At 69.1% G+C, this 57,671-nt stretch carries 46 protein-coding genes, 1 tRNA gene, 1 pseudogene and 2 riboswitches (1 of these 50 running past the window's edge); of the genes and pseudogenes, 16 read left to right on the forward strand and 32 right to left on the reverse strand.

Annotation, left to right across the window (positions count from 1 at the left end):
* The 10 genes and pseudogenes from ASF25_RS07820 to ASF25_RS07865 all read right to left on the reverse strand — a co-directional run.
* Window positions 1-619, reverse strand: a pseudogene (locus tag ASF25_RS07820) (undecaprenyl-phosphate glucose phosphotransferase); the annotation flags it as partial.
* A 189-nt stretch (window positions 620-808) separates the two neighbouring features.
* Window positions 809-1,978, reverse strand: a complete 1,170-nt coding sequence (locus ASF25_RS07825; RefSeq protein WP_056304273.1) for a heparan-alpha-glucosaminide N-acetyltransferase domain-containing protein — start codon at window positions 1,976-1,978, stop codon at window positions 809-811.
* On the reverse strand, window positions 1,975-2,286 hold the full coding sequence (locus ASF25_RS07830) for a hypothetical protein (RefSeq protein WP_244472940.1): 312 nt from the start codon (window positions 2,284-2,286) through the stop codon (window positions 1,975-1,977). The genes ASF25_RS07825 and ASF25_RS07830 overlap by 4 nt, the downstream gene beginning before the upstream one ends.
* Window positions 2,283-3,761, reverse strand: a complete 1,479-nt coding sequence (locus ASF25_RS07835) for an ABC transporter permease subunit (RefSeq protein ID WP_056304274.1) — start codon at window positions 3,759-3,761, stop codon at window positions 2,283-2,285. Before ASF25_RS07835 ends, ASF25_RS07830 begins: the two co-directional genes overlap by 4 nt.
* Before the next feature lie 29 nt (window positions 3,762-3,790).
* Window positions 3,791-5,179 carry a DUF3526 domain-containing protein gene (locus ASF25_RS07840; RefSeq protein WP_056304275.1) on the reverse strand — a complete coding sequence of 463 codons (1,389 nt, stop codon included), beginning with the start codon at window positions 5,177-5,179 and terminating at the stop codon, window positions 3,791-3,793.
* Window positions 5,176-5,898: an ABC transporter ATP-binding protein gene (locus tag ASF25_RS07845; RefSeq protein ID WP_056304276.1), complete on the reverse strand. Its 723-nt coding sequence runs from the start codon at window positions 5,896-5,898 to the stop codon at window positions 5,176-5,178. The genes ASF25_RS07840 and ASF25_RS07845 overlap by 4 nt, the downstream gene beginning before the upstream one ends.
* Entirely contained in the window at window positions 5,898-8,042 is a 2,145-nt protein-coding gene (locus ASF25_RS07850) for a TonB-dependent siderophore receptor (RefSeq protein WP_082502542.1), read from the reverse strand. Before ASF25_RS07850 ends, ASF25_RS07845 begins: the two co-directional genes overlap by 1 nt.
* Window positions 8,043-8,391: 349 nt before the next feature.
* Window positions 8,392-8,601, reverse strand: a riboswitch (cobalamin riboswitch).
* Window positions 8,602-8,798: 197 nt separating this feature from the next.
* The gene (locus ASF25_RS07855; protein ID WP_056264580.1) at window positions 8,799-10,520 is read right to left on the reverse strand and encodes a response regulator; all 1,722 of its coding nucleotides are present in this window, start codon (window positions 10,518-10,520) and stop codon (window positions 8,799-8,801) included.
* Complete coding sequence (locus ASF25_RS07860) at window positions 10,520-10,981, reverse strand: response regulator (RefSeq protein ID WP_056169090.1); 462 nt, start codon at window positions 10,979-10,981, stop codon at window positions 10,520-10,522. The genes ASF25_RS07855 and ASF25_RS07860 overlap by 1 nt, the downstream gene beginning before the upstream one ends.
* A gap of 3 nt (window positions 10,982-10,984) precedes the next feature.
* Entirely contained in the window at window positions 10,985-13,216 is a 2,232-nt protein-coding gene (locus tag ASF25_RS07865) for an ATP-binding protein (protein WP_244472941.1), read from the reverse strand.
* Between the two features lie 353 nt (window positions 13,217-13,569).
* On the opposite strand from ASF25_RS07865, the gene ASF25_RS07870 reads away from it, so the two are divergent.
* The 3 genes from ASF25_RS07870 (at window position 13,570) to ASF25_RS07880 (ending at window position 18,521) form a co-directional block, all read left to right on the forward strand.
* On the forward strand, window positions 13,570-14,655 hold the full coding sequence (locus ASF25_RS07870; protein ID WP_056304277.1) for an efflux RND transporter periplasmic adaptor subunit: 1,086 nt from the start codon (window positions 13,570-13,572) through the stop codon (window positions 14,653-14,655).
* Entirely contained in the window at window positions 14,652-17,771 is a 3,120-nt protein-coding gene (locus ASF25_RS07875) for an efflux RND transporter permease subunit (protein WP_056304278.1), read from the forward strand. Before ASF25_RS07870 ends, ASF25_RS07875 begins: the two co-directional genes overlap by 4 nt.
* A 207-nt stretch (window positions 17,772-17,978) precedes the next feature.
* Entirely contained in the window at window positions 17,979-18,521 is a 543-nt protein-coding gene (locus ASF25_RS07880) for a TetR family transcriptional regulator (protein WP_056169100.1), read from the forward strand.
* 365 nt (window positions 18,522-18,886) lie between these two features.
* Here the strand turns inward: ASF25_RS07880 and ASF25_RS07885 are convergent.
* The 12 genes from ASF25_RS07885 to xseA all read right to left on the reverse strand — a co-directional run bounded on the left by ASF25_RS07885 (window position 18,887) and on the right by xseA (window position 30,133).
* Window positions 18,887-18,963 (reverse strand) — tRNA-Met (locus tag ASF25_RS07885).
* A gap of 110 nt (window positions 18,964-19,073) precedes the next feature.
* Window positions 19,074-20,315, reverse strand: coding sequence for a tryptophan synthase subunit beta (gene trpB, locus ASF25_RS07890; RefSeq protein WP_056263784.1), 1,242 nt, complete (start codon window positions 20,313-20,315; stop codon window positions 19,074-19,076).
* A 201-nt stretch (window positions 20,316-20,516) separates the two neighbouring features.
* Window positions 20,517-21,179 (reverse strand): phosphoribosylanthranilate isomerase, encoded by a 663-nt coding sequence (locus ASF25_RS07895; protein ID WP_056304279.1) that lies wholly within the window; start codon window positions 21,177-21,179, stop codon window positions 20,517-20,519.
* Window positions 21,180-21,186: 7 nt separating this feature from the next.
* Complete coding sequence (locus tag ASF25_RS07900; protein ID WP_056263781.1) at window positions 21,187-21,561, reverse strand: lipopolysaccharide assembly protein LapA domain-containing protein; 375 nt, start codon at window positions 21,559-21,561, stop codon at window positions 21,187-21,189.
* A 34-nt stretch (window positions 21,562-21,595) separates the two neighbouring features.
* Window positions 21,596-21,913 (reverse strand): integration host factor subunit beta, encoded by a 318-nt coding sequence (ihfB, locus tag ASF25_RS07905; protein ID WP_056169109.1) that lies wholly within the window; start codon window positions 21,911-21,913, stop codon window positions 21,596-21,598.
* Window positions 21,914-21,943: 30 nt separating this feature from the next.
* Window positions 21,944-22,930 carry a signal peptide peptidase SppA gene (sppA, locus tag ASF25_RS07910; protein WP_056169111.1) on the reverse strand — a complete coding sequence of 329 codons (987 nt, stop codon included), beginning with the start codon at window positions 22,928-22,930 and terminating at the stop codon, window positions 21,944-21,946.
* A 411-nt stretch (window positions 22,931-23,341) separates the two neighbouring features.
* Window positions 23,342-25,072, reverse strand: a complete 1,731-nt coding sequence (gene rpsA, locus ASF25_RS07915) for a 30S ribosomal protein S1 (RefSeq protein ID WP_056169113.1) — start codon at window positions 25,070-25,072, stop codon at window positions 23,342-23,344.
* A gap of 279 nt (window positions 25,073-25,351) precedes the next feature.
* Window positions 25,352-25,960 (reverse strand): hypothetical protein, encoded by a 609-nt coding sequence (locus ASF25_RS07920; RefSeq protein WP_244472942.1) that lies wholly within the window; start codon window positions 25,958-25,960, stop codon window positions 25,352-25,354.
* Between the two features lie 149 nt (window positions 25,961-26,109).
* A complete protein-coding gene (locus tag ASF25_RS07925; RefSeq protein ID WP_056169117.1) occupies window positions 26,110-26,823 on the reverse strand; it encodes a DUF1013 domain-containing protein in 714 nt (237 codons plus the stop codon).
* Window positions 26,824-27,010: 187 nt separating this feature from the next.
* Complete coding sequence (locus tag ASF25_RS07930) at window positions 27,011-27,955, reverse strand: ribose-phosphate pyrophosphokinase (protein WP_056169120.1); 945 nt, start codon at window positions 27,953-27,955, stop codon at window positions 27,011-27,013.
* 161 nt (window positions 27,956-28,116) lie between these two features.
* A complete protein-coding gene (locus ASF25_RS07935) occupies window positions 28,117-28,344 on the reverse strand; it encodes a DUF4170 domain-containing protein (RefSeq protein ID WP_056304281.1) in 228 nt (75 codons plus the stop codon).
* A 145-nt stretch (window positions 28,345-28,489) separates the two neighbouring features.
* Window positions 28,490-30,133: an exodeoxyribonuclease VII large subunit gene (xseA, locus tag ASF25_RS07940; RefSeq protein WP_056304282.1), complete on the reverse strand. Its 1,644-nt coding sequence runs from the start codon at window positions 30,131-30,133 to the stop codon at window positions 28,490-28,492.
* Between the two features lie 451 nt (window positions 30,134-30,584).
* Between xseA and purD the strand changes: the two genes are divergently transcribed.
* Window positions 30,585-31,868, forward strand: a complete 1,284-nt coding sequence (gene purD, locus ASF25_RS07945; RefSeq protein ID WP_056263775.1) for a phosphoribosylamine--glycine ligase — start codon at window positions 30,585-30,587, stop codon at window positions 31,866-31,868.
* A 211-nt stretch (window positions 31,869-32,079) separates the two neighbouring features.
* Window positions 32,080-32,982 carry a polysaccharide deacetylase family protein gene (locus ASF25_RS07950; protein WP_056304283.1) on the forward strand — a complete coding sequence of 301 codons (903 nt, stop codon included), beginning with the start codon at window positions 32,080-32,082 and terminating at the stop codon, window positions 32,980-32,982.
* A gap of 123 nt (window positions 32,983-33,105) precedes the next feature.
* Here ASF25_RS07950 and ASF25_RS07955 read toward each other — a convergent pair whose 3' ends face one another.
* From ASF25_RS07955 to otsB, 5 genes are all read right to left on the reverse strand, one after another.
* On the reverse strand, window positions 33,106-33,945 hold the full coding sequence (locus tag ASF25_RS07955) for a porin family protein (RefSeq protein ID WP_056304284.1): 840 nt from the start codon (window positions 33,943-33,945) through the stop codon (window positions 33,106-33,108).
* 256 nt (window positions 33,946-34,201) lie between these two features.
* On the reverse strand, window positions 34,202-34,531 hold the full coding sequence (locus ASF25_RS07960; protein ID WP_244472943.1) for a hypothetical protein: 330 nt from the start codon (window positions 34,529-34,531) through the stop codon (window positions 34,202-34,204).
* A 182-nt stretch (window positions 34,532-34,713) separates the two neighbouring features.
* A complete protein-coding gene (locus ASF25_RS07965; RefSeq protein WP_056169137.1) occupies window positions 34,714-35,238 on the reverse strand; it encodes a hypothetical protein in 525 nt (174 codons plus the stop codon).
* An 8-nt stretch (window positions 35,239-35,246) separates the two neighbouring features.
* A complete protein-coding gene (locus tag ASF25_RS07970; protein WP_056304285.1) occupies window positions 35,247-36,257 on the reverse strand; it encodes a glucokinase in 1,011 nt (336 codons plus the stop codon).
* Between the two features lie 75 nt (window positions 36,258-36,332).
* A complete protein-coding gene (gene otsB / locus ASF25_RS07975) occupies window positions 36,333-37,088 on the reverse strand; it encodes a trehalose-phosphatase (protein ID WP_056304297.1) in 756 nt (251 codons plus the stop codon).
* A 137-nt stretch (window positions 37,089-37,225) separates the two neighbouring features.
* Here otsB and ASF25_RS07980 point away from each other — a divergent pair, with 137 nt between their 5' ends.
* Together ASF25_RS07980 and ASF25_RS07985 are read left to right on the forward strand one after the other, a co-directional pair.
* The gene (locus ASF25_RS07980; protein WP_056169143.1) at window positions 37,226-37,720 is read left to right on the forward strand and encodes a DUF427 domain-containing protein; all 495 of its coding nucleotides are present in this window, start codon (window positions 37,226-37,228) and stop codon (window positions 37,718-37,720) included.
* Between the two features lie 70 nt (window positions 37,721-37,790).
* The gene (locus tag ASF25_RS07985; protein ID WP_056304286.1) at window positions 37,791-39,017 is read left to right on the forward strand and encodes a serine hydrolase domain-containing protein; all 1,227 of its coding nucleotides are present in this window, start codon (window positions 37,791-37,793) and stop codon (window positions 39,015-39,017) included.
* Between the two features lie 91 nt (window positions 39,018-39,108).
* Here the strand turns inward: ASF25_RS07985 and ASF25_RS07990 are convergent, their stop codons facing one another.
* Both ASF25_RS07990 and ASF25_RS07995 read right to left on the reverse strand, forming a co-directional pair.
* Window positions 39,109-39,708 carry a DUF2147 domain-containing protein gene (locus tag ASF25_RS07990; protein ID WP_056304287.1) on the reverse strand — a complete coding sequence of 200 codons (600 nt, stop codon included), beginning with the start codon at window positions 39,706-39,708 and terminating at the stop codon, window positions 39,109-39,111.
* Between the two features lie 274 nt (window positions 39,709-39,982).
* Window positions 39,983-40,192 carry a hypothetical protein gene (locus ASF25_RS07995; RefSeq protein WP_056263763.1) on the reverse strand — a complete coding sequence of 70 codons (210 nt, stop codon included), beginning with the start codon at window positions 40,190-40,192 and terminating at the stop codon, window positions 39,983-39,985.
* A 189-nt stretch (window positions 40,193-40,381) separates the two neighbouring features.
* Window positions 40,382-40,598, forward strand: a riboswitch (cobalamin riboswitch).
* Between the two features lie 315 nt (window positions 40,599-40,913).
* On the opposite strand from ASF25_RS07995, the gene ASF25_RS08000 reads away from it, so the two are divergent.
* Both ASF25_RS08000 and ASF25_RS08005 read left to right on the forward strand, forming a co-directional pair.
* Window positions 40,914-43,085 carry a TonB-dependent siderophore receptor gene (locus tag ASF25_RS08000; protein ID WP_056304288.1) on the forward strand — a complete coding sequence of 724 codons (2,172 nt, stop codon included), beginning with the start codon at window positions 40,914-40,916 and terminating at the stop codon, window positions 43,083-43,085.
* A 27-nt stretch (window positions 43,086-43,112) separates the two neighbouring features.
* Window positions 43,113-44,528: a peptidase gene (locus tag ASF25_RS08005; protein WP_056304289.1), complete on the forward strand. Its 1,416-nt coding sequence runs from the start codon at window positions 43,113-43,115 to the stop codon at window positions 44,526-44,528.
* Window positions 44,529-44,534: 6 nt separating this feature from the next.
* On the opposite strand, the gene gyrB is transcribed toward ASF25_RS08005, so the two are convergent.
* Window positions 44,535-47,003 carry a DNA topoisomerase (ATP-hydrolyzing) subunit B gene (gyrB, locus tag ASF25_RS08010; protein ID WP_056169161.1) on the reverse strand — a complete coding sequence of 823 codons (2,469 nt, stop codon included), beginning with the start codon at window positions 47,001-47,003 and terminating at the stop codon, window positions 44,535-44,537.
* Window positions 47,004-47,177: 174 nt separating this feature from the next.
* Window positions 47,178-47,822 carry an MBL fold metallo-hydrolase gene (locus tag ASF25_RS08015; RefSeq protein WP_056304290.1) on the reverse strand — a complete coding sequence of 215 codons (645 nt, stop codon included), beginning with the start codon at window positions 47,820-47,822 and terminating at the stop codon, window positions 47,178-47,180.
* A 248-nt stretch (window positions 47,823-48,070) separates the two neighbouring features.
* On the opposite strand from ASF25_RS08015, the gene ASF25_RS08020 reads away from it, so the two are divergent.
* The 4 genes from ASF25_RS08020 (at window position 48,071) to ASF25_RS08035 (ending at window position 54,960) form a co-directional block, all read left to right on the forward strand.
* Complete coding sequence (locus ASF25_RS08020) at window positions 48,071-49,705, forward strand: AarF/ABC1/UbiB kinase family protein (RefSeq protein ID WP_056169167.1); 1,635 nt, start codon at window positions 48,071-48,073, stop codon at window positions 49,703-49,705.
* Between the two features lie 143 nt (window positions 49,706-49,848).
* The gene (locus tag ASF25_RS08025) at window positions 49,849-52,896 is read left to right on the forward strand and encodes a transglycosylase domain-containing protein (protein WP_056304291.1); all 3,048 of its coding nucleotides are present in this window, start codon (window positions 49,849-49,851) and stop codon (window positions 52,894-52,896) included.
* Between the two features lie 220 nt (window positions 52,897-53,116).
* A complete protein-coding gene (locus ASF25_RS08030) occupies window positions 53,117-54,091 on the forward strand; it encodes a hypothetical protein (protein ID WP_244472944.1) in 975 nt (324 codons plus the stop codon).
* Between the two features lie 95 nt (window positions 54,092-54,186).
* Entirely contained in the window at window positions 54,187-54,960 is a 774-nt protein-coding gene (locus ASF25_RS08035; RefSeq protein ID WP_244472945.1) for an SH3 domain-containing protein, read from the forward strand.
* A gap of 53 nt (window positions 54,961-55,013) precedes the next feature.
* Here ASF25_RS08035 and ASF25_RS08040 read toward each other — a convergent pair whose 3' ends face one another.
* The gene (locus ASF25_RS08040; protein ID WP_056169178.1) at window positions 55,014-55,232 is read right to left on the reverse strand and encodes a hypothetical protein; all 219 of its coding nucleotides are present in this window, start codon (window positions 55,230-55,232) and stop codon (window positions 55,014-55,016) included.
* A 254-nt stretch (window positions 55,233-55,486) separates the two neighbouring features.
* On the opposite strand from ASF25_RS08040, the gene ASF25_RS08045 reads away from it, so the two are divergent.
* The 3 genes from ASF25_RS08045 to ASF25_RS08055 form a co-directional block, all read left to right on the forward strand.
* A complete protein-coding gene (locus ASF25_RS08045) occupies window positions 55,487-55,735 on the forward strand; it encodes a hypothetical protein (RefSeq protein ID WP_082478859.1) in 249 nt (82 codons plus the stop codon).
* A 245-nt stretch (window positions 55,736-55,980) separates the two neighbouring features.
* Window positions 55,981-56,787, forward strand: a complete 807-nt coding sequence (locus tag ASF25_RS08050) for a Crp/Fnr family transcriptional regulator (protein WP_056169184.1) — start codon at window positions 55,981-55,983, stop codon at window positions 56,785-56,787.
* Between the two features lie 144 nt (window positions 56,788-56,931).
* Window positions 56,932-57,671 carry the 5' end (the start) of a PAS domain-containing protein gene (locus ASF25_RS08055; RefSeq protein WP_244472946.1) on the forward strand. It continues 1,552 nt past the right edge of the window, so the window shows 740 of its 2,292 coding nt (coding positions 1-740); it begins with the start codon at window positions 56,932-56,934; its stop codon lies off the right edge, out of view.

Below are 57,671 nucleotides of genomic sequence, written 5' to 3' on the forward strand. Positions count from 1 at the left end.
TGCCGGACTCGGCCTGGGCGTCGAGGGCGCGGATCAGGTCCTCGGCCACGGGCCCGCCGCCCACGATGGCCGTGCGCCGGTCGAACCGGCCACGCCGCATCCGCGTGCGGATGATGCGGGCGACGGCGAAGCGTTCGGCGAGGAGAAGGCCGAGGCCAAGGGCGAAGAGGTTTGCGAGCCAAGCGCGGGTGCATGGATCGTCTGCCTCGCCCAGGACGAGGCCGGTGCCGACGACGAGGACCGTCGCCGTCCAGGCCAGGCCCAGCCGCAGGCCCGTGCGCAGGCTGCGTACGGCGTCGATGCGGTAGGCGCCGGCAGCCTGGAACAGACCGACGGCCAGAACCGCGACACCGAAGGCGGCCGCGAACTGTCGAAACGAGAGTGGGGCGAGGCAGGTGGCGGACAGGTGCCGGACCGCGACGCCGAGGGCGAGGATGAGGAGAAACTCGCCGGCCCGCACGCAATCGACGAGCACCACCGGGGACAGCGGCTCCCCCCTCCCCGCATTCCCCCGTCCCTTCGCCTCGGTTGCCCCGATGGGCTGGGTCGTGGGAGCGGCGGCCTGCCGGTCCGTCTGACCCGCCGCCTCCAACAAATCGCGGACGTCGAAGGCAGGCATCGAAGCCTCCAGATCTCAGGGCATGCGGCGTGCCCCGCGCCACGCCCGGCTCTGAAACCGGACAACAGGGCGCAGGGGGCGTTTCACGAGGGGAAACGCGACCCACAACCCCTGGCATGACCGCCTCACGGAACGTTTAACGCGATCCGCCGGATCGGAGCTCATCGCGTCGGATCTGGGGATACGCCCTCAGAAGTAGCTGACCCAGGGCGCCGTGCTGCGGCGCTTGAACCGGACCGCCCAGCGGCAGGCGGGGTAGAGCGCGAGGCTCAGGGCGGCGGCGATGAGCCAGAGATAGCCCGGACCCGGTGCCTCGATCCGCCCGGCGGAGCCGGCAAGGCCCGCCCAGAGGAGTCCGTCGTGGAGCAGGCGCAGGGCGTAGAGGTGCGTGACGTAGAAGAACAGCGGCACGCCGCCGAAGGTGCAGAGCCAGGCGAGCCGACGCGGCGGAACCGCCTCCAGCCATGCCAGCAGAATCAGGCCGGCGCCGAGGGTCGCCAGGAGAAAATCGGCCGAGGGCGGGTACTTCGTCAGGTTCAGGAACGCCCTGAGCGTCGCGTCCCAGGAGGCGCCGGCTTGCCACGGCACCGGTTCGCCGTAGCCGTTGAGGCCGCGCAGGATCGCGAAGCCCGCGAGCGCCGCCGCCCCGAGGCCGAGGAGCCGGCGTCGGCGCGTCGGCCCCGGCATCGTTCCGACGAACCACGGCCCGAGAGCGTAGCCGGCCGCGATGACGCCGATCCAGGGCAGGACGGGGTAGGAGGTGCGCGCGACACCCCACGGCAGGTCGATGGAGCCGCGCTGGTGCAGGATCGTCCACAGGATGTAGCCGGTCTCACCCGGCACGAGGGCGAAGGACGTCAGCAGGTTGTGCCCGAGCATGATCGCCAGGGCGACGCCGATGAGTGCCGCGCGGGGTAGCCACAGCAGTCCGGCCAGGGCGATCATGCTGATGCCGATGGCCCAGATCACCTGGAGGTAGAGGATCGGCGGCAGGAGGCTGCGCGTCCAGGCGACGTTCACCAGGGTGACTTCGAGGAGCACCAGGATCAGGCCCCGCTTCAGCATGAAGGCCGAGGCTTTCGCACGATCCCCGTGCTTGCCGGTGTTTTGTTTGGCCGCGTAGAGGCTGGCGGACAGGCCGGTGAGCAGAACGAAGACCGGCGCGCAGATGTGCGAGGCGGTCCGGGTCCAGAACAAGCCGGGCTCCGTCGCCGCGAGATCCATGGGGTCGCGGACCTGGGCGTGCAGGAAGAAGAACTCCCGCACGTGATCGACGAGCATGAGCAGCATCACGAGCCCGCGCAGGGCGTCGATGGCGGCGATGCGCCCTGTCGGCCGCGCCGGACCGGAGATCGTCATCGTTCCGCTCCCTCCCCCAGTGTGCGCAGCAGCTTCTGCACGCAACTCGCCGCCCAGACGGTGCTGCCGCGCGGTTTGCGGACCCCGCGCCGGGTCATGGCCCGGGCGATGCCGCTCGGCGTCGTGAATCCCTCTGCCCGGATCTCCAGCAGGACCGGCGCGAGGCCGCGCGCGAATCCCCGTGCCCGGGCGATGGCGGCGCGCCGCCCGGCATCGCCGCAACGGCGTGGTCGCGGGCCGGCACCGGAGGTCTCGGGCATGGGGTCCATGGGGTGTGCGGGCAGGGAACGCCGGGCAGTCCGCTTCACGCCGGCCAGGCTTTCAGCCGGGCCCGGGCGGACAGCGCGAGACCGCCCGCGAGGACGATGAGCCAGGCCAGGGTCATGAGGGCGACCCGGCGCCCGGCTGTCAGATCGATGCTGGGCTGGAAGCGGGGCACGGCGTCGTAGGCGTCGAAATCGAGGCGGGCCTGGCAGCCGGCGCAGACCGGCACCGGGTTCAGGGCCTGCGCGACGATGCGCGGCTCGAAGAAAGCCCGCAGGGTCCGCCGGTAGGCAGCGGCCGAGGCGAGGAAGGCGGCGTGCCGCCCGGCATCGGTGCCGGCGGCCCCCTGGAGGGCGAAGTCGAAGGTGGTGACGGGCGAGGCCAGGGCGAGCCACCGGCTCAGCGCGGCGCTCTCCCGGTCGTGCGCGCGAAAACTCTCGCGACGCGCATCGAGTTGTACGTTGTAATGGGCGTCGCGGGCGAGACGCTTGATCTCGGGCGCCTCGACGAGCTCGGTGCGCCCCGCCGCACCGGGGATCCGGGCCAACCACTGGGCCGTGAGCCGCGGTCCCGCGCCGCCGTTGGCGAAGGCGTCCTGCACCTGCCGGCTCGCATCGATGGCGGCGATGCGCGAGGGCTTGTCCGTGAGACAATCGACCGCGATGGAGGCCGCTGCCGGGACCGCCACCGTGAACAGGGTCCAGGCGAGGACGAGGATCGACAGGGCGGCCACGGCGCCCCGCCACAGGGTCGCCACGAGGGCGCAGGCCGCGACCCACACGAGGATGTAGGCGGCGAGCGCGCCCGCCATCAGCCCCAGGGTGACGCCCGAGCCGGCGAGGGACCGGATCGCGCCGGTCAGCCATAGGGCGAGACCGGTTTGCCCGAGCACCGCCACCACGAGGATCCCGGCCACGGCCCCGAACTTCGCCCCCGCCACGGCACGCGGCCCGATGGGCTGGGCCGCGATGAGCCGGAGCGTGCCGGAATCCCGTTCCACCGAGAGGCGGGTGCCGGCGAGCGCGATGATGGCGAGCGGCACGAGCACGGCGAGTACGAAGGCGAGATCGAAGGCCCCGAGCTTCAGCCGCGCCGCCGACCCGAGTTCGTACGCGACATCGTCGAAGACGGTGCTCGACCCGAAACTCACGCGCATGAACGAGGGCTGCACGTCGGACTGCCCGGTGGCCAGGGCAGCGAGCGGGGTCGGCGGCTTCACGGCGTGGACGGTGAGGAACTGCGTCATGTAGCCGAAGGCGTTGGTCGGATCCTGCCAGTAGTTGATCTTCACCGGCGTCGCCCGTGCGTAGCGGGCGTAGGCCTCGCGGGCGGCGACGATGGCCCGCCCCTCTTCCGCGGCCAGCGTCGCGAGGGCGGCGCGCTCGGCCTCCACCCGTACGGCCCCCGTATGGGCGCCGAGCAGCAGGGCGGCGAACAGGGCCGCCAGCACCGCCCAGGTCAGCCGCTCGCGCAGAACCATGCCGGTCTCGGCGGCGAGGAGGCGAAGGGCGCGCCTCACGGCGTGATCCGTTCTCCATGGCGTCAGCTTCATGGCGTCAGCCGCCGGACCGCCAGGACGGCGGCTCCGCCCAGGACGGCGAGCCACGTCGCCAGGATGGCGAGGGGCACGGCCCAGGCCGCGTCTGCCAGGGGCATCGGGCCATGATCGAAGGGCGGCACCGTCTCCCAGAGGTCGTGGTCGGCGGTGTAGCGGCGCTCTCCGCCCTGCGGATTGTCGATGATCGCCTGGTTCATCCGCCGCGAGATGCCCCGGCGGTAATGCTCGGCGGCCCAGACGAAGCGGACATGCTGGGCAAAGTCCGTTCCCGCGAGGGCGGCGGAGAGCGCCTGGAGGGCGATGCGCGGGGACAGGAGCCCAGCCCAGGCATAGGCCCGCTCCTGGCGCAGCAGGCTGTCGAAGAAGGCGCCGAACGCGGCATCGAACACCGCGAAATTGTGCTGCTCGTTCTCGCTCATCATCAGGCCGCGCAGGTCGACGGGCAGGGCGTCCGGGTCGGTGACGCCGTAGCGGGCGAGGACGGCCTTGGCCCGGTCGTCGTTCGCTTCCGCGGTGCGGTGCCCCCGGAAGGTCTCCTCGATCCGGGCGCGGGTCTCGCCGTAGGAGAGCGCCGGTGTGGTGGCGTCCACCGCGACGGTGGCGAGGCGGGGAGCGGCCACGCAGACGAGCACCCAGGCCAGCAGCGATGCCGCCAGCGCCGAGCGGGCCGTGCGGGCCGTCAGCGACAGGGTCATGGCCAGAACGAGGAACAGGGTCGCATAAACGAGCTGTGCGGCCACCCACGGGACGAGGCGCGGCCACACCTCCCAGCCGGGCGCGTCGAGGCTCACCGCAGCGAGGCCGCCGAGGACGAGCAACGGCAGGCCGACGAGGAGGGCCAGGGCGGCGAGGAGCGCGCCGAAGCGGGCCATGAACAGCCGGCCTGGCGCAGCGCCGTTGCCGAGTGCCAGCCGCAGGGTACCGCGCTCGCGGTCGGCGGCGAAGGCGGAGAAGCCGAGGAGGATCGCGGCCAGGGGCACGATGAGCTGGACGATGTCGGCGACGCTGCCGAGGCCGGCGCGCGCGAGCGGGTTGGCGTCCTGGACCGCCCGGAAGACCGCATCGTTGAACAGGTGGGCCTCGATGCGGACCATGCGGCCGGTATAGGGCTCGATGCCGGGATCCAGGATCGCGAGCGGCGCGGACGGCTTGAACACCCACAGCCCGTAATGATCGGCCGAATGCGGGTTCTTGGCGTCCTGGCCGAGCCAGCGTCCGCGCTCGGCCTGCGCGATCGCTCTCACATCGCCGGCATCGCGCACGGCCTGTCGCCAGGCTCCGGCGAGGGCCACGCCGAGGAGTACCACCAGGACGGCGCCGATCCAGCGCAGGCGGGCGTCGCGCAGGAGCTGACCGAGTTCGGCCCGGACCAGCCTCACGACGCGAGCCGCTCGATGTAGAGGCGCTCCAACGCCGCATGGTCGAGGTGTGCCGGGCTGATCTCCTCGACGATGCGTCCGGTCTGGAGCACGCCGACCCGGTCGGCGACCTCCTTGACCCGGTAGAGGTCGTGGGTCGCCATCAGCACGGTTGTGCCGCGGGCGGCGGCCGCCCGGACCACGGCCGAGAAATCCGCCGACGCGCTCGGATCGAGGCCCGAGGTCGGCTCGTCGAGGAGCAGCAGCCGGGCGCGGCGCGCCAGGGCGATGGCGATGCCGACCTTCTGGCGCATGCCCTTCGAATAGGTCGCGGCCTTGCGCGCGTGCGCCTCGGTCGCGAGACCAGCTTGCGCCAGCAGGCGGTCGGCCGCGTCGCGAGACAGGGCGAGCCCCGCCAGCGTCGTGAAGTAGCGCAGGTTCTCCCGGCCCGAGAGCGTGGGATAGAGCGCCACCTGCTCGGGGATGTAGGCGATGGCCGCCCGCGCCGCGATGGGGGCGGCGCCCGCATCGATTCCACAGACCCGGACCGTCCCGCTCTCCGCTTTCAGGAAACCCAGGATGAGGTTGATGGTCGTGGTCTTGCCGGCCCCGTTGGGGCCGAGCAGGGCGAAGACTTCGCCCGCATGTAACGTCAGGGTCAGGCCGTCGAGGGCCCTGCGACCGCCGAAGGTCATGACGACGTCGCCGATCGCCAGGACCGGTTCGCGCGACTCCAGCATCAGAACCGCACCGAGACGGTGCCGGTGAAGCGTCGCGGTGCGCCGGGATAGACCCGGAACACGTTGAGCGAGCTCTCGTAGATCTCACTGTCGAAGATATTCTCGACGTTGAAGCCGAAGCGGATGTTCTCGTAGCGGTAATACGCCAGCGCGTCGGCGACCACGTAGGCCGGCAGGACGAAACCGGTGCCGCCCGCGTCGCCGGCGCGTTCGCCGACCCCACGCACGCCGCCCCCGATCCCGAGGCCCGCGTAGGGGCCGGACTGGACTTCATAGACGGCGAGCAGGCTGCCGCTGTGCTTGGGGATGTTGATGAGGGGGGCACCCACGGGCAGGACGTTGTCCTTCGTCACTACGGCGTCGGCGTAGACGTAGCCGCCGATGAGGCGCAGCTCCGGCGAGATCTGGCCCGTGGCCGTGAGTTCGAAGCCCTGGCTGCGCACCCCGCCCGCCGCGAGGGAGAAGCCGCTGTTGTTGGGGTCGGGCGTCAGTACGTTCTCACGCTCGATATGGAACGCCGCACCGGTGAGGCCGAGCGCCCCGCCATAGAGGTCGAGCTTGGCGCCGACCTCGTAGCCGATGCCCGTCTCGGGGGCGAACGGCACCCCGCGCGAGGCCGCCGCCGCATCTGGGCCGATGTTCGGCCGGAAGCTCGTGCCGACATTGGTGTAGAGGGCGAGTTCGGGGAGCGGCTGATAGACGAGTCCGGCGCGGGGCGTCGCGGCGGCCCGCGACTGCTCGACGTCGCTGCGCGGAATGCGCTCGCGGAACGACTGCTCGAAGAAATCGAACCGGACGCCGAGCAGCGCCTTCCATTCGGGGCTGAGCGCGATCTGGTCCTGGGCGTAGAGGGCCGTATTGGTCACCCGCTCGAGGTTGTTGCGCGGGATGGTGAGCGGCGGCAGGGGCTGGCCGTAGCGCGGGTTGTAGATGTCGATGGAAAACGGGTTCTGCCGGACGTTCGAGCGCAGATAGACCGTGCGGCTGTCGGTGCTCTCGCGCTCGAAGCCGAGCAGCAGGGTGTGCGCCAGGGGGCCGGTGGCGAAGCGGCCCACCACCTCGGCCTGGCCGATGGCGGTGTCCCAGCGGTAGTCCCGGAAGTTGCGGTCGCGGGCAACGGTGCGATTGTCGGCCGCGATGCTCCGGACCTCGGCGGATTCGCCCTCCAGGGTGCCGGTGTTGAAATGTGCGCCGAGCCGCATCTGCCAATCGGCGTCGAAGCGGTGCTCCAAGCGGACCTGCAGGGTGTTCGAAGTCTGCTCGGTGCTCTGGCCCGGCTCGCCGAGGAAGCGCGAGATCGGCAGGAAGCCGAGCTGCCGGTTGATGGCGATCACGCCCCGGTCGAACACGATGCGGTTGCGCACGAATTCGGTCTCGACGGTGACCTTGGTGTCGGGCGTGATCTGCCAGCTGAGGGACGGCGCCACGAACAGCCGGTCGCCGTCGACGAAATCGCGAAAGCTGTTCTGGCGCCCGCCCGCGAAGTTGAAGCGGTACTGGACCGTCTTGTCCTCGTTGAGGGCGCCGCCGGCATCCACGGTGCCGCGGAACTGCTCGAAGCTGCCCCAGAGGCCGCCCATCTCGACGAAGCGTTCGGCGGTCGGCTGCTTGGTGATGATGTTGACCACGCCGCCCGGATCGCTGCGCCCGAACAGGGCGCCGCCCGCGCCCTTCAGGACCTCGATGCGCTCGACGTTCTGGGTGTCGGGCGGCGGCGGGAACCCTCGGTTGATGGCAAAGCCGTTCTTGAAGATCTCGGACGTGGTCACGCCGCGCACGGCGTAGCTGAAGACCGTCAGGCCGCCGAAGTTGTTCTGCTGGGCGACGCCGGGGGTGTAGTTGAACACCCGGTCGACTCGCGTCGCGGCCAGATCGGTGATGACCTCGCGCGAGGCAACCGTGACGACCTGGGGCACGTCGCGCTGGGGCGTGTCGGTTTTCGTGCTGCTCACGGCGCGGGCCGCGCTGAAGCCCGGCGTCGGTCCGATCAACCCGATGGCGCCTTCCGGCACGTTGAGGCCGATGCCGGCGCCCTCCACCGTGAGCGTCTCCAGGGTGACCGCCGTCTCCTCGGCACGGACCGACGGCGTCAGGGACAGGGCCGCGAGGGCGACGCCGAGGCGCAGGCCGTTTTTCAGGAGCATCGTATCGGGTCTCGAACGGGATGAGCGCCGCTCCAGCCCGTCGCCCGATGACGGGACGCCCCCCGGCACCGGCTCAGGAGCCTGAATGGCGTTTGAAACATTATTACGTTGCGAAGCTTGACCATGCAAGCTGAAACCTTGCACGCCGAAACCAAGCAAGCCGAGTTCGGGCACGGGCTCCGTGTCGCCGGGCCGGTTCTGAGCGGGAACGCTTTCGGGAAAGGGGTGATCGATCGCGGCCATCAACACCATCCAAATGGTTCTGGACGTGTCAGGCCGAGCAGCACGGGCGCGCGCCGACCATGACGGGCCGACGTCGATCATGCGACCCACCGGAGCACCCCGCCCGAGAGACGTTCGTCGCCAAGGCAGGTCTCCTGGCTCACGGATCGACGCCTCTGCCTGGCCTTCCCGGTGCATGGCACCAGTGACCGTTCTCGGCAGCGGCTCACCGCTCACAGTTGCGGGGGCAGCTTCGGCATCGCCCCGATAGGCTCGACCGAATTCCCTCTTAGCTCGCGATCCGAGGACCGCGAGAACCTTGACGGCTGTACGGTTCCATCCGGGTCCGGAGAAGTCAAGGCCGAGCGCCCTCGGCCGCCGATCGGAACGTCACGGCGCGAGACCTGCCGGGCCGAGACACGCAGGATCATGGCGAGCCCCGGCGCCGCGCACACCGAGGACGAAGGCGGCGAGGTCCAGGACGCCAGCCGGCTGTCTTCCTCGAAACCCGCGGATCCGGGGCGGACGATCAATTCAGCTGCCGGAGGAGCCGCCCGAGACCAGGCGCAGACCGGGCGCGGGTCGATTCACGATGGCCTCCCCGACCTTGCGTTCCAACTCGCCGTCCCGGAACGGTTTCTGAACGATACTGTCGGCGCCGACCGCGCCGACCTTCATCAGGGCCGTGGTGTCCGCATAGCCGGTGACGAACAGAATCGGCAGGCTGGGCCAGCGTTTGCGGATCTCGGTGGCGACCTCGGCCCCATTCATGCCCGGCATCGCGAAGTCCAGCACCACGAGATCGACGCAAGGGTCCGCCTCGAGGGACGCCAGTCCCGCGAGGCCCGAGCCCGCCTCGCGCACCGCGTGACCGGCCTCCGCGAGGCGGGTGGTGGTGACCTCGCGCACAGCCGTGTCGTCATCGACGACGAGCAGGACCGATTGTCCGCCCGGCAAGCGGCCAAGCCCGCATGCGGTCATGTGGGGGGCCTCGTGGACGGCGCTCGTTCCGTCCTCGACGCGGGGCAGGTAGACTCGGATCGAGGTCCCCTCCCCGACGATCGTGTCGATGCGGATGCCGCCGCCGGACTGCTTCACGAAGCCGTAGGCCTGGGCGAGCCCGAGCCCCGAACCTTTGCCCACCTCCTTGGTGGTGAAGAACGGCTCGAAGGCGCGCGCCACCACCTCCGGCGGCATGCCCGTTCCCGTGTCGCTGACGGCCACCATCACGTACTCGCCCGGCATCGGCTGCTCGGGGCGCGTCTGGGGGCCGGTGACCGTGACGTTGGCCGTCTCGATGGTCAGACATCCCCCGACCACCATGGCGTCGCGCGCGTTGATGGCGAGGTTGAGGATGACGAGTTCGATCTGGGTCGCATCCACCAAGGCCGGCCATAGGTCGGGCTGCAGGGTCGTCTCGATGCGCACCGCGCCGCCAATGGAGCTCTGGAGCAGGTCGCGCATGGAGGCGACGGTCTGGTTCAGACTGACCGGGGTGGGCTCCAGCCTCTGGCGGCGGGAGAAGGCAAGGAGCTGCGCCGTGAGATTCGCGCCCCGATCCGCCGCTCCCTTCATCATCGCGAGCCGACGCTTCGAGCGCTCGGTCGAGACCTCGCGCCCGAGGAACTCGATGTTGCCCGAGATGACGGTGAGCAGGTTGTTGAAGTCGTGCGCGACACCGCTCGTGAGCTGCCCGACGGCCTCCAGGCGCTGGGCGAGGCGCAGGGCCTCTTCCACCCGCTCGCGCTCGACGATCTGCATCTGCAATTCGGCGTTCGAGGTGGCGAGTTCCCGCGTCCGCTCGGCGATGCGGAGTTCCAGCGTATCGTTGAGCGCCTGAAGCGCGGCCTCCGCCCGACGCTTGTCGGCCTTCGCCTGGGCCTCCGCCAACGCCCGCAGGACGGTGCGTGGAAGACGCTCGAGGCGCTGCTTCGTGATGTAGTCGACGGCGCCGTTCTTCAACGCCTCGACGGCGGTCTCCTCGCCGAGGGTGCCGGACACGAAGACGAACGGCGTGTCCGGGCACTGCTCCCGTGCGACGGCGAGGGCGCTGATGCCGTCGAAGGTCGGCAGGACGAAATCCGCGAGGATCAAGTCATGACGGCCCGGTAGGGCGGCGGCGGCGAAATCGGGGCGGTCCATCACCCGATCGATCACGTAGGGGCGCCCCATGCCGTCGAGGGCGGCCTCCACCAGTTCGGCGTCGAGATCGCTGTCCTCCAGGTGGAGGATGCGGATCGCGTCGTCGGCGTCCATCAGGTGTTCGATGGCCAGCCTCCCTTGTGCGGCGGCGGCTCGTTCAGGACGGCCCAGAACACGCCGAGTTCCTGGATGGCCGAGAAGAATTCGTTGAACCCAACGGGCTTCACCACGAATGCGTTCACCCCGAGGTCGTAGGAGCGCACCACGTCGGTCTCTTCGCGCGAGGAGGTGAGCATCACCACCGGGATGGACCGGGTCTGCGGATCGCCCTTCACCTTGGCCAGGACCTCCAAGCCATCGACCTTGGGCAGCTTCAGGTCGAGCAGGATCACGGCCGGGTCCTGCAACGCCCGGTTCACGTGTGCGCCGCGCCTGTAGACGAAATCGAGGGCCTCCGCCCCGTCCCGGCAAATGACGATTTCGTTGGCGAGCTGACCCGCTTCCAGTGCCGCGAGCGTGAGCTCGATGTCGTTGGGATTGTCTTCGACGAGAAGGATCGGTTTCAGGTTGGCCATCTCTCAGGGTGCCTCGCCCCGCAAGGGCAGCGTGAAGTGGAAGGTCGCGCCCTCGCCGAGCCGGCCCTCGGCCCAGGTCCGGCCGCCATGGCGCTCGACGATGCGGCGCACGTTGGCGAGCCCGATGCCGGTGCCCTCGAACTCCTCGACTCGGTGCAGGCGCTGGAACACGCCGAAGAGCTTGTCGACATAGGTCATGTCGAAGCCGACCCCGTTGTCGCGGACGAAGAAGACGGCCTCGCCGTCTTTTGGGGGAAGCCGTCCGATCTCGATGACCGCCTCGGGTCGGTTCCGGCTGTACTTCAGCGCGTTCGAAAGCAGGTTCTCGATGACGAGGCGCAGCATGAACGGGTCGGCGTAGGCACGGCCCAGGGGCCCGATCTCCCAGCGCACGACGTGTGCGGGCGCCGCATCGCGCAGAACCTTGCGCCGGACCTCCTCAACCAGGGCGTTCATGTCGCCCGATACCCGGTTCAGGGCGTTGCGGCCCATCTGCGAGAAGGCCAACAGGTTGTCCACGAGGGTTCCGGCCGAGAACGCCGCCTCGATGATGGTGTCGACGTAGTGCCGGCCCTTGTCCGACAGGTTGGCGCCCTCGCGCGTCTTCAGGAGGTTCGAGTAGCCGACGATGTGGCGGAACGGGGCCCGCAGGTCGTGGCTGACCGAGTAGGAGAATGCCTCCAGCTCTTTGTTGGAGCGCTGGAGCTCCTCGCTCAGCGCGGCCAGTTCCTCCGCCCGGCGCAGCACGATCCCGAGGACCGAGGCGCGCAGATCCTTGGCCGCCTCGATCTCCGGGACGCTCCAGGGGAGCGCGCGCCCCTTCAGCGTTTCCTTCCAGATCTCGAACGACTTTCGCGGATGCAGGCGGTCGGGGCCGCCCTCCGGATCGGGCGTCGCCGGCTTGACCGGATTGCCGCCCCACTTCACCGTCCGCACCACCTCCGGCCGGAACCAGAGGATGTAGCTCGCGTACTTCTTGGAAACCGAGATCGCGAGCAGGCCGCTGGCCTCGGTGGCGAAAGCCGCGGCCGCCGGCAGAAGCTCCGACAGCGACTCCGTGGCGAAGACCTCCGCCGCATCGCCCTCGACCGAGAGCCAGTCGTACAGGGTCCGGACCTCGGCCTCGGAAGGCGTCGTGCCGATGACGCGGCAATGGTCGCCCGTGACGATGGCGGCTCCCGCCGCGTTCACCAGCGCCAGGACGTCGTCGGGATGCTTCAACAAACCGTCGACGAAGCTGTCCTCCTCGGCCATGAACCCGAGAAGCCGCGCCTGGACCGCCCCGAGCGCCAAGCGCTGCTCGGCCTGGGCGCCCCGCTCGCGGGCGGAGAGTTGCAGGGCGAAGATCTGGGTGAGGACGTCGCAGGCGTTGCGCGCCTGCAGGGGCACCCGGTGCGGGGTGCGGTTGTGGCAGGAGATCAGGCCCCAGAGCGTGTCGTCGACGAGGATCGACACCGACATGGACGCCATCGTGCCCATGTTGCGCATGTACTCGACGTGCACGGGCGAGACGCTGCGCAGGACGGATTGACTGAGATCGAGGGGCGTACCCGCCGGCGTCAGGGGCGGCGTGATCGGGACCGCCGCGTATCCGGCATCCGGGATGATGCGCAGGCGGTTGCGGCGGTAGAGTTCACGCGCCTGGGCCGGGATGTCGGAGGCGGGAAAGCGCAGATCGAGGTAGGACGGCAGGACCCCGTTTCCGTTCTCGGCCAGCACGGTGCCGTGCCAGTCCCGGTCGAAACGGTAGACCAGCGCCCGATCGAAGCCGGTGATGTGCCGGATATCCTCGGCGACGATGTCGCAGAGCTCCTCGATGGAGCGGGCCACCCGCAGACGCTGTACGAAGGCACGCAGCCGTGGCGTCAGGGCATCGAGCCCTTCCTCGACGGAGGCATCCGCCTCTTCGAGTTCGAGCACGACGAGGTCGTCGACCCGGTGCGCCGCGACCTCGTAGGTCTGCCGCGCACCCGCCGGGCCGAGCGTCACCGTGCGCAGGTAGTGGGCCCCGTCCTCGGCCGGCGCAGCGTCGAGGTAACGGCGCACCACCGCGACCAACTCGGGCAGGACAGCATCGAGGCTCGCGCCGGCGACGACCCGAGCCGGCGCGTTCGCACTGGCCTGCGCCACGACGAGGCTCGCTGCGTCCAGGGTCAGCAGGAAGCCGTGGGGCTGCACGCTGCCGACGATGTGGATGGGCTCGCGGTCGCAGGCCGTGAGGTCGATCCTCGGCATCGTGTCCATCCGTGGCTTCAACCGGAACAGTCTCCCGCGATGGCGGCTCGTCGGAGCCGGAGGTTTAGGATCATGTAACACTGCGTAACTTCCCCGCCTACGCGCCAACGCCACGGATCGGTCCGTTTGTGAGGGCTCAAAAGTCACATCCGTGCGATGGGCCCGACCGAGCTCGACCGGGACCGCCATCCGGTCGCTGCGATCGGAGGTTCCGGCTTTCGTGGGAGCACGCGCCGCGCCGCCGCTCCGTCGCAGTCCCGGAAGCGCGCGCAGCGACCATTGACGGCAGCGTCGCGCCATAATAAATGTCGAACATAATTTAAAACGTGCCGGTTCGGTGCGAGGAGGCGGGCATGGATGCGAGATGGGTGCTTGGGCTGAGCGCATTGGCGCTCGCGGCCTGCTCGCCGGCCGAGACCGCCGTGTCTCCGGAGCCACCGCTGGTGCAGACCGTCGCGGTCGTGCCCGGGGTGGGGGGCGTCGCCCGCTACACCGGGGTGATCCGAGCCCGCACCGAGAGCAACCTCAGCTTCCGGGTCGGCGGCAAGATCTTCGAGCGCCTCGTCGATCCGGGCGACCGGGTGACGCGTGGCCAGCCGCTGATGCGCCTCGATCGGACCGACTTCACCCTCGCGCTCAATGCCGCGCGCGCCTCCGTCGAAGCGGCGCGTGCGCAGATGATCAAGGCCCGGGCCGACGAGGAGCGCAGCCGCAAGCTCGTATCGGACGGCTGGACCTCGAAGCAGACCTACGATCAGAACAAGGGTGCCGCCGATTCCGCCATCGCCCAGTTCGCCAATGCGCAGGCCCAGGCCGGCCAGATCGAGAACCAGGCCGGTTATTCCGAGCTCAAGGCCGATGCGGACGGCGTGGTGATGGAGGTACCCTCCGAGCCCGGCCAGGTGGTTGCGGCCGGTCAGACGGTGGTGAGGCTCGCCCGCGACGGATCCCGTGAGGCCGAGGTGTTCCTGCCCGAGGGCAGCCGGCGCCTGGCGCAGGGCGAGGCTTCCGCGACGCTCTATGCGGAGGGTGAGGCGACCTACCCGGCGCGACTGCGCGAGCTGTCGGCCACCGCCGATCCCGCCACACGCACCTACCGGGCGCGGTACATCCTGTCCGGCGGCGGCGAGGACGCGCCGCTCGGTGCCACCGTCACCCTGCAGCTCAAAGCCCTCGATGCGGTCCGTTCCGAGCGGGTGGAAGTTCCCTTGGGCGCGCTGTTCGACCAGGGGCACGGCACGGCGGTCTGGCGCTACGACGCCGCCACCGAGACGGTGCGCCCGCAGGCCGTCAAGGTCGCCCGCATGGGCGAGGAACGCGCGGAGATCGTCACGGGCCTGAGCGCCGGCGACCGGATCGTGGCGCTCGGCGCCCATCTCCTCAAAGCCGACCAGAAGGTGCGCCAAGCGCCTCCGAGCCTGACCGGGGCCGTGCGATGAACGGCCTCAACCTCTCCGCCCTGGCGGTCCGCGAGCGGGCGGTCACCCTGTTCCTGATCATCGCACTCACGGGGGCCGGCTTCTTCGCCTTCGGCAAGCTCGGGCGGGCGGAGGACCCGGCCTTCACCGTCAAGGTCATGACGGTCTCGGCCGCCTGGCCCGGCGCCACGGCGGAAGAGATGCAGCGCCAGGTCGCCGACCCCCTGGAGAAGCGCCTGCAGGAGCTCGTCTACTACGACCGGGCCGAGACCACGGTACGCCCCGGCCTGATGGTGACCAAGGTCATCTTCAAGGACAACATGCCCCCGGCCAAGCTCCAATCGGAGTTCTACCAGACCCGCAAGAAGCTTTCCGACCAGGCCTCCAGCCTGCCGCGTGGGGTGCTCGGGCCTCTGTTCAACGACGAGTTCTCGGACATCTACTTCGCTCTCTACGCCGTGCAGGCCCACGGCCTGCCCCACCGCCAGCTGGTGCTGCGCGCCGAGGACCTGCGCCAGCGTCTGCTCCGCGTGAACGGCGTCGAAAAGATCAACATCCTGGGCGAGCAGGCGCAGAAGATCTTCGTCGAGATCTCCTACCAACGCCTCGCCACCCTCGGCATCACCGGCCAGCAACTCCTGGCGGCGCTCTCCAACCAGAACGACGTGACCCCGGCCGGCTTCGTCGAGGCGGCGGGTCCGCGCGTCTACCTGCGCCTCGACGGGGCCATCGACGGGCTCGACGCGATCCGCGACCTGCCGGTCGCGGCCGGCGACCGCAGCCTCAAGCTCGGCGACATCGCCGAGGTCAAGCGCGGCTACGAGGACCCGAAGAGCTTCGAGATCCGCAACGACGGCGAGCCCGCCCTGATGCTTGGACTCGTGATGAAGCCCGGCTTCAACGGCCTCAAGCTCGGCGCAGCCCTCAACGCCGAGGAGGTGGCGATCCATCACGAGACGCCTCTCGGCATCGGCTTCACCAAGATCACCGATCAGGCCAAGGTCATCGACGACGCGATCCACGAGTTCATGGTCAAGTTCTTCACGGCACTCGGCGTGGTGATCTTCGTGTCCCTGGTGGCGCTCGGCTTCCGGGTCGGCATCGTGGTGGCGCTGGCCGTGCCGCTCACCCTCTCGGCCGTGTTCGTCGTCATGATGGTCACGGGCCGCGACTTCGACCGCATCACCCTCGGTGCGCTCATCATCTCGCTCGGCCTCCTCGTCGACGACGCCATCATCGCCATCGAGATGATGGTGGTGCGCATGGAGGAAGGCGCCGACCGCATCGAGGCGGCGACCCATGCCTGGAGCGCCACGGCCGCGCCGATGCTGACCGGCACCCTGGTCACCATCGCGGGCTTCCTGCCAGTCGGCTTCGCCGCTTCCACGGCGGGCGAGTACGCAGGCAACATCTTCTGGGTGGTGGCCTTCTCGCTGATCATCTCGTGGATCGTGGCCGTGACCTTCACGCCGTATCTCGGCGTCAAGCTGCTGCCGAATATCGAGAAGGTCGAAGGCGGCCACGACGCGATCTACGCCACGAAGAACTACGAGCGCCTGCGCCGCCTCGTGCGCCTGTCCGTCGACCACAAGTGGCTCGCCGCCGGCATCACGGTCGGGCTCTTCGCCCTGGCCGTGGTGGCCATGGGCCGTGTCGAGCAGCAGTTCTTCCCGAATTCCGAACGGCCCGAACTCATCGTCGAGGTGTCCCTGCCGGCCGGTTCGGCCTTCGCCACGACGGAAGCCAGCGTCAAGCGGATCGAGACGGCCGTGCGCGACCTGCCCGAGGCGGGTGAGATCACGAGCTACATCGGCCAGGGCATGCCGCGCTTCGTGCTCTCGTTCGATCCCGAGTTGCCGGACCCCGCCTACGCGCAGATCGTGGTGCAGACCGCCGACGCCGCCGCTCGCGATGCCCTGCGGGGCAAGGTGCGAAAGCTCGTCGAAGAGGGCCGCTTCCCCGAAGCCCGCGTGCGGGTGCAGCAGATCGTGTTCGGGCCGCCCATCCGCTTCCCCGTCGCCTTCCGGGTGGTCGGGCCCGACCTCGACGTCATCCGCGGCATCGCCGCCGAGGTGCGGGAGGTCATGGCGGCGAACGCCAACATGCGCCTCGTCCACCTCGACTGGGGCGACAGGACCCCGAGCCTGCACCTCGCCCTCGACCAGGAGCGCCTGCGCCTGATCGGTCTGACTCCGAAGGAGGCCGGTCAGCAATTGCAGAGCTACCTCAACGGTACGCCCGCCACCCAGGTGCGCGAGAACCTGCGCTCCGTCGATGTCCTGCTGCGCAGCCCCGGCCCCGAGCGGCGCTCCCTCGGCGAGATCGGCGACCTGACCCTGGCGACGAAGGACGGGCGCCAGGTGCCGGTCTCTCAGGTGGCGCGGCTGGAGACCCGCACCGAGGACGCTGTGCTGAAGCGCTACAACCGCGAGACCTACATCCGGGTCCAGGGCGACGTGCTCGACGGCCGTCAGCCCCCGGACATCCACGCCCAGGTCTTCCCCCTGTTGGCACCGATCAAGGCGAAGCTGCCGCCGGGCTACCGCATCGACACGGCGGGTGCGGTGGAGGAGAGCGAGAAGGCGATGCTGTCGCTGGTGGCCGTGTTCCCGATCATGCTGATCGTGACGCTGACCGTCATCATGATCCAGGTGCGCTCGTTCGCCACGATGTTCATGGTGTTCGCCACCGCGCCGCTCGGCCTCGTGGGAGCGGCGCCGACCCTGCTGCTCTTCCACCAGCCCTTCGGCTTCAACGCGATCCTTGGGCTGATCGCGCTGTCGGGCATCCTGATGCGCAACACCCTGATCCTGGTGGACCAGATCCACCACGACCGGGCGGCGGGCCTGTCGAACTACGACGCCATCGTGGAATCCACCGTGCGCCGGGCGCGGCCCGTGATCCTGACGGCGGCGGCGGCCATGCTCGCCTTCATCCCGCTCACCCATTCGGTGTTCTGGGGGGCGCTCGCCTACGTGCTCATCGGCGGGGTCGGCGTCGGCACCCTGCTGACCCTGCTGTTCCTGCCCGCCCTGTACGCCCTGTGGTTCCGGGTCGCGCGGGAGCCGCGCCGCACCGTCGCATCGGGAGGCGTACGAGGCACGATTCAGGCCGAGGCCGCGGGCCCGGCCGGATGAGAACGTGCCCCGATCGGGGGCATACACGGATCGTACGCCGTCGACGGGGCGTGCGGTACGACGACCGGCCTGCAACTCCTGCCCCCTCGTGCAGGCCGGTCGAATGTCGTTCCTCGTCGGCTTCGTGGGGTCGGCCGGGGCAGCCAGCGCTTCGTTAGATGACAGAACGCATTTATATGTCGGGTCGGGTCGTTGAAGGATGAGTGAATGCCGAGAGTTTCGCAGGAGCAGGCCAAGCTGAACCGCCAGCGCGTGGTCGAGGTCGCGGCGGCCCTGTTCCGTGAGCGGGGCCTGCACGGGGTCGGCGTCGCCGACATCATGGCCTCCGCCGGCCTCACCCATGGCGGGTTCTACGGCCAGTTCGCGAACAAGGATGCCCTGGCGGCCGAAGCGTTCGATTCCGCCCTCGCCGAGGATCGGCGCGGGGAGGTGGACGCGATCGTGGCGACTTATCTTTCACTGGCGCACGTCCGCTCCCCTGGAAAGGGCTGCCCCCTCGCGGCCTTGGCGAACGACGTCTCCCGGGAGGCACCGGGCAGCCCCATCCGGGCGCGGTTCACGCAAGGGGTCGAGCGTCTCGCCTCCATCCTGGCGGACCTGACGCCGAAGGCGTCCCGGGAGCGCCGACGGCAACGTGCCTTGGCGACGCTGGCGACGCTCGTCGGGGCCGTCGTCCTCGCCCGCGCCATCGACGACGAGACCCTGGCGAACGACCTGATCCAGGCGGCACAAGCCGCTGCCACGGCCTGAGACGCATCGGCACACGCCCCCGAACTTTCACGAACGTGATCCGGGCCGGGATCTGCCGCACGGGATCGTCCCGCTCGCAGGATTTTCGCGTGCCCTACGGTGCGACGCGGTGCTGAGGCGCGTCCGATCATCGTTCGAGGTCCGAAGCCGGCCGCGTCGACGCCGACCCGCCTCTCTAAAAAACCCCCGTCCCCTGCGTAGCCGTGGCGATGGCCGAACGGTCGGGGGCGGCTCTCGATGCGATCGGGAACGGACCTCGGATCGCCTTCACGACGGACATGTACAGAAGAGGGCCGGGAAACGAAGAAGCCCCGGACCATCGGTCCAGGGCTTCTCAGCTAAGTCGTTCGCACGACTAAGAAACTTGGTAGCGAGGGAGAGATTTGAACTCCCGACACAAGGATTATGATTCCTCTGCTCTAACCAACTGAGCTACCCCGCCAAGTCACCGCCACTGCGGGAATTCCGCTGCGGCGGCGAGATCGGCGGAATAGGAAATCCGCCTTGCGGTGTCAACGGGGTTTCGACGGGCAAACCGCCGGAACCCGGTGGTCAGAGCTGGGTGCCGAGGATTTCGGCGACCTGCGGAATGTCCTTGTCGCCGCGGCCCGAGAGATTGAGGACCATGAGATGGTCGGCCGGCTTCGTCGGCGCGATCTCGAACACCTTGGAGAGGGCGTGGGCCGGTTCCAGGGCCGGAATGATACCTTCCAGCAGCGAACACAGCTTGAACGCCTCCAGGGTCTCCTCGTCCGTGGCCGAGAGATAGGTGACGCGCTTGGCCTCGTGCAGCCAAGCGTGCTCGGGGCCGATGCCCGGGTAATCGAGACCGGCCGAGATCGAGTGCGCGTCGGCGATCTGACCGTCCCCGTCCTGGAGCAGATAGGTCCGGTTGCCGTGCAGCACGCCCGGCTTGCCGCCCGACAGGGAGGCCGCATGGAGGCCCGAGGCGATGCCATGGCCGGCGGCTTCGACGCCGTAGATCTCGACGCTCGAATCGTCGAGGAACGGGTGGAACAGGCCCATGGCGTTGGAGCCGCCACCTATGCAGGCGATGAGCGAATCGGGCAGGCGCCCTTCCATCTCCAACATCTGCTCTTTCGTCTCGCGGCCGATGATCGACTGGAAGTCGCGCACCATGGCGGGATACGGATGCGGGCCGGCGACGGTGCCGATGCAGTAGAACGTATCGGCGACGTTGGTGACCCAGTCGCGCAGGGCCTCGTTCATGGCGTCCTTGAGGGTCCTGGTGCCGGACTGGACCGGGATCACCTCGGCGCCGAGCATCTTCATGCGGAAGACGTTGGGGGCCTGACGCGCCACATCGACGGCACCCATGTAGACCACGCACTTGAGGCCGAAGCGGGCGCAGAGCGTCGCGGTCGCGACGCCGTGCTGGCCCGCCCCCGTCTCGGCGATGATGCGTGGCTTGCCCATGCGGCGCGCCAGCATGATCTGGCCGAGCACGTTGTTCACCTTGTGCGAGCCGGTGTGGTTCAGTTCCTCGCGCTTGAAGAACACCCGGGCGCCATGGCCGGAGGGCGCTTTCGCGCGCAGGTGTTCGGTCAAGCGCTCGGCCTCGTAGAGGGGGCTCGGGCGGCCGACGTAATGGGTCAGATGGCTGTCCATCTCGGCCTGGAACGCCGGATCGGCCTTAGCCGCTTCGTAGGCCGCCTCCAGATCGAGGATCAGCGGCATCAGCGTCTCGGCCACGAAGCGTCCGCCGAAGATGCCGAAGCGGCCACGCTCGTCCGGGCCGTTGCGGAACGAGTTCGGAGGGGGAGCGAGGGTCACGGGCGGCGTCCTTGGATGACTTTGCGTGCGGCCTGGGGTTGGGCGGCCAGGGCAGATGCGACGACGGAACGGATGGTCCACTCCATGGAGCGGTCTCGGCCATGCCGTTCGCCTGCGGCGAGACAAGCGCCTGATCTAGACCTGCATAGGGGGGGCGACAATGCGGCCAACCCGCCGTTTCCCGAATTCGGACGCTGGATGTCAGGCCGCCGCTACCGTGCAGCGAGCGCGCGCAGCGGCGATGAAGGCGGCGATTCGCACCGGATCCTTCTCTCCGGGGCGGTTCTCGACACCGGACGAGACGTCGACGGCGCGAAGACCCGTGCGGGCGAGGGCAGCGCCGACGGTCTCGGGGGTGAGGCCGCCCGACAGCATGGTGCCTTCCGGCAGGAGAGCGCCGGAAAGGAGGTCCCAATCGAAGGCGTGGCCGTTGCCGCCCGGCAGGGCCGCGCCGAGGGGCGCCTTGGCGTCGAGGAGGAGGCGGTCGGCCACGTCCGCGTAAGTCTGGACTGCCGAGAGGTCGGCCCGCGTCGCGATGCCGAGCGCCTTCATCACCGGGCGTCCGGACAGGTGGCGGATGGCGGCGACGCGCTCCGGCGTCTCGCGCCCGTGGAGCTGAACCCAGTCGGGATCGGTGGCGGCGACCACGGCGGCGAGGAGCGCATCGTCGGGATCGACGAGGAGGACCACGCGCTGCGCCCGGCCCCGGGCCCGCTCCGACAGGTCACTGGCCACAGCGAGGTCGACGTGGCGCGGGCTCCTCCGGAAATGGACGAAGCCGACGAGGTCGGCGCCGGCGTCGAGGGCTGCCCCGAGGGTCGGCCCGGTGCTCAGTCCGCAGATCTTGATGGCGATAGCGGACATCGGGTTCTCAGCGCGGGGCCGGCAGGGCGACGCGGTCGGAGGGGCCGCGCGACAGGCCGTGGAGCCCCTCCCCGACCGGATTCGGCGCGGCGGTGCGCAGGCGGGCCGTCTCGCCTTCGAGGCGGCGGATCTCGCGGCGGCGCTCGGCGCTGGTGCGCCGGGTGCCCGACTGGCCGAGCCAGGCGCCGCAGCCGCCGAGGAGCACGCCGAGCCCGACGGCGATGAACAGGATCACGTACAGCGGCAGGGTCACGCTGAAGACCGGCATGTCCGGCGAGAACGGATCGAACGACAGGCGCACGGCGTCCCTGTTCGCCACCGCCAGGGCGACGACGACGACCGCCACCGGGAGCAGGACCAAACCCTTGAAGAAGCGGATCATCGAAGCACTCCGATCGAATCTGTAGTCCGGCGGTTCACGAGGCGGCGGCGGTGGCCGCCTCCTCGCCGATGCCGGCCTCGTTGAGGCGCAGGCGCATCTCCTTGCCGGTCTTGAACACCGGGATGGCCTTCTCGGAGACGGCAACGGCCGCACCCGTGCGCGGGTTGCGCCCGCGCCGTGCATCCCGTCGCTTCACCGAGAACGCCCCGAAGCCGCGCAACTCGACCCGGTCGCCCCGGGCGAGGGCATCCGCGATGGTGTCGAGGATCGCGTTGACCAGGGTCTCGACGTCGCGCTGGTAGAGGTGGGGGTTCTGCTCGGCGATCCTGAGCACGAGCTCCGATTTGATCATGCTGCGGCCTTCACGACGTCATGAACGGTTTCAGCGGGCGGCTTCGGCGGGGCTGGGCCGCCAAACGGCCAGGAGCCCGCCCTGCGCCGCGCCCGCCGTCTCGTCGCCGATCAGGCGGAGATGTGCGGCGAGCCCGTCCAGGCCCACGAGATCGGCGCCGAGGCCGAGCGCCGACCAAATCTGGAAGTCGCTCTTGGCCTTCGGCTTCCAATCCAGCACTGGCAGGTTCTTGGCGACGCCCCGCTCGGATTCGAGCCAGGCGATGGCCTGGCGCTCGCCGCCGATCCCATCGACGAGCTTCAGGGGGACGCTCTGGCGCCCGCTGAACACCCGCCCGTCGGAGACGGTGGCGAGTTCGCGGTCGTTCATCTTGCGGCGCTCGGACACGAGTCCCTTGAACCAGGCGTAGGTGTCGCCGACCACGGCAGCGAGGGCCGCGCGCGCCTCCGGCGAAGTCGGAGTGAAGCCCGACGGCTCGGCCTTGAGGGGCGAGGATTTCACCGATTCGACCTTCACCCCGACCTTGTCGAGGAGGCCGGACAGGTCCGGATACTGGAACAGGACGCCGATGGAGCCGACGAGCGCCGTCTCCCGCGCGACGATGTGGTCGGCCGCGATGGCGGCGATGTAGGCGCCGGATGCGGCAGTGCCGTCGACGAAGGCCACCATGGGCTTCTTCTCGGCGAGCGCGCGCAGGTTGCGGTAGAGTTCCTCCGAGCCGGTGGTGGTGCCGCCGGGCGAGGAGATCGAAACCACCACGCCCTGGACCGCACCAGCGTCGCGCACGCGCTCGATGAGCTTGGTGGTGGCCTCGGCGCCGGCGATGAAGCCGCCGATGGAGATGCGCGCGATCTGGGGTTTGACCGCTCCGAAGCCGAGGGGTTCGGTGCCGCTGCGGATGCGCAGACCCACCGCGCCGACGGCGAGAACGAGACCGCCGATCCCCACCACCCGCCATAGGGAAAGCTTACGGCGCAGGCGCCTGCGATCGATCAGGAGTTCGGCGTCAGCGGCCATGCGATGGTTCGCTCCCTCGCGCACCGACCGTTCCCGGCCGTGATGGGTTGTCCGGGCTTCGCGCCGCCCGGCTTCGCCGCGGTTCGCGGCAGTGCCCAGGACCCTGTGCCATCCGTCGCCGGATGGACTCAAGCCCTTGCCCCGCCTCGCATCCTCGGCGTGGGTGTTCTAGCCTTGCCCGCCACGGACCGGCAAGAGGGGGCGGGCGGCGGAAGCGGGCGGAATTCGCAAGTCCTCGCAGCCCGGACAAGTCATCTCCAGCAAGTCTTCGCGGTGCGGGATGCCAGTTCTCGCACGGATATCGCGCCGCCAGACGCAAAAACGCCCGCGCGAGGTTTGATCCCCGCACGGGCGTCTTCAGTTCAGGGCCCCGGGAGCCATCGTGGATCCCGGGGTGTCGCGCCGGGACGATTAATCCTGGGCGTCGTCCTTGTCGTCGCTGGTGCGGGCCTTCTTGAAGGCCGCGCCCAGGATCTCGCCCAGCGAGGCGCCGGAATCGGCGGAGCCGAACTGCGCCATCGCCTCCTTCTCCTCGGCCATTTCGAGGGCCTTGATGGAGAGCTGGACCCGGCGCGCCTTGCGGTCGAACTGGATCACGCGGGCGTCGAACTTCTCGCCGGCGGCGAAGCGCTCGGGGCGCTGGTCGCCGCGGTCGCGGGCGAGCTCGGCCCGGCGGATGAAGGTGGTGAGGTCGGTGTCGACGATCTTCACGTCGACGCCCGAATCCTTCACTTCCGTCACTTCGCAGGTCACGATCTGACCCTTCTTGAGCTCACCGGCCTCCGTGAAGGGGTCGCCGCCGAGCTGCTTCACGCCCAGCGAGATGCGCTCCTTCTCGACATCGACGTCGAGAACCTGGGCGCGCAGCATGTCGCCCTTCTTGAACTCCTCGATGACCTGCTCGCCGGGACGGTTCCAGTCGAGATCCGACAGGTGGACCATGCCGTCGACATCGCCGTCGAGGCCGATGAACAGGCCGAACTCGGTCTTGTTCTTGACCTCGCCCTCGACCTCGGAGCCGACCGGATGCTGCTCGGCGAAGGCCTCCCAGGGGTTCTGGAGGGTCTGCTTGAGGCCGAGCGAGATGCGACGCTTGACCGGATCGACCTCGAGGATCTGAACTTCCACTTCCTGGGAGGTGGAGACGATCTTGCCCGGGTGGACGTTCTTCTTCGTCCAGGACATCTCGGAGACGTGGATCAGGCCCTCGATCCCCGGCTCCAGCTCCACGAAGGCGCCGTAGTCGGTGATGTTGGTGACACGGCCCTTGAGCTTGGCGTCGACGGGGTAGCGCTGGGCGATGCCCTCCCACGGATCGGCGAGCAGCTGCTTGATGCCGAGCGAGATGCGGTGGGTCTCGTGGTTGATCTTGATGATCTTGACCTTGACCGTCTGGCCGATGGTCACGACCTCGGACGGATGGTTCACGCGGCGCCACGCCATGTCGGTGACGTGAAGCAGGCCGTCGATGCCGCCCAGATCCACGAACGCACCGTACTCGGTGATGTTCTTGACGACGCCGTCGATGACCTGACCCTCTTCGAGGTTGGCCACGAGCTCGGAGCGCTGCTCGGCGCGGCTCTCCTCGAGGACGGTGCGGCGCGACACGACGATGTTGCCGCGGCGGCGATCCATCTTGAGGATCTGGAACGGCTGGGGCGTGCCGAGCAGGGGCGTGACGTCGCGCACGGGGCGGATGTCGACCTGGCTGCGCGGCAGGAACGCCACGGCGCCGTCGAGGTCGACGGTGTAGCCGCCCTTGACCTGGTTGAAGATGGCGCCGGTGACGCGCTCGTTGGCCTCGAACGCCTTCTCGAGCTTGACCCAGCTCTCCTCGCGGCGCGCCTTGTCGCGCGAGATGACGGCCTCGCCCAGCGCGTTCTCGATGCGGTCGACGTAGACCTCGACCTCATCGCCGACGGCGAGATCGCCTTCGCGGCCGGGGCCGTTGAATTCCTTGAGGGCGACACGGCCTTCCGTCTTGGCGCCGATGTCGATGACGGCCACGTCCTTCTCGATCGCGACGACGCGACCCTTGACGACGGACCCTTCGGTGATCTCGTGCTCGAGGAAGCTCTCCTCGAGGAGAGCCGCGAAATCGTCGCGGCTCGGGTTACGCTGCAGGGCGTTACCAGCGGTCATTCTGTCTCCTGACAGGCCTCATCGGAGGCCGGCGTCGGCGGTTCGTGTGACGGGGCACCCTCGGCGATCGCCGCCCGCGATCCCCGGGGGACCGGACGGGCTCACCCCCCGGAAGGAGGGCCGACGCATTCTGAAACGATGGTCGAGGGCCATTCTCCAACGGGACGGAGCGACGCGAAACACGCCCACGCCTCGTCGATTCCAATCGAAGAACGGCGGTTCCATACCGGATCGCGCCGCTTTCGGCAATATGACGCGCGATGAGGTTCGGCGCGGCCATCACGCCGGAGGCCGGCCAGGGCGGCGCGTGTTGCGCAGCCAGACCGCCGAGGCAACGGCCAGGGGTTCGAGGGGCAGCACCACCGGTCCGTGTCGCTTGCCCAGCAATTCGATGCCGGTGAAACGGACTTCGAGAATGGCGAGCCAGACGCCGAACGGAAAGGTGGCATCGGTCCCTTCCAGCGGGCCGAAGCACTCCTCGAATGCAAGTGGATCCACCATGATCTGGTCGTAGCGTGACAGGTGATCCGCCATGGAGACTTTGGAACGGAACAGCACCCGGTCGCGGTGGAACGACGAGAAGCATGGCTCGAATTCGGTCAGCGTCACCCAGAGCTTGCCCCCGATGCGCAGATAGGGCGGGTTCGGGCCGGCATCGCCAAAATTCGCCGGGCTCCACCCGGCTTCGGCCATGAGAGATTCTGCGAGGGTCACGGGTTCGGAAGCCAAGAGGTCGGGCACCGATGAGGTCTGGTCAGACGACAGGGTCAAGTCCGTCAGGCCCACTGGATCGGCGACCGTTCCCATCTCATGTCCGGTACCCAACGCGATCATCGTGATCCCCGGAAAATGCTGCCTCGGGCAACGAGGGTCGGCAATATTGCGCATTTTCTTGGATTTGGCGACCTGGGATCAGTCGCTATGTCTCATTATCGTTCCGTTCGACGCCATCCTGAGGGCAACACCGAAGCCCGGACGAAAAAATCCGCACCGGAGCTCCGGTGCGGATCGGGTTCGTCCAGATCTGACGGCGAGAATCAGTCCTCGTCGTCATCCGTGTCGGTGTTGCGCATGCCCTTGAGCTTGGCGAACACGGAATCGGCGTTGAGCTTCTCGTCGCGCACGGAGCGGTGATGCTCGTCGGTCTCGGTGTAGTCCGTCGCCGTCGAGACTTCCGTCGGCAGCAGCGTGGCGCCACCGTCCGTCGGCAGCACGGCGGGCCGATCCTTGGCCGAACGCTGGACTTCGAAGTCGAGGTCGATCTGCGTGCACAGACCGAGGGTCACCGGGTCCATGGGCTGGAGCGAGGCCGAGTTCCAGTGCGTGCGCTCGCGGATCTGCTGGATCGTCGACTTGGTGGTACCGACGAGTCGGATGACCTGCGCGTCCTTGAGCTCGGGGTGGTTGCGCAGGAGCCAGAGGATGGCGTTGGGGCGGTCCTGGCGGCGCGAGAGCGGGGTGTAGCGCGGACCCTTGGTGGTGCGCTTGACCTCGGGCAGCTTCACCTTCGAGACGGCGACCTTGAGCTTGTAGTTCGGCACCCGCTGGGCGCGCTCGATCTCGTCGCGGGTGAGCTGGCCCGTGGTGATCGGGTCGAGACCCTTGATGCCGGCCGCGACCTCGCCATCGGCGATGCCCTTCACCTCGAGGGGGTGCAGCTTGCAGAATTCAGCGATCTGCTCGAAGGCCAGGGAGGTGTTCTCCACCAGCCACACGGCTGTGGCCTTCGGCATCAACGGGCCTTGGGTCATCGGGCAACTCCAACGGTTGGGGCGGGACGGGCGTCGGGGCGCCGCCGACGTGGCGCCGCTCGCTCCGGCCTGGGACTGGCCGGCAGCATCCCGTCTCAACGCTGCAATAGGGGAGTTGCGTCTATACAGGTTGCGGAGGGGGATGCGCAATTGCGATCGCGCGCATCCCGTCCCGCTCAGCACGGTATCAGGTGAACAGGCTGGACACGCTCGATTCCGTCGCGGTCCGGCCGATGGCCTCGCCCAGCAGCGGCGCGATGGTGGCGACCCGGATGTTGCGCGCGAGCTTGACCGCCTGCGTAGGCTGGATCGAATCGGTGATGACCAGCTCCTTCATCCGCGAGGCGGCGATGCGCGAGACCGCGCCGCCCGAGAGCACCCCGTGGGTGATGTAGGCCGACACGTCCTTGGCACCGGCGTTGAGCAGGGCCTCGGCGGCGTTCACCAGGGTGCCGCCGGAATCGACGATGTCGTCGACGAGGATGCAGGACCGACCCTCGACCTCACCGATGATGTTCATCACCTCAGATTCACCGGGGCGCTCGCGGCGCTTGTCGACGATGGCGAGCGTCGCGTCGATGCGCTTGGCGATGGCGCGGGCGCGCACCACGCCGCCGACGTCGGGCGAGACCACCATCCAGTCCTTGGGGTCGAGCCGCTCCTTGATGTCGCGCACCTTCACGGGGGCGGCGAACAGATTGTCGGTGGGGATGTCGAAGAAGCCCTGGATCTGGCCGGCATGCAGATCGAGGGTCATGACGCGGTCGGCACCGGCCTCGGTGATGAGGTTGGCGACGAGCTTGGCCGAGATTGGGGTCCTGCCCGAGGTGCGCCGGTCCTGGCGGGCATAGCCGAAATACGGGATCACCGCCGTGATGCGCCGGGCCGAGGAGCGTCGGGCCGCATCGATCATGATGAGCAGTTCCATCAGATGATCGTTGGCCGGAAACGACGTGGACTGGACGATGAAGACATCCTCGCCGCGGACGTTCTCCTGCAGTTCGACGAAGATTTCCATGTCGGCGAAGCGCCGGACCATGCATTTCGCCAGCGGCAGCTCGAGGTAGGCCGCGATGGCCTCGGCGAGCGGGCGGCTGGCATTGCCGGCGATGATCTTGATCGATGACGTCATGCCGGGGTCTTCATCTCGCGATCCTTCGCCCGCCGAGCCGTCCAACCAGGGTCACGAACCAAATCGTAGAAACCCGGAGCGGTTTGTCGGGCCGGTCCATACCAGCCGACGGGGGGGCGTCACAATGCCTTCACGCACTCTGCCCCTGCGCCCTGCACAGATCAGGGCTCGAGCAGCCGGTGCAGGTGCACGATGAAGTAGCGCGTCTCGGCGCTGTCGACCGTGGATTGCGCCTTGGCCTTCCAGGCGCTCTGGGCGGACGCGTAGTCGGGATAGATGCCGACGATATCGAGGTCCTTCACCTCGCGAAAGTTCACGCCGTCGAGGCTTTCCAGTTGCCCACCGAAGACCAGGTGCAGTTTCTGGGCGCTGTCGATCGTGGTTGTCATCGCGGCTCCTTCGTATCGTGCGGCCTGCCTTGGGGGCTGGCTCAGGCATGCGCCGTGCCGCGGTTCGCAAACGCGGCCCCGTTCGTCAACCCACGGGCGGGCAGGCGTGCGCGGCACAGCCGGGGCCGTTCGCGAGGCCGAGCCTTCAGCCTTCGAACAGGGAGCCCTGGACGAGGGCCTTGGCCGCCGCTTTCCGTGGGGCGCGCTTGGGACGCGCCGGTGCCGGAACGCCCTCCCCGCCCGATGCGGCGACGGTCTCGGCCCGCGCCGCCAGGGTGCCATCGGCGAATTCCAGGGTGAAGCGCTCGGCCGCCGACGCGGCCACGGTGCTGCGCAGGGCCGCGCCCGACCCGTCGCGAACCAGGGCGAAGCCGCGCGCCAGGACGGCGCGATAGCTCAGAGAAGCGAGGAGGCTCGCCAGGGTCCCGAGGCGGTCGCGGCGGCGCTCCGTGAGTCGGCCGCCGGCCCGGTCGAGGCGGCCCTGGAGGGCATCGAGCCGGTCGCGGCGCCGTGCGCCCTCGGCATCGGCTCGGGCTAAAGTGGCGTCGCGCGCCACGACGAGGCGGCGGCCGAGATAGGCCAGGGCTTCGCCCCTGTGGCGGGTGCCATGGCGGAGCGCCGCGCCCGGCCGGTCACCGATGCGGGCCAGACGTCCCCGTGCGGTGGCGAGCGCGAGGGTCGGCGGATGCCGTACGAAGCGCTCGACGAGGCGTGACACTCTCAAACGATGCACGCGGGCATTGCCGGCCAGCGCCGGCCCCAGACGGGCCTCGGCGAGGTCGAGGCGCTGGCGCTTGACCGCCAGGAAGGTGTCGACCCCAGGCATCGCCCGGACGAGGGCGCGCAGATCGCTGCCCTCCCGGTCGAGCTTGCGCTCGACGGCCTCGCGCTGTCGCCGAGCGAGGTCGGTCACCTCGGCCATGAGGTCCGCGCGCACCGGCACCGCCATTTCGGCGGCTCCCGTGGGAGTCGGCGCCCGCCGGTCGGAGACGAAGTCGATGAGGGTGGTGTCGGTCTCGTGGCCCACCGCGGAGATCAGTGGGATGACCGAGTCCGCAGCGGCACGCACCACCACTTCCTCGTTGAAGGCCCACAGATCCTCGATGGAGCCGCCGCCGCGTGCCACGATGAGCACGTCGGGGCGTGGGATCGCCCCACCGGGGAGAAGCGCGTTGAAGCCCCGGATTGCGGTGGCGATCTCGTCGGCCGCCCCCTCCCCCTGCACCCGCACGGGCCAGACGAGGACTGGACGGGGGAAGCGGTCGGCGAGGCGGTGGAGGATATCGCGGATGACCGCCCCCGTGGGCGAAGTCACCACGCCGACGACGCGCGGCAGGTAGGGAATCGGCCGTTTGCGCTCGGCCGCGAACAGACCCTCGGCGGCGAGCACGCGCTTGCGCTCCTCCAGCAACGCCATCCAGGCGCCGATGCCCGCTGGCTCCAGGGTCTCGATGACGATCTGGTACGAGGATTTGCCCGGAAACGTCGTGATCCGGCCCGTGGCGACGACCTCCAACCCCTCCTGCGGCTTCTGGCGAAGGCGGGCGAACGTGCCCTTCCACACCACCGCATCGATGCGGGCGGTGCCATCCTTCAGCGAGAAATAGGCGTGGCCCGAGCCGTGCTGGCCGCGAAAGCCCGATATCTCACCTCGTAGGCGGACATGGCCGAAGGCGTCTTCCAAGGTCCGCTTCAGGGCCGAGGCAAGGTCGCCGACAGACCATTCGGGGACGTTCGAGACGGGCACGCCGGATCTCGGAACGACGGAAGGCGGGGGAGGAACGGCCATAGCGGCGAACGCTAGTGTGGGGCGCCGTGCAGGTAAAGGGCGGCACCCTGAGGGCGTTCGAGCGTCAGGCCGCTCTGAGGTCGATTATAGTAAGATAGAGAGAAGCAGGGCGACGCAAGCGGTGGGGAAAGCGCCGACGGCCAAGGCCCAGTACCAGCTCGGTGCGCTGTGTGAACGGCGATTGTCGTTGCACGCCCGCATCGGCATCCGCCCGCTGACCACATACCGCGCGGCATTGATGCCCTGGAATCTGGGCGAAGCCATCGAATAAGAGACGGATTTGCGACATCCTGGCATGATCCATCTAGAACTCGGGAACGGGCACCGGGTTCCCAATGTCCTGTCGAGAAGATCGGGTTGGGCGTGCGTTGGGGCTCCATCCCGTGCAAAGCCGCGCGGACTGTCCGAATCCGCCTTTTCAAGGGCGCTCTTTTGGGGAAGAGCTTGGCCCATGAACATCCTCCTCATCGGCTCCGGGGGGCGCGAGCATGCCCTCGCCTACGCGCTGACCAAGAGCCCGCTCTGCGAGCGTCTGTTTTCCGCGCCGGGCAATCCCGGAACCGCGGCGTTCGGTCAGAATCGACCGGACCTCGACGTCGCCGACCACTCCGCCGTCCAGGCGTTCTGTGCGCAGAACACCATCGGCCTCGTGGTGATCGGACCCGAGGTGCCCCTCGTGGCCGGCCTCGTGGACGACCTCGCCGCGGCCGGCATCCGCGCGTTCGGTCCGACGAAGGCCGCCGCCCAACTCGAGGGCTCGAAGGGCTTCACCAAGGATCTGTGCGCCGCGTACGGCATTCCCACCGCTGCCTTCGCGCGCTTCACGAATCGTGATGCCGCCCTCGCCTACCTTGCCGAGCGCGGTGCGCCCATCGTGGTGAAGGCCGATGGCCTCGCCGCCGGCAAGGGCGTCGTGGTGGCCGAGACCCTCGATCAGGCCGAGGCCGCCGTGCGGGCCATGCTGACCGAGCCCGGCGCCGAAATCGTCATCGAGGAGTGCCTGTTCGGCGAGGAGGCAAGCTTCTTCGCCCTGTGCGACGGAACGCGCGCCGTCCCCATCGGTACGGCCCAGGACCACAAGCGGGTGTTCGACGGGGATCGCGGTCCCAACACCGGCGGCATGGGCGCGTACTCGCCCGCCACCATCCTCACCCCCGCCCTGGAGCGGACGGTGATGGAGACCATCATCGCGCCGACCCTCGCCGGCATGCGCGCTCGTGGAACGCCGTTCACCGGCATCCTCTATGCCGGCCTCATGCTCACGGTCGATGGGCCGAAACTCATCGAGTACAACACCCGCTTCGGCGATCCCGAGGCGCAGGTGCTGATGCCGCGCCTCGCCGGAGACCTCCTCCCGGCCCTGATCGCGGCCTGCGACGGCAACGTGTCCGGCGTCGATCTCCCGTTCGACGAAAGTCGCGCGGCGCTGACCGTGGTGATGGCGGCGGCCGGTTATCCCGGCGCGGTGATGCGCGGCTCGGTGATCCGGGGGGTCGACGCGGCGGATGCGAGCGACGACGTCATCGTGTTCCAGGCCGGCACCCGCATCGAGAACGGGCAGCTGCTCGCCGATGGCGGACGCGTGCTCACCGTGACGGCCCTGGGGGCCAGTATGATGGAAGCCCAGGCCCGCGCTTACACGGCCATCGCCCGGATCGACTGGCCGGAAGGGTTCTGCCGCCGGGACATCGGCCGCCGCGCCGTGGCCCGCGAGGTCGCCGGCGGGGGGATCTGAAGCGCTGTCCTTCGTCCGTTTGAGGGCAACGCTCCAAATTCCCGTCGTTGTCGCGACTTTCGCCGAAGGCCGGTCTCAGCATTTCGGGGCGATGCTCTGGCGTTCGCCTCGCGGAGCGTAGCCATCCGGTTCGGGCCGGGGAGGCCAAAGGCTCGGCGGTGACCTATCTCGGGAGGCACGGAGCCCCAACCTCGAGCGCAAAGGCATCAGCATGGATACATCGGCAGGCCATGGCCGATACGGCTACAGCGCGCTGCCCGATCGGCCGGTCTACGACTGGCCGGGGGGCAAGCGCTTGGCCGTGTACGTCGCCCTCAACCTCGAAACCTTTGATTTCGGATCTGGGCTCGGCGCCGAGCTCGCGCCCGGAGGCCCCCAACCGGACGTGCTGAACTACGCTTGGCGCGATTGGGGAAACCGCGTCGGCGCGTGGCGGATGAAGGCGATGCTCGACAGTCTCGCCCTGTCGGCGAGCGTGCTCGTCAACAGTCGGCTCTATGCGGATTGCCCGGGACTCATCGAAGCGTTCCGGGCCCGTGGCGACGAGATCGTCGGCCACGGCCGCACCAATGCCGAGCGTCAGGGCACCCTAGACGAGGCCGCCGAGCGGCACCTCATCGCCGAGGCGACGGAGATCCTCGCCCGGCACGAGGGCGAGCCGCCGGCTGGTTGGCTCGGCCCCTGGATCTCGCAATCGCGGGTGACGCCGGATCTCCTGGCCGAGGCCGGGTACCGCTACCTTCTCGACTGGGCGCATGACGATCAGCCGGTGTGGTTCGCGACGCGCGGAGGGCGGCGCATCCTCTCGGTGCCTTATCCGCAGGAACTGAACGATATCCCGGCCGTCGTCGCCCGCAAGGACACCGGCCGTCAGTTCGCGGAAGCCCTCGTCGACGGCTTCGACGAGATGCTGGTCCAGTCTCGGGATGCCCCCCTGGTCATGGGGATCGCATTGCATCCCTACATCGTCGGCCAGCCACACCGCCTGAAGCCCTTGCGTGCGGCCCTGGAGCACATCGCGGCGCACCGGGACGCGGTCTGGCTCACCACCGCCGGTGCCATCGCCGACCATGTTTACGCGATGGCCGACGGGGCGCCCGCCGTGAACGAATAACGCGTTTCGCGACCCCCAAACAGCGACACCCCGAGGATTTCTCCTCGGGGTGTCGCCTCGACGAAAGCGGCCAGATGATCGGGGCTGGGGACGCTCAGGCCGAACCTGAAGGTCCCGCAGGTCCTAGTACGAGCCGAACTTGTAGTTCAGGCCGGCGCGGACGACGGCGAACTCGGTGCCGGAGTTGCGGCCGGCGAAGCCGGGCTGACGGTAGACGACGTTGTTGGTGTCGACGGCGTAGACGCCGGCATTGCGGTTGTTCTGGTCGAGGTTGACGTACAGGCCTTCGACCTTGAACGTCACGGCCGAGGACTTGAAGAAGTTGAAGAACGAGTCCGTGGGGAGCGCGTATTCGATGCCACCGCCGGCGGCCCAGCCGGTGCGGAAGCTGTCGTTGCCGCGGAAGCCGCCGAAGGAGCGCTCCTCGCTGCCGGCGCCGTAGGCGAAGCCGCCGGTGCCGTACACGAGGGTGCGGTCGAAGGCGTAGCCGAGGCGGCCGCGGACGGTGCCGAAGTAGTCGAGGCTGGCGGTGCCGCGGGGATCGACGAAGGTGACGCCGGCGACGGGGGCGAAGCCGGGGGTCAGGACGAAGTTGTTCCGGCTACGGCCGAAGTCGACGTACTGGGCGTCGGCTTCGATACCGACGACCACGCCCGAGCCCGGGGTGAACTGGTAGTTGTAGCCGATCTGACCACCGCCGGTGAAACCTTCGTTCGAACGGTCGGAGTAGGCGACCTGCGAGGGGCCACCGGCGCCGGCGAGACCAGCGGCGCCGCCGCGGACCAGGTTCGGGAACACGTTGTTGTAGACGTTGGTGTCGCGGTTGGAGGCGTCGAAGCCGTAACCGGCGTTGAAACCGGCGTAGAAGCCCGTCCAGGTGAACACCGGCACCGGCACGAACACCGGCGGAGCCGCACGGCGCGGAAGGTCGGCGGTGCTGGCGAGGAAGAGCGTCTTGAACATTGTGTGACTGCCAGAAAAGCTGAGGCGCACTCTCGGTGCGGCGTGACCTGGGCTTAGCAAGGCTTGGCACGACGCTTCTAGTGTATTTCGGCAACACCGAGATTAGATCGCATCATCAATGGAAAAGACCAGTCCTTTACTTTGTGTTTACATTAATTGTTTGAGTGGAGGCGATAACGCAGGGTTTGCCATTCGGTTCCCCGATAGGGTCGCTTTTTTAGGATTTGCCCGAATGGCCCGGGTGATCACGCGAGCCTCAGCGCGGCGCGAACACCGTGATGTTGCTGTTGAGTTGATAGGCGGGGGCGGGCGGCGTGTTGACGAACCGCAGGCGGATAGGACTTTCGCCGAGGATCGCTCCGAAGGCCGGTGTGACGGAGATCGGAAGGCACCGTGACAGGGCGTCAGTGGCAGCGTCCTCGTAGCGTTTGCGGGCTTCCCCGTCGCCGTTCAGCCGCCGGGCGGTGACGAGGGGCGGCCCTCGCAGGGCGCCCGTCTTGTCGAGGCCGAAGCGGAACGCGATCAACGATCCCTCCGTCCCCGGCGGCACCGACCAGCACGCGGCCAGAGCGGTGCGAAGATCCATCCAGTTGTTGATGGGTGACGGACCCTGGGCCAGGGCGGCTGCGCACAAGACGGTGCACACGCCTCCGAGAAGCGCCGCGCTGAAGGGGCGTCCGCTCGCCCGTGATCGTGTCCGTCCGGTGCGCATGCCCCGCATCTTAGGCGAGCGTTTACGCCTGTGTAAAATCGCCTTGGACTCTTCGCTCAGTGTTCCCGCTCGGGTGGCGCCAGGTCGCCGGGAATCCGACGCGGGTCGCCGTAGAGGTCGTCGAGCGCCCCGAGGACGGCCTTGGTCCAGCGTCCGGTCCCGTCGTCGCCGGGATGCCCGCCGGCATAGGCCTCGATCCAGAAGTCGATCTCCTCGTCGCCGAGGTGGATCGTCCGGATTCGCTGGCGGAGGCGAAGCAGATCGGTGCGTGCGCGCAATTCGACCTCGTCCTCGCGCAGGTCGTCGCGGGCCTCCCGCACGGAGATCAGCTGGGTCGCGGAGGACAGGGTGGTACGGTCGAACGCCAGGACGGCACCCTGCCGAACATCGCGGGCGGTGAGCCCCGCCGCACCGTCGTCCCGGCGGTCCTGCATCGCCTGGGCGACGAGGCCTGCCACGGTGCGATCCCGGAAGAAGCGCAGGCTCGGCCGGTCGCCGTCTCCTGTCGGGGCCACGGACAGCCGGTCGAGGATCCAGGCCTCGACCAGATCGGGCACGACGATGGGGTGATGCAGCTGCATCCCCGCGCTCAGTCCGCCGTCCAGGTCTGACCGTGATACACGAACACGTCCGGCCGGCTCGCCAGGGCGGCGAGGCCCGAAAGGGCCGGGTCGTGGAGGGCGATCACGCTGGTGGGAATCGCCTCCATCTGCGCCACGAAGGGCGGCTTGTGCTCGAAGGCGGCGCGGAAGCCACCCTGGTGCAGCACATCGATGATCCGGGGGGCGATGCCGCCGCCGATATAGACCCCGCCGGTGGCGAGGAACGTCAGGGCGAGGTCGCCGCAGACCCGGCCGAGCAGCTTGGCGAAGAGCGCGAGGGCGGCCGCCGCATCCGGGTCCGTGCCGCCGAGTCCTGCCTCGGTGACCGCGGCGGGATCGAGCCTGGGGCCGTCCTCTCCAGTGCGCAGACGATGCAGACCGGCGTGCAGGCGCGACAGGCCTGGCCCGGAGAGCAACGCCTCGACGGTGATCCGTCCCTCGATCCGCTCCAGGTGCGGCCACAGGGCGTGCTCCTCGGCGTCGCTCGGGCCGAAATCCACGTGCCCGCTCTCCGTCGAGACGATGGCGAGGCGATCCCCCACGGGCAGCAGGGCCGCCGCGCCGAAACCCGTGCCGGGGCCGAGGACGAGGCGGGCGCCCTGATCACCCTTGATCCCACCCTCGCGATGGGGACCCACCGGGGTCAACTCGCCGGGACTGATCTCGGCCGCGCCCGCCGCCACCGGCACGTAGTCGTTGACGATCACCGCCCGCGACAGGCCGAAATCCCGGCCGATCCGCGCGCCTTCGATCACCCAATGGGCGTTGGTAAGCTGTACCGCCGGGCCATCGACGCGCGCGGCGACGGCCAGGATGGCCGAGCGCGGCGGCGGACCGCCACCTTCGGCGAGCGCCGCCCGGATCGCGGCGCTCGGGTCTGGATGGCCGGCCGTCTCGACATGGGCGAGAAGGCGCGGCTGTGCACCGGACTTCGGCACCACGGCGAAGCGGGCGTTGGTGCCGCCGATATCGCCGACGAGGACCGGAAATTCGAACATGCGCGCTCCTTTTCGAAAAAGGCCGGGTTCTCAGGTGTGGCTGACGCGGGTGTGGCCGTTCTGGGCGCGGCCGGGTCAGGCCGGCGGCAGGGCGTCGGGATCGATGGGGGCCCCGTCGGCCCAGGCGTAGAGCAGCCGGCGCACGTCCTCCGGGGTGGCGAGGCGCCGTGTGGCGATGGTTTCGGCCGCGCCGATGCGGACGCTGACGCCCCCGCTCGCGTTGACCACCGCGAAGGCCTTCTCGTCGGTGAGGTCGTCGCCGAGGAAGATCGCCCGGCGGCCGGCATAGGGCGGGGCTTGCGCGAATACCCGGATGGCCTGGCCCTTGGTGGCCGAGGCGGGCACGATCTCGCCTACCGCCTTGCCGAGCTGGAGCCGGTAGGCGGCACCCAGGGCATCGGCGGTGATCTTGACCGCCGCTTCCGCGAGCGCCGCGTCGGCCGGACTGGCGAGGCGCCAATGCACCGCCACCGACGCGCCCTTGTCTTCGATCAGAACGGCATCGAGCCCGGCGACGGCCGCGGTCAGGCCGGCGATGCGGGCACGCAGTTCCGGATGGTTCTCGGCGCCTCCCCCGCTCACGACGCCGTCGACCCGCCGCTCGACCCCATGCAGGCCGGCGATATCGAACCGGGCCGGCGCCAGGAAATCGTCGATCACCCCGATGGGCCGACCGGTGACGACGGCGAGCGCGCCGCCGAGGCGGGTGCGCAGCCGCTCCAGGGTGCCCGGCAGGGCCGGATCGACCCGGACCAGATCGGGCCGGGGGGCGATTTCCACGAGGGTCCCGTCGAAGTCGAGGTAGAGGGCGAAGTCGGTCGGCTCGGTCACGCTCTCGGTCACGCTTCGCGTCCCTCCATCCAAGACCGGCCTGCGCTAGCATGACGCGCGCCAGTGGAAAACGGGGCGCGGCCCACGCCGTGCCCTAACTCACGCATCCGTATCCCGACGCCAGGAGCCCGCTGCGCATGTGGCCGACACCGATTCACCCCGGTCCCGACGAGGAGAGCGTCTGGGATTACCCGCGGCCGCCCCGCCTGGAGCGCGTCGCCCGGCGCCTGCGGGTGGTGTTCTCGGGCGAGACCATCGCCAGCACGGTGGCGGGCTGGCGCGTCCTCGAGACCAGCCATCCGCCGACCTACTACATCCCGCCCGCCGACGTGGCCCCAGGCGTGCTCGGCCCGCCGCGCCGGGCCGGCCTCTGCGAGTGGAAGGGCCGCGCCGTGCTCCACGACGTCTCGGCCGGCGGGCGCCGCGCCGAGGGGGCGGCCTGGGCCTATCCCGATCCCACGCCGGATTTTCGCGCCATCGCCGGATACCTCGCCTTCTATGCCGGACCGATGGACGGCTGCTTCGTCGGCGACGTCCGCGCCACGCCGCAGCCCGGCGGGTTCTACGGCGGTTGGATCACGCCGGGCCTCGTCGGCCCGTTCAAGGGTGGTCCCGGCTCCATGGGTTGGTAGGACCATGGCGCCGGGGTTGCGTCCCCGTCAGGCCCGGCTACATGCCGTCACGGTGTGATGGAGCGATGGCATGCACGGTGAGATCGACGTCGAGGCGCGGGCGGTGGGGCTGTGCCCGGATCGCCTGGGGCGAATCGACGGCTGGATGGAGCGGCTGGTGGCCGACGGGAAGCTCGCCGGCCTCTCGGTGATGGTGGCGCGGGCGGGCAAGACCGCGTATTTCCGCACCCACGGTCTCGCCGACATCGCCCGGGAGAAGCCGTTCGCCCCCGACACCATCGCGCGCATCTATTCGATGACGAAGCCGCTCACCTCGGTGGCGGTGATGATGCTCTACGAAGAGGGGCGCTTCCAGCTCGACGATCCCATCACCCGTTTCCTGCCGGACTTCTCCGACATGCGGGTGCTCACCGGCGGCAACCGGGTGAAGTTCGACAGCGAGCCGGCGCAGCGCGCCATCACCATCCGCGACCTCCTCACCCATACCTCCGGCCTGACCTACGGCTTCATGGAGGCCACCCTCGTCGATGGCCTCTACCGCCAGAACGGCGTCGATTTCGGCGAGGCGCAGACCGACAGCCTCGCCACCGTGGTGGAGCGCCTTGCCCGCCAGCCCCTGCTGGCCCAGCCCGGGGCCGAGTGGAACTACAGCGTCGCCACGGACGTCCTCGGTTACCTCGTCGCGGTCGTGTCCGGCCAGGACTTCGCGGAGTTCATGCGGGAGCGCGTCCTGGCGCCGCTCGGCATGCTCGACACGGATTTCTTCGTTCCACCCGACAAGGTCGAGCGGTTCGCGGCGAATTACAGTCTGTTTCGCGAGCGCAGCCTGAAGCTCTACGACGATTGCGTCGGGAGCCGGTTCGCGCGTCCGCCGGTGGTGGCCTCCGGCGGCGGCGGCCTCGTCTCCACGGCGGGGGACTACATGCGCTTCTGCCGCTTCCTCCTGGCGCGCGGAGAACTCGACGGCGTGCGGCTGCTGGGGCGCAAGACCGTCGATCTCATGCTCACGAACCACCTCGACGGCGATCTGGCCGCCATGGGCCAGCCGCGCTTCTCCGAGACGGCCTATACGGGCATCGGTTTCGGGCTCGGCTTCTCGGTGATGCTCGATCCGGCCCGTGCGCAGATCGTCGGGACGCCCGGCGAGGCCGCCTGGGGCGGGCTCGCCAGCACCGCATTCTGGGTCGACCCGGCCGAGGATCTCGCGGTGGTGCTCCTCGCCCAGCTCATCCCGTCCTCGGCCCTGCCGATCCGCCGGGAGTTGCGGGTGCTGACCTACGCCGCCCTGGTGGACTGATCCAAAGCTACAAAAAGCCGGCTCCGCTGGGCGAAGCCGGCTCGAAATTTTCCCGATGAGTCCTGCGGCTCGATGCGGGCGACGCGCGATCCTACTCCGCCGCGGGGGCGGCGGGTGCGGTTCCGGGAGCGGCCGGCTTCGCGCCCGGCTTCGGGGCCGCGGGCTTGGGCGCCCATTCGGCGTCGGAACGCGGGCCGCCGGGCTGGTTCGTCGCCGCGGTGAGCTGGCCCGGAACCACGTCGTTGACCTTGCTCCAGGTCTGCGATCCGCACAGGAACCCGAGCATGCAGCCCCGCACGGACAATTCGGTGGGCTGATCGGCCCACATGGTCACGTCGTAGAACTTGCCCTCGTCGGCGTTGTAGATCTTCCCGGCGTAACGAGCGTCGGCATCCGGCTTCAGACCCATGATGAGCTGGTGCCCCAGCGACGGGCGTGCCTGCTTCTTGGTGTCGGGATTCTTGAAGTCGACGCGGGGCTGGCCCTTGTCGTTCAACGGCACCTTCAGCCAGACGACGTAGCCGCACAGGTTGGTGTTCTGCGAACCGCATTTCTCGACGCGGATTCGCGCGCGGCCATCCTCGGTGAGGTAGGTCCCGGTCGCGTCGTTGGGCGTGGCGGCCAGGGCGGACCCGGGCAGCGCGGCCAGGGTCAGGCCGGCCAGAGCGGCGAGGGTCGATCGGTCGATCATCTGTTGGACATCCTCAAACTTCGAAAATCTGCCGGGCGGCGCCATCAGCCGTGTCGTGTCGGCCCGCCGGAGCCGCGCCGGACGACCGTCACCGGGCCACACGCGGTCGTCGCCCCGTGCGGTGATGCCCCGCCTTCGGACGCGAAGGTGACCGGATCATGACCACCACGCCCTGCCATTGCCGGAATCCGGCTCCCAGGTCGTCGGTCCGGGCCCGAACGCAAAAAGCCGGCGCTTTCGCGCCAGCTCTTGGGGCTTCGTGATGGGGGCGCGCTTATTCGGCAGCGGTCATCTCGGCCGTGAAGTGACCGCACCAATCCTTGGACGCCACCACCGGCCAAAGGCCCGGGGACTTCGGCTCCGGCTGGCTCACGGGCGGATTGAAGCGGCACAGGCCCGCATCGCCGGCTGCCGCGCCGCCGTTGAGCTTGTGATCGTCGAAGAAGCGGCAGCTCTCGCAGGCGATGCTGTGGTTGCTGGTCATTGTGTCTCTCTCGGTCGGATGGGCAGTCGCTCCGCCCGCGCCGTTCTTAATTAGAATAACTCCAATCAGGCGTCAACGTGGTTTTCGGCGCTTGGTCGTCGTCGGTCCGTTGGTGTGCCTGGAATTCCGCTTTGCCGCTGGATCGACCGTCACGATCCGCGCTTCGGCTTGACGGGGTGCTCGGCGAAGCCCTAGCGTGACCGTGACGGTTCCTCTCCGGAGGATCAAAAGGGAACGCGGTGAGGGCTTCGGCTCGATGCCGCGGCTGCCCCCGCAACTGTAAGCGGCGAGCCCATCATCAACACGTCACTGGGTCTTCCGGATCTGCCAAGATCCCGGCCTGGGAAGACGATGAGAGGGCGGTGACCCGCGAGCCAGGAGACCTGCCGTCAGTCGTGGTCACACGCGAAACGCATCGGGCGGGGTGTCCTGATGGGTGTCGGGGCGTTCGCATGCCGCGAACGGATCGGCCTCGTTCGCGGTGACGTGCCACACCGCGCCCCGTGCGCGCCCGCCGTTTCCGCATGCGCCCGCCCGAACCACTGCCTTCATTGCCTATCGATCGTGATCGCGTACCGCACCCGTGCGGCCGTCGAGCTCATGCGTCGTCGCACGAAAAGGCTTGGCCAGGACTGAACGATTGTAACATTATAACATTCGTTTTAGGCGTGGTGGAAGCGTCGTCGCGTACGTCGCGCGCCCTCGGACAATTCGCATCGCCATGCTGTTTCCACGTTCCTGCCTCGCGCATCATCCCGGTCCCGGGATCGTCGGAGGATGTCTTCTCCTTGTCCTCGCTCCCATCGCGGCCTCGGCGCAGGAGCCGGCCGTCACCCTCGACACCCTGTCGGTGGCCGGTTCCGGCGTCGCGCCCGCCGGGCTCAACCTGCGCACGGTGGATCGCGGCGCCAGCCGCCTCGGTCTGACGCCCCTGGAGACGCCGGCCAGCGTCGACGTGATCGCGGGCGAGACCGCGCGCCGGCGTGGCCAGAACACCGTCGCGGAGGCCGTGACAGAGAACGCCACCGGCATCACCACCGTGGCGGCCCCCGGCAACGGCAATGGGGCCTTCACGGCGCGCGGATTCGCCGGCCCGAACTCGATCCAGCAGCTCTACGACGGCACGCGCCTCTACGTGGGCGCCGGCACCGTCACCTTCCCGTTCGACACCTGGAACGTCGAGCGCATCGAGGTCCTGCGCGGCCCGGCCTCGGTACTCTACGGCGACGGGGCCATCGGCGGCGTCGTCAACGTGGTGACGAAGAAGCCGGTGTTCACGCCTATCAACGAGGCCCGCGCGGCCCTGGGCTCGGACGGTCTCGCCCGCCTCGCCCTCGATTCCGGCGGCCCCATCGGTGAGGCCCTGGCCTACCGCTTCAACATCAGCGGCAACCGGTCCGGCGGCTGGATGCAGCCCGACGGAGATTTTCGTAACCTCGCGGTCTCCGGCGCGCTGACCTTGCAGGCGGCCCCCGACCTCGCCTTCACACTCAGCCACGACCTCGGCTACCAGGAGCCCGCCCGCTACTGGGGTACGCCGCTGGTCAACGGGCGGATCCTCGATTCCATCCGGTTCAACAACTACAACGTCCGCGACGCCAAGATTTTTTGGACGGACAACTGGACCCAGCTCAGGACCGAGTGGAGCCCGAGCGCCGACATCACCGTGCGCAACACCGCCTACCGGCTCCAGAGCCGGCGCCAGTGGCTCGACGTCGAGCAATACGCCTTCAACCGAGGCACCGGCCGCATCGACCGCTCGGACTACCTTGAGATCTACCACCACCAGGAACAGGTCGGGAACCGCCTCGACGCGACGGTCCGGGGCACCCTGTTCGGGTTCCGCAACGAATTTCTGGCCGGGTTCGACGTCAATCACATCGCCTTCCGGCACACTAACAACTTCCAGTCCGAGGGCGGCGGTCTCACCACGAGCGTCGATCCGTTCGCCTACGATCCCGGCCTGTTCCCGGCCAACGGCCGCGCCTCGCCCGCCTATGCCACGTCGACCAACCAGGCCTCGGTCTTCGCCGAGAACCGCCTGATCCTGTCGGATCAGCTCTCGCTGCTGACGGGCGTGCGCTTCGACGCCCCGACCCTGAACCGCCGGAACCTCGTCTCCGGCGCCACCTTCCAGCGCGACTTCCAGGCCCTGAGCTACCGCTTCGGTGCCGTCTACGCCCCGACGCCAGACCTCTCCCTCTACGCCCAATACGCCACCGCCACCGATCCGGTGGGGAGCCTCATCACCCTGTCGCAGAGTCTGGCGAACTTCCGCCTCTCCACCGGCCAGCAGGTCGAGGTCGGCGCCAAGGGCATCGCCTTCGGGGGGCTGGCCGAGTGGACGCTCGCCGGCTACCGCATCGTCAAGGACAACCTCGTCTCCACCGTGCCGGGCCAGCCCACCGTCTCGACCCAGGTCGGCCGGCAATCCTCGCAGGGCGTCGAGGCGGCCGTGTCCCTCCACCTTTTCGACGCCTGGCGTGTGGATGCCAACGTCGCCCTCCTCCATGCCCAGTACGACGACTTCAACCAGAGCGTCGCCGGCGCAGTGGTGTCCTATGCCGGGCGCCAACCCATCGACGTGCCGGAGCGCGTCGCCAACCTCTGGGTGAACTGGGCCTTCGCCCCGGCCTGGGAGGCGCGCATCGGCGTGCAGTATGTCGGTGAGACCTTCAGCGATTTCGGCAACATGGCCCGGCGCCCGGACTACGCCCTGCTCAATGCCGGGCTCGACTATCAGGTCGGGCCGGCCTCGCGCCTCTCCTTGCGCGCCTACAACCTCGCCGACACGGTCTACGCCATCAGCGGCAACGCCGTGAACGGGGTCGGCACCAACTGGCTCCTCGGCCGGCCGCGCTCGTTCGAGGTCGCCTACAGCGTCAGCTTCTGACGCGCCGTGCGCCGCCTCCTGAAACCAATGAAGCGGTGGCTGATCCTCGGCCACCGCTGGCTCGGCATCGCCACGGGGATGTTCCTCGCCACCTGGGTCCTATCGGGCTTGGTGATGATGTACGTCCCCTTCCCCAACCTGACGGAGGCGGCGCGGCTCGCCGGCCTGTCCCCCATCGCCTGGGATCGGGTGCGGCTCGGCCCCGACGCGGCGCTGAAGCCCCTCGGCCTGACGCGCCTGCCCCTCGCCCTGTCGCTCGGCATGCGCGGCGATGCGCCGGTCTACCGGACCATCCTCCCGACGGGCGAACTCGGGACGGTCTCGGCCGAGACCGGCGCGGTGCTGGGACCCCTGTCCGGGGCGGAAGCCCTGGCCCTCGTTCGGGCCCGGGGCGGGACCGGTCCGAACCCCAGCGTGACGACGATCCAGCGCGACCAGTGGACCGTGACGGCGCGCTACGATCCGTTCCGCCCGTTCCACGTCGTCGCCCACGACGATTCCGCCGGCACCGAGCGCTACGTCTCGCAGGTCACCGGCGCCGTCGTTTTAGAGACGACGCGGTTCGCGCGCGGCTGGAACTGGCTCGGGTCGATCCCGCACTGGATCTACCTCACGCCCCTGCGCGCCCGGGCCGAGCTGTGGCGCGACGTGGTGCTGTGGATCTCCGGCATCGCCGTGGCCAGTGTCCTGAGCGGCCTCGTCCTCGGGGTCTGGCGCCTGCGCCTGCGCCGGCCCTACGCTATGGGAGTCTCGCCCTATCGCGGCGTTATGCGTTGGCACCACCTGTTCGGGATCGTCGGCGGCGTGGCGCTCCTCGGCTGGGTCGCGAGCGGTTGGCTGTCGATGAACCCGAACCGCTGGTTCTCCGGGCCGAGCCCAACACCCGCCATGCGGAGCGCCGTCATGGGAGAAGCGCCCCTCCCCGGCTTCGACGCCCTGCGCACCGTCGCCGTGTCCGGTCTCGTCGAGATTCGGTTCACCGGCATCGCCGGACAGGTCCACGCGGTCGCCACCAATGCGGACGGGCGACGCCGGGTCGAACCGCCTGTGGCGCCGCAATCCTTGAGCACGGCGGCGGCGCGCATCCTGCCGGGCGCGCAGGTCGTCGCGGCCGAGACCCTGACGGCCTACGACGCCTATTGGTACCCGCACCACGAGACACGGGTGCTGCCGGTGTTGCGCGTCCGGTTCGACGATCCGGCGGAGACCTCGGCCTATCTCGACCCGGAAACGGGCGAGATCCTGATGCGTCTCGACCGAAGCGGCCGGGCCAACCGCTGGCTGTTCTCCGCCCCCCACCGCTTCGATTTCGCGATCCTGACGCGCCACCGCCCGGCCTGGGACCTCGTCCTGTGGACCCTGAACGGGCTCGGCGCCGGCATCGCTCTCACGGGGATCGTGCTCGGCTGGCGGCGTCTGCGCCGCCCCGCGCCGTCTCGATGACGCGCCTCACACGTCGAGGTTGGCGACGCTGAGCGCGTTGTCCTGGATGAACTCGCGGCGGGGCTCGACCACGTCGCCCATGAGCTTCACGAACAGGTCGTCGGCGTCCTGGGTGTCCTTGACCTTCACTTGGAGGAGCGAGCGCACGTCGCGGTCGAGGGTGGTCTCCCAGAGCTGCTGGGCGGTCATCTCGCCCAGACCCTTGTAGCGCTGGAGCTGGAGACCCTTGCGGCCGAACGCCATCACCGCCTCGAACAGGCCGACGGGGCCGTGCAGGGTCGTCTCGTCGCCCTTGCGGGCGTAGGTGACGGGCTCGTGATAGATCTCGCGCAGGGCCTCGGCCCGGTCGGCGAGCCGCGTCGCTTCCTGCGAGGCGATGAGCCCGGCATCAAGGGTCGCGACCTGACGCACCCCGCGCAAGGTCCGGCTCATGACGTAGCCGCCCTCGCTGACGGAGCCTTCCCAGCCCTGCTCGATGTCGTCGGCGATCCGGTCGAGGCGTCGGGCCACCCGGTCGGCCAGAACCTCGGCCTCCGCCGCGTTCTCGTCGACATTGACCCGGAAGGCGCCGGCGATCATCGCCTGCTCGACCACGGCGCGGTCGTAGCGGGTGTGGAGCGCCTGCATCAGGCCGCGGAACTGGCGCGCCTCCTCGACGAGGGCCTTCAGTTGCTGGCCGCCGAACTCGGTGCCGGAGGCCAGGCGCAGCACCGCCCCGTCGACGCCCGCGTCGATGAGGTAGTCCTCGAGCGCGCGCTCGTCCTTGAGGTAGATTTCCCGCTTGCCCTTCGAGGCTTTGTAGAGGGGCGGCTGGGCGATGTAGAGGTGCCCGCGCTCGATCACCTCCGGCATCTGCCGGTAGAAGAACGTCAGCAGCAGGGTGCGGATGTGCGAGCCGTCGACATCCGCGTCGGTCATGATGATGATGCGGTGGTAGCGCAGCTTCTCCGGGTTGAAGCCCTCGCGGTCCGTGGACGAGCGGCCGATGCCGGCGCCGAGCGCCGTGATCAACGTGCCGATCTGGTCCGACGACAGCATCCGGTCGGCGCGCACCCGCTCGACGTTGAGGATCTTTCCGCGCAAGGGGAGAACCGCCTGGAAGGTGCGGTCGCGACCCTGCTTGGCCGAACCGCCGGCGGAATCGCCCTCCACCAGGAGGATCTCGCACTTCGACGGGTCGCGCTCCTGGCAATCGGCGAGCTTGCCCGGCAGGGAGGCGATGTCGAGGACGCCCTTGCGCGTCACCGTCTCGCGGGCCTTGCGCGCCGCCTCGCGGGCCGAGGCCGCCAGGATCACCTTGCCCATGACGGATTTCGCCTGGGCGGGGTTCTCCTCGAGCCAGTTGGACAGGCCCTCGTTGAGGACGTTCTCCACCGCTGGCCGTACGGCTGCCGTGACGAGCTTGTCCTTCGTCTGCGAGGAGAAACTCGGTTCCGGCACCTGCACGGAGATCACGGCCGTGAGGCCCTCGCGGCAATCCTCGCCCGTGAGCGTCACCTTCTCGCGCTTGGCGATGCCCGACGATTCCGCGTAGCCCGTCACCTGGCGGGTCAGCGCGGCGCGGAAGCCCGCCATGTGGGTGCCGCCCTCGCGCTGGGGGATGTTGTTGGTGAACGGCAGCACGGTCTCGTTGAACGAGTCGTTCCACCAGAACGCCACCTCGACGCGGATGCCGTCGCGTTCGGACCGCACCATGATGGGCTTGGCCATCCCGTCGATGGGTTTGCGCGAGCGGTCGAGGTAGCGCACGAACGCCTCGACGCCGCCCTCGTAGTACAGCTCCTCGCGCTTGTGCTCGGCATGGCGCGCGTCGGTGAGGACGATCCGCACGCCGGAATTGAGGAAGGCGAGCTCGCGCAGGCGCTTCTCCAGGGTGGCGTAGTCGAACTCGATGCTCGTGAAGGTCTCGGTGGATGCAAGGAACGACACCTCGGTGCCGCGCCGCCCGTTGCCGTCGCCGACCACCACCAGCGGCGACACCGCGTCGCCGTGGCGGAACTCCATGGCGTGTTCCTTGCCATTGCGCCAGATGCGCAGGCGCAGCCATTGCGACAGGGCGTTGACCACGGAGACGCCGACGCCGTGAAGGCCGCCGGAGACCTTGTAGGAGTTCTGGTCGAACTTACCGCCCGCATGGAGCTGGGTCATGATGACCTCGGCCGCCGAGATCCCCTCCTCCTTGTGGATGTCGGTGGGGATGCCGCGGCCGTTATCCGAGACGGTCACCGAGCCGTCGGCGTTGAGCGTGACGGAGACGAGGTCCGCGTGGCCCGCGAGCGCCTCGTCGATGGCGTTGTCCACCACCTCGTAGACCATGTGGTGCAGGCCCGAGCCGTCGTCGGTGTTGCCGATATACATGCCCGGTCGCTTGCGCACGGCATCGAGGCCCTTGAGGACCCGGATGGATTCCGCGCCGTAGGCCGCGGCCGCGCTGTTGTGGGTGGCGTCTGAGCTGTTGTGAGTCGTGTCGGACATGAAGTTCCTCGGGCAGGCGGGTCCGGGCGTGATCCTTCGTGCCCCGGCGCGAGCCCCGGACACGCCTGCAATGCGTCAACGGCCTTTATAAGCCTTCCGCCTTGAAAAAGCATTGCTTTCGCTGTGCGTGGCGGGGGCTGACGGGTGCCCCGTCCACGGTGTCGTCGCGTCGGGTCAATCCTGCAGGAACGGGTTCGTGAGACGCTCCTCGCCGAGCGTGCTCGTCGGGCCGTGGCCGGGGATGAAGGCGATGTCGTCGCCGAGTGGCAGGACCTTCTCCTTGATGGCGCGGATGAGCTGGTCGTGGCTCCCGCCCGGCAGGTCCGTGCGGCCGACCGACCCCTTGAACACAACGTCGCCCACCAGCGCGAAGCGCGCGTCCCGGCTCACGAACACCACGCTGCCCGGCGAATGGCCCGGCGCGTGGAGGATGTCGAAGGCGAGGCCCCCCACCGTGACGGCGTCCCCCTCCACCAGCCAGCGGTCGGGCGTCACGGCCCGCGCCCCGTCGATCCCGTAATTGGCGCCCGTCTCCGGCAGGCTGTCGAGCAGGTAGCGGTCGGCTTCGTGCGGACCTTCGATCGGCACCCCGAGGCGCGCGCGCAGTTCGTCCGCGCCGCCGGCGTGGTCGATGTGGCCATGGGTGAGCAGGATCTTCTCGATGGTGATGCCCTGGGCCTGGATCGCCGCCTCGATCCGGTCGAGGTCGCCGCCCGGATCGACCACGGCGCCGATTTTGGTCTCGTCGGACCAGATCAGGGTGCAGTTCTGCTGGAAGGGCGTCACCGGGATGATTCCGGCGCGGGGCGTGCCTGGCATCGCGTCTCTCGCACATGCGCCTCGAGGGCGCGGAAACTGCACATGCGCCCCGAGAGGCGCGGAAAACTTCCACCTGCGCCGGAAGGGCGCGGATGGCGGCCTGTCTAGCGCGAGATGACGGGTTGGGCGAATCCGCCGCGTGATCATCGCCGTCAAACTTCGGCCTCGCCAAGGGCCTAGCCGAACCGTACCACGCCCAGGCTCGTTGTCCGGGCGCCGCCTCCTCCCCAGTCGAGTCCCAAGCGCACATGCTGAAAACAGCCTTCGTCGCCGCGCGCGACCGGCAACGCCTCGGCGAGATTGCCTCCGTGCTCATCGGCTACGGGGTCACCAAGGTGGTCGAGCGCCTCGGCATCGCCCACGTGGCGCGTTTCGCCAAGCGCCGCACGCCCCGTGTCGATATCGCCCGCCTGTCGCAGCCGCAGCGCGTGCGCCGGGCCATCGAGGCCCTCGGGCCCACCTTCGTCAAGCTCGGGCAGATCCTTGCGAGCCGCCCCGATCTTCTGACGCCGGAATGGACCGAGGAGCTCGAGAAGCTCCACAGCCAGGTCGCGCCGATCCCGTGGGAGCGAATCCAGCCGCAGTTGGAGGAGGACCTCGGGGCGCCGGCCGACGAGGTCTTCGCCGAGTTCGACAAGGTGCCGCTTGCAGCCGCCTCCATCGCTCAGGTCTACCGGGCACGGCTCCACACCGGCGAGGAGGTGGTGGTCAAGGTTCTGCGCCCGGGCTTGCGCAAGATCATCGAGGCCGACCTGCGGCTCCTGGCCCATGCCACCCGCGTCGTCGTCACCGAGTGGCCGGAATTCGGGCGCTACCAGCCGCAGGAGCAGATGCGGCACCTGGCCAGCGGCCTCTACGGTGAGCTCGATCTCATCAACGAGGCACGCAACTGCGAGACCATCGCGGCGATCTTTGCCGACCGCGAGGACATCGTGGTGCCGAAGATCCACTGGGAATGGACCTCCGAGCGCGTCCTCGTCCAGGAGTTCATCCACGGCATTCCGCCCAATGACCACGCCCGCCTCGACGCCGCCGGCATCGACAAGGTGGTGCTTGCCCAGAAGGGCACCGACGCCTTCCTGCAGATGGCTCTGATCGAGGGCGTGTTCCACGCCGATCCGCATCCGGGCAACATGCTGATCATGACCGGCGACCGGATCGGCTTCATTGATTTCGGCATCATCGGCCGCCTGTCGGAGCGCCGCCGCACCCAGCTCCTCATGCTCATCGGCTCGATGCTGAAGGAGGATGCCGACGGGCTTATGGCCGTGCTCCTCGACTGGACCGGATCGAGCAACCCGGATCTGACCAAGCTCGAAGCCTCGTCGCAGGCCTTCATCGCCCGCCACACCGGGGCATCCCTCGATTTCGGCGCCCTGCTCACCGACTTCATGACCATGGCTCGCGAGAACGACCTCGCCATGCCCACCGACCTCGCCATTCTGTTCAAGGGGCTGGTGACCGCCGACGGGGTGATGCGCCAGCTCGACCCGAATTTTGACCTGTTCTCGGCCGCCGGCCCCACGGTGAAGCGCAAGCTCGCCTCGCAGTTCTCCATCAAGGGCCTGACCCGCAAGGTGGAGGCGGTGGGCGCCGGCCTGTTCGGCGCGGCCTCCGAACTGCCGACCCTGATCCACCTCATGCTGGTGCGCCTGAAGCAGGGCCGCGTCACCGTCGAGATCGAGCTGAAGGGCATCGAGAAGCTCACCCGCGGCATCGAGCGCGCCGCCGCCCGCATCGCCGTGGCGCTTATCGTGGCCGCCTTCGCGACGCAGCTGGCGCCCCGGTTCATGGATCTCGGCACCCCGGCCTTCGTCACCGTGGGGGCGATGGTGTGCGTAATCGGGATCGGTTGGCTGGTGCTGCTCGGGCGCAACAAGTAGGCGAAAACCGCTGAACCGATCTGGATTTCCCGGAGGCCGGGTCGGCCCAAGCGCCACCTTAAATCAGCCGCGTTGTGCGGCGCAGTCTTGGCCGCAGTCGCGCGCCGACCCGCCGCGCCCCGAAGATCCCCTGCTCGGCTTTCATGAACATCATTCTGATCAAGCTGTTTGCGACGGCCCTGACGCTGAGTCAGGTCACGACGCGGCCGGATGTGGTGAAGACCCAGTTCGATCCGGTGGCCGACAGGGGGCAGGTCGTGCAGATCCTGCGCGACGGCTGCGCCCACATGCGCAAGGCCTTCGACATCGAGGACATCAACCTCGACGAGCTCATCTCCACGGCGATGGAAGATCCGACCGCCATCGCGGGCGCGAGCGCGCCGAAGCTCCTGCACGGCCTCGACATCGGTGAGCTCAACGTCAGCTACCGCCAGTTCTGCAAGGGCGAGAACCCCAAGGATTCCCCCTTCGATGCGGGCGAGGTCATCGCCTTCTACAACAAGGCCGTCCTCGACCTGCCCTTGGCCGAGGCCCTGAAGGAGCGCAAGCTGCCGGGCGCCAGCCTCATCCTCGACGGGGCGGGTAAGCGCTACGCCGAGGCCTTCGAGGCCAACGGACGGCGCCTCAGCGTGCCCATCGCGGAGGTGCCGGCGATGGTGCAAAAGGCCTTCGTGGCGGCGGAGGACAAGCGCTTCGAGACCCACCACGGCATCGACGAGCGCGGGGTGATCCGCGCCTTCATCGGCAACCTCGCCTCCCCGGGCCGGCCGGCCGGCGGCTCGACCATCACCCAGCAGGTGGTGAAGAACCTGTCGGTGGGCGACGACGTCACCTACGAGCGCAAGATCCGCGAGATGATCGTGGCATCCCGGCTCGAGCGCATCCTGCCGAAAGCCGGCATCCTCGAACTCTACCTCAACGGCATCTATCTCGGGCGCGGCGCCTACGGCATCGAGATGGCCGCGCGCAGCTATTTCGGCAAATCGGTCGGCCAGCTCACGGTGCCGGAGGCCGCCCTTCTGGCCGGCATGCCCAAGGGGCCGAACTTCTACAATCCCGACAAGTACCCCGATCGCGCCCGGGAGCGCCGCGCCTACGTGCTGGCCCGGATGAAAGAGGAGGGCGTCATCACCGAGGCCCAGCTCGTCCAGGCCGCCAATGCGCCCCTCGGCCTCGCCTCCATGGAGGCGGCACGGCGCGATTCCGGTTTCTACTTCGTCGATCACCTCACCCGGGAGACCCGGACCTTCGCGGGGATCGACTCACTGACTTCGGCTTCGCACACCGTGCGCTCCACCCTCAACGCCGGCCTCCAGACCGCCACCGAGACCGCCCTCCAGGACGGACTCGCCAGCTACGAGCGCGCCACCGGGCGCCAGCGCTACGAGGGGCCGGAACTCAACCTCGCCGAGGCGGTGCGCAAGCTCGACGGGGCCGCCCCCGCCCCCGAGGGCTCGGCGCTCTCCGTGCCGCTCCTCGTCGGCGGCGAGACCAAACCCTCCGAGGCCTCCAAATCCGTGCCCACGGGCACGAAGGCCGAGCGCAAGGCGGCACGGGCCGCGGCTGTGGCCGCCGCCAAGGTGACGTCCCCGAAGCCGGCTGGTCCCAAGCCCACCTGGCAGCGCGCCCTGGAGAACGCGCGGCCCGTCCTCTACGATGTGCATTGGCCGCTGGCCGTGGTGCTCGATCCCGGCCGCGGCGGTCCGGCGAAGGCGGGTCTGGCCGACGGGCGCACGATCAGCCTGGAGCCCGGTCCGGCGCGCGGTCGGCTCGCCCCCTACGACGTGGTGCGGGTGAAGCTGCGCGATCCCTCAGCCAAGACCCCGCGCGCCGACCTGCGGGTGCGCCCGAGCGTCCAGGGCGCCGCCCTGGTGCTGGAGAACCGCACGGGGCGCATCCTCGCCATGGCGGGCGGCTTCTCCTACCCCGTGAGCCAGCTCAACCGGGTGACCCAGACCGTGCGCCAGCCGGGCTCGACCCTGAAGCCCGTGACCTATCTCGCCGCCCTCAATGCCGGCCTGCAGCCCAACACCCTGGTGATGGATGCCGCCGTGACGCTCCCGCCCATCGGCGGGGTGGGTGATTCCTGGTCGCCGAAGAACTACGACGGGGGTGGAGCCGGGGCCACGACCCTGCGGCGCGGCCTCGAATTCTCGAAGAACCTCGTCACCGCGCGCCTGCTGCAGGGCGGCATCGCCGACAAGGCGCCAGCGAGCCTGCAGAAGGTCTGCGACCTCGCCCTCGAAGCCCAGCTCTACGCCGAGTGCGAGCGCTACTACCCCTTCGTGCTCGGCTCCCAGCCCGTGCGGATGGTGGATCTCGCGGCCTTCTACGCGGCCATCGCCAACGAGGGCGCGCGCCCGGCCCCCTACGCCCTCGAATCCGTGGAGCGGGACGGCAGGGTTCTCTACACCCGCAGCCCCCGCGAGCCCGTGCGCATCGCCTCGGCCGACCGGGTGGCGTTCTACCAGCTGAAGACCATGCTCCAGGGCGTGACCCAGCACGGCACGGCCGCGGCGCTGAGCCGGTTCTCGTCCGCCATCGCCGGCAAGACCGGCACCTCGGAGAACGAGAACGACGCGTGGTTTGCCGGCTTCACCAACGAGATCACCATCGTGGTCTGGGTCGGCTACGACAACGCCGACGGCACGCGAAAAACCCTCGGGCGTGGTCAGACCGGTGGGCATCTCGCCGTGCCCATCGCCGGGTCGATCCTTCAGGCGGCCTGGGCCAACGGCGTGCCGCGCACCAACCTCGCGCCGCCCTCGGCCGAGGCCCGGCCGTATCTGGCCGACCTGCCCATCGACGCCCGCAGCGGCGAACAGGTGTCGGGCGGCGGCTTCCTCGAGCATTTCCGCCTCGCCAACGGGCGCATGGCCGACACCCAGTACAAGCTCCTGCCGCGCGAGACCCGGACCGCCATGCGGCCCGACGCGGAGGATGGCGACCTCGGCGGAGCGGAGGACGGGGCCGGCGACCTCTTCGGCTCCCTGCCGGGCCGGCGCGCGGAGCCCGATGTCCTCGACCCGTTCGGCGAATCCCGGAGCCGGACCCCGAGCCGCCGGGCGCAGCGCGACCCCGATCCGGTCTGGCCCGGCACCCAGCGCTCGCCTTTCGGCGACGAGGAGGTCTATGCCCGTCCGCGCCGCCGCGATCCCGACTACCTGTTCGGGGACGACCCGCGCTACTGACCCGTCATTCCGACCCGCTTCGCCCGACCGGCGACGAGCGGGTCTCCCTCCCCCGTGGAGAGGGACCAGGGGGCGTCGGCCTGCGCCGAGCGCGGGCCGGCAACCCCCACCTCCCCTATCCCGAACGACCAAAGGCTTCGACGTGCCGATGCACCCTTCCGCGTTTCTCCGTCTCGCCGCCCTGTTGGCCCTGTCCCTCCCCGCGCACGCGCAGGAGGGCATGAAACAACAGCCCGCAGCCTCCGACCGGGTGAAGGAGGTGCCGTCCATCGAGGCGGTGGGTCTTTCCGGCCTCAAGCCCGGCACCATCCTGTTCACGGACCATCGCGACGACCCGGCCAAGCCCGAGAACGGCCTCGTGCCCTACCTCGACTGGGGCCGGGTCCGGCCGGCCGAGCGGGCGGCGCTGGCGCCCTACGCGGGCTACGCCGAGCCCGATTATCTGCAGACCCTCAACGGTGTGTCGAAACGCCGGCACGAGACCCTCAAGGTCTACGTGGCGCAGGGGCGCTTCGTGGTGCCGAGGCCCGCCGACTCCATCGATCTCGCCTCCTACGCCACCCTCGGCTTCGTGGCGAAGATGGACCCGGTCATCAAGCACAAGATCCTGAACCCCGCCGACGTGACGCCGACCAAGGACCCGGCCGCCGCCTTCGCCAAGCGCCCCGACCGGCCGTGGTGCGATCTCGGCACCGTCTGCATCGAATCGCGCTACGACCTCGAGGGCAAGCTGCCGCTGGGCGTGAAGCTCGCCAACAAGCTCGAGGACGGGGCGTCGAAGAAGGTCGCCGAGTTCGTCTCGTTTCAGAGCGAGCTGCGCACCCTTCCCCCCGCCGAGACCGCGCCGCTCGCCGGGCTCACCAAGATCGACGCGCCGGTGACGGGGGGGCTCGAACAGACGATCTTCTGGGTCAACCAGATCCTGCGCTTCGGCAAGTTCCTCGCCTTGTTCCAGCCGATGCCGGGCGATCCCGGAAAGACCGTGGTCACCACCTATATGGCGTTGGCCATCAAGGCCGATGTCCTCGACCGCAAGCAGGAATACGCCCACGTGCCCGTGCTCAAGAACCTGCTGCCGGCCCAGGTGCTCATGGGCAACTCGTCGTTCAACACCGGCACCTCCATCAGCGCCGGCCTGCCCACCTACGCCCGCAACCGCATGACCGCCTTCGCGGACGCCCTCGCCAAGAACTGAAGTAAACCTGAGGTTGATTTATTGCCGGGATTTCGCGACATTTCTCGTGGAATCAGGAGGCTTGGATCATGGCGACGGTTCGTGAGGACACTCGAATGCAGATTCGGTGTCGGGCCATTTCGGCGGAGCTGAAGCAGCTCCTCAGCCGGGCGGCCGATGTGGCGGGCGTCGCCCTGGTGCGGGTCACCTCCGGGGGGCAGGCGCCCAAAGGGTCCGGTGGCAAGCGCACCGGCTCGACGCGTCATGATCACGGCCGAGCCGCCGACCTACAACTCCTCGTCGACGGCAGTCGCGCCCTCGATTTCACCGATCCCGATGATCTGCCCATCGTCGAGGCTTTCGTCACCGCCGCCGCGGCCCTCGGCGCCAACGGGATCGGGGCGGGCGTCGACTACATGGGCAAGACGACGCTTCACATTGGATTCGGCACATCCCCGCGGGATCGGTCCGAGTTGGTTTGGGGCGCAGGCGGGCACGTCGCGAATGCACCGATATGGCTTCAGAACGCCGCGCAAAAGGGTTGGGCCAATCCGGTGGCGTCGGGCCGCAGGCTGGCGGACGCCGTGCCGCTGGCCGGGACCGTGGGCCGCTTCATGGTGGCGGCCCGGGACGGTCTACGCCTGCGGGCAGGGCCGGGGCTGACCTTCGATCGGCTGCGGACGATCGGCCCTGGGAGCGAACTGACGGTTCAATCATTCGACGGCCCGAATGGGGACTGGGCACGCGTGGACTTGAACCACGATGGCCTGATCGACGGACACCTGCATGCCGCCTTCCTGGTGCCGGTCGCCCCGCCGGGCGACGGACGTTTCGACGACGGGCTCGATTCGGACGAGGGCGTCGAGGAGCCCGAGGCGACCTACGCCTGAGGGTTCCCTGACCTCATGGAACCCGACCGGAGCGGGATCCATGAGGTTCGAGGTCAGTTGCCGCGGCTGGAGATCGAGGGCAGCGAGGGCTGGGTGTAGAGGCGGTTCACGTCGCGGCGGGTCTGGGTTCCGTTGGTGTCGGACGAGCGACGGTAGTTGCTGGTGTCGAAGGTCTCGGCGATCCCACTGCGGGAATTCGGGCCCTCGGCGCTGTTGCAGGCGCACAGGCCAGCCATTGCGAGGGTGGAGAGGGCGAGAGGAAGAAGGCGCATCGGGGCTGTCCTGGGGGTCTGTCCTGCAAGATGGATCGGCGGAGGTGGGCCCGCCGGGCGTCCCGCGTCAAGCGCCGCCGGGGCAAACCGGGAAAGGATAACGAACCGTCGCCGCCACGTCGCAGAGTGATGGGGCATCGCCACGGAAGCGCTCACCACGCCGCGCTTTGAGACCCGGACAACCCCTCCGATCGCACGAAATCACCCCCCGGCCTCCTGGCGCCCGGCCCCGAACCACGCGAAACATCGTGGTCATGAGTAACGTCATTTCCTTCCGTCGCCGCCCCTCCCCGCCCGCTCCGGCGGTGCACGACGTGGTGGCCGTCGCCGACGACCTCTTCGCGGTCCTCGAGCATCTCCAGGCCGTGGGCGCCCGCGCGGCGGCCATGAACCGCCCCCGGCGCGAAGTCGACAGCACCGTGCGGAACCTCCTCGATGCCGTGACGGCAGTGGAGCGCGCCCTCGACTGCGTCGGCGAAGGCGACGAAGCCGGCCAAGCCTGACCGAATTCACCCCAAGCCTGATCGAATTTGTCTGATTCTGCCGAACTCCGATGGGGGAGCTTGCGGCACGCGTCCGGCATCACCGATTCGTTCATGCGGACGAGTTTCAGCTGCCAAGTGATGAGAAGTTCCGCCGCATCCCATCAAAACGACAAAATCGTTCGGCTTCTGTATACTATTAGACAGACGTGCCAGAGCTTCGTGCGCTAGTGGCGGGAAGACAGACCGTGAACGCAGCGCACGCCATGCCTTCGGCCGCCGATCCACTCTTCCAGGGCAATCTGCTTCTGAAGGCCCTGAGGACCGAGGATCGCGCCTTACTGGCGCCGCATCTCGAGTGGTCGGTGCATCAGCGCGGGGAAACCTTGTTCGCAGCCGGCGCCGAGGTGACCACCATCGCCTTTCCGTGTGGCCAGACGGTGGCGACCCTGATCATCGCCATGCGGGATGGGCGCAGCGCCGAGACCGCCACCATCGGCCGCGAGGGCGCCGTCGGCGGTGTAGTCAGCCAGGGCTATCTTCCCGCCTCCACGCACGCCGTGATCCAGATCGGCGGCCCGGTCCTGCGCATGGACGCGGTGCGCTTCCAGGAAGCCAAGCGCCGTTCGGAAAGCCTGCGCAACCTCTTCGCCCGTTACGGGGATTGCCTCCTTGCCCAGGTGCTGCAATCGGTTGCCTGCAACGCCCTGCATCCCATCGAGGCACGCTGCCTGCGTTGGTTGATGACGCTGCAGGACCGGATCGCCAGCGACACCTTGCCGGTCACCCAGGAGCTGCTCGCGGCGATGCTCGGCGTTCAGCGCACCTACCTGACCCGGATCTTGCGTACCCTGCAGCAGCAGGGATTGATCGAGGTCGGCCGTGGCCGCATCACGGTCCGGGACCGCGCCAAGGTCGAGGCTGCGGCCTGCGAGTGCCACGGTGTGGTCCGGCATCATTACGAGACGGTGCTCGGCGCGGGCTACGATCGTCTCGGCCGACTCGTCCGCGTCGAGCCTCCCGACGAAACGGTTCCCACCGAGCGGCCCTACGCCCAGCGGGAGACGGCCTGAGATCCCGCGGTTTCCCGCCCAGGATAGAATCCCCGCCACAACACCCGATCCGAGCCGGACGCCGCCACCCCGCCGATGACGAACCACGCCGCCCCTCCCGTGCCGCGCGCGACCGGACCTCGGACCGGCTCCGCCGAAACGCCCGTGGCCGAAACGTCTGTCTCGAGGGCGCCGGTCCCGGACGGCGCGGCGCCCGACGTGGCGGACCCGGCCGAGAGCGCCGTGCTCCTGCGGCTGGCCGTCGAGGCTACGGGCATCGGCATCTTCGACTACGACCTCGCCACCACGATCCTGCGCTGGGACGCCCGCACCCGCAGCCTGTTCGGCGTGGTCCCAGACGTGCCCGTCACCTATGCGGAGACCTTCCTGCAAGGCCTGCACCCGGAAGATCGCGAGCGGGTCGATGCCGCCTTGCAGGCCGCCCTCGATCCGGCCGGGACCGGTCAGTTCGACAGTGAATACCGTGTCGTCCCGGCGGATGGCGGCGTCCCGCGCTGGATCGCGGCACGGGGCCAGCTCATCGTCAGCGAGGGCCGCCCGGTTCGGATGGTCGGCACCGTGCGCGACGTCACCGCGGCCAAACTGGCCGAGATCGCCCTTCGGGCAACTGAGGAGCGCTACCGCCTCGTCGCACGCGCCACCAACGATGCCATCTGGGATTGGGACCTCACCACCGACACCGTCCTGTGGAACGAGGCCCTGGCCACCGCCTACGGCTGGACGCCCGACCGCGTCGTGCCGGACGGGGCGTGGTGGATCGCGCATGTCCATCCGGACGACCGGGCCGCCGTTGAGGCCGATATCGGTGCGGTGATCGCCGGCGGAGCCGACGAGTGGGGCCACGAGTACCGCTTCCTGCGCGCCGACGGCACCTACGCCGAAGT

It is taken from the genome of Methylobacterium sp. Leaf100 (assembly GCF_001422845.1).
Lineage (GTDB): Bacteria > Pseudomonadota > Alphaproteobacteria > Rhizobiales > Beijerinckiaceae > Methylobacterium.

Coding starts and splice junctions, on each gene's coding strand:
- ASF25_RS07845 (WP_056304276.1), bottom strand. CDS start 5,898: ATGCTGGAGTCGCGCGAACCGGTCCTGGCGATCGGCGACGTCGTCATG.
- gyrB (WP_056169161.1), bottom strand. CDS start 47,003: ATGTCCGACACGACTCACAACAGCTCAGACGCCACCCACAACAGCGCG.
- ASF25_RS07870 (WP_056304277.1), top strand. CDS start 13,570: ATGGATGCGAGATGGGTGCTTGGGCTGAGCGCATTGGCGCTCGCGGCC.
- ASF25_RS07855 (WP_056264580.1), bottom strand. CDS start 10,520: ATGGACGCCGACGACGCGATCCGCATCCTCCACCTGGAGGACAGCGAT.
- ASF25_RS07960 (WP_244472943.1), bottom strand. CDS start 34,531: ATGGATCTTCGCACCGCTCTGGCCGCGTGCTGGTCGGTGCCGCCGGGG.
- ASF25_RS08045 (WP_082478859.1), top strand. CDS start 55,487: ATGAGTAACGTCATTTCCTTCCGTCGCCGCCCCTCCCCGCCCGCTCCG.
- ASF25_RS07980 (WP_056169143.1), top strand. CDS start 37,226: ATGTGGCCGACACCGATTCACCCCGGTCCCGACGAGGAGAGCGTCTGG.
- ASF25_RS08000 (WP_056304288.1), top strand. CDS start 40,914: ATGCTGTTTCCACGTTCCTGCCTCGCGCATCATCCCGGTCCCGGGATC.
- ASF25_RS07935 (WP_056304281.1), bottom strand. CDS start 28,344: ATGACAACCACGATCGACAGCGCCCAGAAACTGCACCTGGTCTTCGGT.
- purD (WP_056263775.1), top strand. CDS start 30,585: ATGAACATCCTCCTCATCGGCTCCGGGGGGCGCGAGCATGCCCTCGCC.
- ASF25_RS07950 (WP_056304283.1), top strand. CDS start 32,080: ATGGATACATCGGCAGGCCATGGCCGATACGGCTACAGCGCGCTGCCC.
- ASF25_RS08020 (WP_056169167.1), top strand. CDS start 48,071: ATGCTGAAAACAGCCTTCGTCGCCGCGCGCGACCGGCAACGCCTCGGC.
- ASF25_RS08005 (WP_056304289.1), top strand. CDS start 43,113: ATGAAGCGGTGGCTGATCCTCGGCCACCGCTGGCTCGGCATCGCCACG.
- ASF25_RS08030 (WP_244472944.1), top strand. CDS start 53,117: ATGAAACAACAGCCCGCAGCCTCCGACCGGGTGAAGGAGGTGCCGTCC.
- ASF25_RS07860 (WP_056169090.1), bottom strand. CDS start 10,981: ATGGCCAACCTGAAACCGATCCTTCTCGTCGAAGACAATCCCAACGAC.
- ASF25_RS07875 (WP_056304278.1), top strand. CDS start 14,652: ATGAACGGCCTCAACCTCTCCGCCCTGGCGGTCCGCGAGCGGGCGGTC.
- ASF25_RS07995 (WP_056263763.1), bottom strand. CDS start 40,192: ATGACCAGCAACCACAGCATCGCCTGCGAGAGCTGCCGCTTCTTCGAC.
- rpsA (WP_056169113.1), bottom strand. CDS start 25,072: ATGACCGCTGGTAACGCCCTGCAGCGTAACCCGAGCCGCGACGATTTC.
- ASF25_RS07880 (WP_056169100.1), top strand. CDS start 17,979: ATGCCGAGAGTTTCGCAGGAGCAGGCCAAGCTGAACCGCCAGCGCGTG.
- ASF25_RS07825 (WP_056304273.1), bottom strand. CDS start 1,978: ATGACGATCTCCGGTCCGGCGCGGCCGACAGGGCGCATCGCCGCCATC.
- ASF25_RS07865 (WP_244472941.1), bottom strand. CDS start 13,216: ATGCCGAGGATCGACCTCACGGCCTGCGACCGCGAGCCCATCCACATC.
- ASF25_RS07930 (WP_056169120.1), bottom strand. CDS start 27,955: ATGACGTCATCGATCAAGATCATCGCCGGCAATGCCAGCCGCCCGCTC.
- ASF25_RS07900 (WP_056263781.1), bottom strand. CDS start 21,561: ATGATCCGCTTCTTCAAGGGTTTGGTCCTGCTCCCGGTGGCGGTCGTC.
- ASF25_RS07925 (WP_056169117.1), bottom strand. CDS start 26,823: ATGACCCAAGGCCCGTTGATGCCGAAGGCCACAGCCGTGTGGCTGGTG.
- xseA (WP_056304282.1), bottom strand. CDS start 30,133: ATGGCCGTTCCTCCCCCGCCTTCCGTCGTTCCGAGATCCGGCGTGCCC.
- ASF25_RS07990 (WP_056304287.1), bottom strand. CDS start 39,708: ATGATCGACCGATCGACCCTCGCCGCTCTGGCCGGCCTGACCCTGGCC.
- ASF25_RS07985 (WP_056304286.1), top strand. CDS start 37,791: ATGCACGGTGAGATCGACGTCGAGGCGCGGGCGGTGGGGCTGTGCCCG.
- ASF25_RS08015 (WP_056304290.1), bottom strand. CDS start 47,822: ATGCCAGGCACGCCCCGCGCCGGAATCATCCCGGTGACGCCCTTCCAG.
- ASF25_RS07970 (WP_056304285.1), bottom strand. CDS start 36,257: ATGTTCGAATTTCCGGTCCTCGTCGGCGATATCGGCGGCACCAACGCC.
- ASF25_RS07895 (WP_056304279.1), bottom strand. CDS start 21,179: ATGTCCGCTATCGCCATCAAGATCTGCGGACTGAGCACCGGGCCGACC.
- ASF25_RS08025 (WP_056304291.1), top strand. CDS start 49,849: ATGAACATCATTCTGATCAAGCTGTTTGCGACGGCCCTGACGCTGAGT.
- ASF25_RS07955 (WP_056304284.1), bottom strand. CDS start 33,945: ATGTTCAAGACGCTCTTCCTCGCCAGCACCGCCGACCTTCCGCGCCGT.
- ASF25_RS07920 (WP_244472942.1), bottom strand. CDS start 25,960: ATGCGCAATATTGCCGACCCTCGTTGCCCGAGGCAGCATTTTCCGGGG.
- ASF25_RS07850 (WP_082502542.1), bottom strand. CDS start 8,042: ATGCTCCTGAAAAACGGCCTGCGCCTCGGCGTCGCCCTCGCGGCCCTG.
- ASF25_RS08040 (WP_056169178.1), bottom strand. CDS start 55,232: ATGCGCCTTCTTCCTCTCGCCCTCTCCACCCTCGCAATGGCTGGCCTG.
- sppA (WP_056169111.1), bottom strand. CDS start 22,930: ATGGCCGCTGACGCCGAACTCCTGATCGATCGCAGGCGCCTGCGCCGT.
- ASF25_RS07965 (WP_056169137.1), bottom strand. CDS start 35,238: ATGCAGCTGCATCACCCCATCGTCGTGCCCGATCTGGTCGAGGCCTGG.
- ASF25_RS08035 (WP_244472945.1), top strand. CDS start 54,187: ATGCAGATTCGGTGTCGGGCCATTTCGGCGGAGCTGAAGCAGCTCCTC.
- ihfB (WP_056169109.1), bottom strand. CDS start 21,913: ATGATCAAATCGGAGCTCGTGCTCAGGATCGCCGAGCAGAACCCCCAC.
- ASF25_RS08050 (WP_056169184.1), top strand. CDS start 55,981: ATGCCTTCGGCCGCCGATCCACTCTTCCAGGGCAATCTGCTTCTGAAG.